Raw genomic sequence first — 55,360 nt, 5'->3', positions numbered from 1 at the left:
CGTCGACGGGCGCGACATCTATACTGCTACCGACTTGAAAGTCGGTCTGTTCACTTCCACCGATTCATTCTGAGGAGGCGTCATGCGTCGTGTCGTCGTCACCGGCTTCGGGATCGTCTCGAGCATCGGCAATAACGCAGCGGAAACGCTGTCCTCCCTGCGAGCGGGCCGCTCCGGAATCCGCTTCAGCGAGGAATACAAGGAACTGGGCTTTCGCAGTCACGTGCATGGCCCGGTGGAGATTTCCCTCGCCGAGATGATCGACCGCAAGCTGAAGCGTTTCATGAGCGACGCGGTGGGCTACAACTACGTGGCGATGCAGGAGGCGATCGCCATGGCCGGGCTGGAGCAGGACGATATCAGCAACCCGCGCACGGGCCTGATCGCCGGCTCCGGCGGTGCCTCCACCGAAAACGTCTTCTGGACGGGTGAAACGGTGCAGAAGAAAGGCGCCCGGAAGGTGGGGCCGTACATGGTGACGCGCTGCATGTCGTCGGCCATCCCCGCCAACCTGGCGACGGCGTTCAAGATCAAGGGCGTCAGCTACACGATCAGCTCCGCATGCGCCACGAGCGCCCATTGCATCGGCAACGGCGCCGAGCTCATCCAGCTCGGCAAGCAGGACATGGTGTTCGCCGGTGGCGCCGAGGAATTGCACTGGGGCACTTCGGTCATGTTCGACGGCATGGGCGCCTTGTCATCCAAGTACAACGACACGCCGGAGCGCGCCTCCCGGACCTATGATGCGGACCGGGACGGCTTCGTGATTTCCGGGGGGGGCGGCATCCTCGTGCTCGAGGAGCTCGAACACGCCATTGCGCGCGGCGCAAAGCCGATCTGCGAACTGGTGGGCTACGGCGCCACGTCCGACGGCGCCGACATGGTGCAGCCCTCCGGCGAAGGTGCGATGCGCTGCATGCGCATGGCCCTGGAGGGGCTGGACGGGCCGGTGGACTACCTGAACACGCACGGCACCAGCACGCCGGTCGGAGACGTGAAGGAACTCGAGGCGATCCGCGCGGTATTCGGCGACGAGAGCCCGCCGATCGCCTCCACCAAGTCGCTCGCCGGCCATGCATTGGGCGCCGCGGGCGTCAACGAGGCGATCCATGCGATCCTCATGCTGCAGAACGATTTTATTGCCGCATCTGCGAACATCGAGCGCCTCGATCCCGCGGCCGAAGGCTTCGACATCGTTCGCGAGCGGCGCGACGGGCAGCGACTGGACACCGTGATGTCGAACAGCTTCGGCTTCGGCGGCACGAACGCGACCCTCGTGTTTCGCCGCGTCTGACCGGAGTCCGGACTCGCCGGCGAGGCCGACCACCGGCGCTCAGCTGCGGCGCGGCTCCGTCCGCGCCAGCAGCGCCGGCAACAGGGTCATGTTCGCCAGCAGGGCGGCGGTCATCGCCAGGCCGGTCAGCAGGCCGAAGTAAATGGTCGGTTTGAAGGCCGACAGGGCCAGCACCGAGAAGCCGAGGACGATCGTCACCGTGGTGTAGTACAGCGCCCGGCCGATGGATCCGTGGCAACGCGTCACGGCGTCCCATGCGTCGCCCTTGCCCGCGAGCTCCTCGCGGTAGCGATGGATATAGTGGATCGTGTTATCGACGCCGATGCCGATGGTGATGGCCGCGATGGTCACCGTCATCAGGTCCAGCGAGATCCGCGCCCAGCCCATCAGGCCGAGCACCAATGCCGCGGAGAGCAGGTTCGGCAGCAGGCCGATCGCGGCATAGCGCCATGAGCGGAACAGCACGAGGAACATCAGCATGATGGCGCCGAACACCACCCCGAGGGTGAGAATCTGCGACCGGAACAGGCTTTGCAGCATGTTGTTGTAGAGCACCATCATGCCCGTGAGGCGCACCTGTTCCACGCCATAGCCCATGTCCACGGCAATATGCCGCCGGATCTCCTCGAGCAAGGCATCCCGTTCCAGCTCCTGCGACGATTCATAGATCCGCACGCTGAAGCGCAGCTGGTTGCCGTCGTCGGACAAGTAGGGATCGAACAGCGTCTGCTTCACCAGGTCGGGCAGGCGACTGTAGAACACCGAGAGGTAGAAATCCTCGGTGGCGACACGCGGCTCCAGCGAAGCGAACATCTCCATGGGCGTGGCGACGGAAATGACTTTTCCCGTCGCCGCCAAGGACTCCAGGTAGTCGTGAATACGCCGTACTTCGGGCAGGCGCTTCGAATTCAGCCAGTAGCTGGTGCTGGCGATGCCGGCATCGGACTCGAACTCATCCATGAAATCGAGGGCGAACTCTTCGTCTTCGGCCGCTTCTTCCGGCTCCGGCGGCGGCGCATCGACCAGCACGTCCAGCGGCGTGGTGCCGCCGAGCTTCTCGTCGATCAGTCGCATGCCCTGGTAGATTTCGGTGCTCTTCTTGAAGTAGTCGATGAAGCGATTCTCCACGGACAGCTGCAGGGCGCCGGACAACCCGATGACGCCCAGCACGGCGCCGACGGCGATAGTGGCGGCGGGCCATTGCGTCACGGTCTTCGCCAGCGCCCCGGTGACCGAACCGGTGAGATTGAGAAGCGGGGCCGGCCGCCCGGCCCTCAGCAGCATCACCGCGGCCGGAAACAGCGTGAAGGAAAGCACGAAGGCGAGGCCCAGTCCCATCACCATCATCCAGCCGAAATCGATCACGGGGCGGATGCCGCTCACCAGCAGCGAGCCGAAAGCGACCATGGTGGTCAGCACGGTGTAGAGGCAGGGGACGAACTTGCTGTGCACCGTGGCCTGCACGAGGGCGAACTGGTCGTGATCCGGATGCAGCTGGTGGAGTTCCCTGTAGCGGACGATCAGGTGCACGACCAGGGCCAGGTTGAGAATCAGCAGCAACGAGACGAAATTCGACGATACGACAGTGACCGGCCAGCCCAGCAGTCCCAGCAGGCCGATCATCCCGATGACCGTCGCGGCGCAGGTGGCGACCGGCAGCACGACCCATTGCCAGCGACGAAACGCGGCTGCCAGGATGAGGATGATGAAGGCGCCGACTGCTACACCGAAGGTCGTGAGATCGGAGCGGATGAAAGCGATCGAATCCACCGCGATCATCGGCACGCCGCCGAGATGAATCACGGCCTGGTCGCGGAAGCGATCCAGCACCTCGCGGATCTCGGCGATGACCCTGGTCTCACGCTCACGCAGGATATCGCCCCGAGCCGATGTCTGCCGGTCGAGCAATTCCAGCTCGGCGCGTTCCTCCGGCCCGAGACCGCTTTCCTCGTCCTTGATGCGCAGTGCGTCACGCGCCTGTTGCAAGGCGCGATACTCCGCGTCCTGTGGCAGTTCGACGCGAATGGCCGTGGTGCTGCCGTCCGGGCTGACCAGCAGGTTGCGATACAGCGTGCTGTCCAGCGCGCGCTGGCAATCCTGCACGCGGTCCGGGCCGTCGCAGGTGAGTGCAGCAGGATCCGTGGGCAGTTCCGTCAGGCTGACATCGAGTCCGTGGAGCAACGGGACGTCGAGCAGCGACGTGACGTCCTCCACGTAGTCCACGTCGGCCAGCGCGTCGCGCAGTGCCTCCAGCCGATCGAGTGCAGGCGCCGTGAACAGCCCGCCATCCGGCGTGTAGGTGACGACCAGGAAATCATCCGATTCGTAGCGGGCCCGGACGGCGCGGTAAAAGCGCACCGCCTCGTCGCCTTCCATCACCAGGGTTTGCGACGAGGCGTCCAGCTGGAAGCGCGGCGCGAACGCCCCGAGCGACGCCACCAACAGCACGGTGGCCAGCAATGTGACGACCGGGTGGCGAAGCACCACCGTGTCGTATGTCGCGCTCAGCAGGCGGCGAAGCCGCGTGGCCATATCCATCCTGGATCCTTGTCCCGGGGGGAATTCTTGAAATTATTCTTCGATCGGTACGGCGGCGAGCGTTTCTAGCGCGGTCCGCAACTCTGCCAGCTTGGCGCGCAGGATTGTCGCATTTTCCGCGCCGACGCGGAGCAGGATTTTCTGTCCCGAGGACAGCGCTTCGAGATCCGGGTCGGCGAAACGGTAGCGCACGTGAGGTTGTTCGACACGGATCGGCCCCTGGATCTCGGGGGTCGCCAGCAGGTGGTCGATCACTTCCAGCACCCGGTTGTGGAACTGTCGCCCGCCGTAGCCGAGTTCCTCGAAGGCCTGCTGCAGCAGCGGGTAGTGGCGGCGATAGGCCGCGGCCAGGGCCGCGCTGTCCACGGCGTCCGCGAGCAGGACGAACGCGGCGTAGCGGGCGCTGTTGGCCGGGGCGATGACCCGCTCGCCCTCTGCTCCGCGCACGAGGAAACGCCCGTCGATCGGCGGCACGGCGCGGGCCTCGATCCACAGGGTGTCGCGCGGCAGGTTGTCGATCGTGGCGACCAGCTTGCGGATGAGGCCGGTTTCCACCAGGTACTCGTCGACCAGCGTCTCCCCGGCAGCCGTCGCCAGCGCCGCCCGCGCCTCGGGGTCGCTCTCGTCGAGCGCCGGCAGCGGTGGCGCCGGCTCGGGAGGGGCTTGTGCGGCGAAATCCGGGGCCGGCTCCGGATCGGGCTCCGGTTCCAGCGGGGAGACGTATTCCGGGGTCTCGGGGACGACACGGGCAGGAAGCTCGACGGCTTCAGGCGGCGGTTCGGTGGCTTTTCGCGGGTAGAAGATGGCGACGAGGCCCACGAGGACCACGATGAGGACGGGCCAGAGGATTCTCTTGTCCATGAGCGATACCGTTGGGCTGCAAGATGCAAGCCTAGTCTAGCTGTTGACACCGCCACGCAGCAGCGGGTTCCCCTGAGCCTCCGGCGAACCGCGGGCTGTGGCGCAAAGGCCAGTTCTGCTACCTTATTGTCATTCCTGGAGCCGCCGCCCGATCACGCGGCGGCCCCGCCAAACACGAGGACAACAAGATGAGCGAGTTTTCGTTGACGCACCTGGTGGCCGGTGCGGCCCTGGTTTCCATGACTTTGAGCGGCTGCACCATGCCGACCGGCACCCCGTCCGAACCCGCCGAACTGCTGTCACGCGAGAAACTGCTCGGCAACCCCGCGCGCAGCACCGCGCGGCTCAGCCCGGATGGCAAGCGGCTGGCTTTCCTGGCGCCGCACGAGGGCGTGATGAACGTCTGGGTGACCGACGCGGCGGCCACCGGGGAGCCAAAGGTGGTCACCGAGGAGCGCGTGCGCCCCATCCGCAGCTATTTCTGGTCGCCCGACTCAGGGCAGATCCTGTTCGTCCAGGACAAGGGGGGCGACGAGGATTTTCTCCTGTACGGCGTCAATCTCGAGACCGGCGCGACGCGCAACTACACGCCATTCGAGGACGTGCGGGTGACGATCGTCGGCGGCAGCCGCGAGATCGAGGATGAACTGCTGATCGGCCTGAACGATCGCGATCCCCGCTGGCACGACGTGCACCGCCTCAATCTCGAGACGGGCGAGATGTCCCTGGTACGCCAGAACGACGGTTATGCCGGCTTCGTTGCGGACCAATCGCTGACGCTGCGCCTGGCGACCCGGCCTTTGCCGGACGGTGGCATGGCGATTGAGTCGATCGGCGCCGACGGCGAGACCAGCCCGCTGACCGTCATTCCGTCGGACGACGCCCTGACGAGCGGCGTGCTCTCCATTCCGCAGGGCGCGGACTTCGCCTATATGCTCGATTCCCGCGGGCGCGACACCACCGCCCTGGTGAAGCTCGACCTGGCCAGCGGCGAGACCGAGACCATCGCGGACGGCCGGCGCGCCGATATCGGCGGGATCCTGGCACACCCGATCACGGGCGAGGTGCAGGCCTACGCCGAGAATTACCTCGTGAATCGCTGGTATCCGGTCGGCGACGCGATCAGGGACGACATCGCGTTCCTCGACGAACGGGCCGGCGGGGAGTGGTCGGTCGCGAGCCGCAGCGATGACGACCGGTCCTGGGTCATCGGCGTCGACCGGGTGACCGAGCCGTTCACCTACTGGCTGTACGACCGCGAAGCGCGCCGCCTGGAGAAACTGTTCACCACCCGGCCGGAGCTGGAAGGAGCGCCCCTCGCACCGATGTATCCCATCGAGATCGAGAGCCGTGACGGCAAGACCCTGGTCAGCTACCTGTCGCTGCCGCCATGGCTGGACCCGGATGCCGACGGTGTGCCGTCGGAGCCCGTGCCGATGGTGCTCAACGTGCACGGCGGGCCCTGGGCGCGCGACGATTTCGGCTACCGGGCCGACCACCAGTGGCTGGCGAATCGCGGTTACGCGGTGCTGTCGGTCAATTTCCGCGGGTCGCGCGGGTTCGGCAAGGAATTCGTCAATGCGGGCGATCTCGAGTGGGGCCGCAAGATGCATGACGACCTGCTCGACGCCGTCGAGTGGGCCATCGACCGGGGCATCACGACCCGTGATGCCGTAGCGATTTTCGGCGGCTCCTACGGGGGTTACGCTGTGCTGTGGGGCATGACCAACACGCCCGAGACCTTCGCCTGCGGCGTGGATATCGTCGGCCCGTCGAATCTCAAGACCCTGCTCGCCAGCGTGCCGCCTTACTGGGCTTCTTTCTTCGAGCAACTCGCCCGCCGGGTCGGTGACCCGCGGACCGAGGAAGGTCTCGCGATCCTCGAGGAGCGTTCCCCGCTGAACTACGTGGACAACATCAGCAAGCCGCTGCTGATCGCCCAGGGCGCCAACGACCCCCGCGTCAAGCAGGCGGAAAGCGACCAGATCGTGGATGCGATGACGGCGAAGGAGATCCCGGTGACCTACGTGCTGTATCCGGACGAGGGCCACGGCTTCGCCGTGCCTGAAAACCGGCTCAGCTTCTATGCCGTGACTGAGGGGTTCCTCGGCGCCTGCCTCGGCGGGCGGGTGGAACCGGTCGGCGATGATTTCCAGGGCTCGAGTATCCAGGTGCCGGCAGGCGCCGAGGTCGTCAGCGGGCTGGCCGAGGCCCTGGCCGAATCGGCAGGCAAGCCGTGAACCGGTTCAATCGGCGTGGCAGCGGCGTGGCCCTCGGGGCCCTTGTGGTCCTGGGGGTTTCGGCGTGCGCCACGACGCCGAAGGCCTACATCGACGTCGCGGACGAACCGCCCGACTGTGAGCGTTTCGGCTGGTACGAAGAGCCGCAGCGTCCGGCCTCCATCGCCGAGCAGCGTGTTCGCGACGAAGTGATGCGCGTGCTCGAGGGCAAGGGTTACACGGTGGATGCGGAGAACCCCGATTGCCGCGTCTCCGGGGTGATATTCACCGGCGACCGGCCCGGGTCGCCGGTCAGCGTCGGGCTCGGCGCCGGGAGCTGGGGCGGCAACCTGGGCGGCAGCGTGGGGATCAGCCTCCCGCTGGGCGGTCCCCGCAAGGTCGGCAACCTGGCCATCGACGTCATCGACACCGACCGCAACGCGCAGGTGTGGCGCGGCACGCTGGAGGGCGCCTTCCGCAGTCCCGAGGCGGAGCCCGAGGCCGTGCGCACGGCCGTGGAAAACTTGCTGGAAACCTTCCCTCCTCGCGGCGGGGGCTGAGGACCGCGGGGACAATGGCGGGAGGTTGCTGAATGCGCCCGTTCTTCCCGATCATTTACGTACGCGGCTATGCCATGCGACCGTCGGACATCGCCGAGACGGTGGCGACGCCCTACATGGGCTTCAACCTCGGCTCGACGAAGGTCCGCCAGGACTGGCGCGGCAGCGTCATCCGCCACATCTTCGAGTCGCCGCTGATCCGGCTGATGAAGGAATACGGTTACCGCGACGTCTACCAGGACGGGCGCGAGCTGACCGGGCCGATCGACGAGAAAAGCGTACTCATCTACCGTTACTACGAGGCTGCGGACCGCGACCTCGGCACGGGGCGGAGGCTTTCCATCCTGGAAGCGGCGGCGGGACTCAAGAAGCTGATCCACCAGCTGCGCGACCAGGTGTGCGGTGACGACGCCGTGAAGCGCGCCGACTTCCGGGTCTACCTCGTGGCGCATTCGATGGGTGGGCTCGTGTGTCGCGCCTTCCTGCAGAACGACGCCGTGAGCTCGCCGGCGGACCGGCGGCTCGTGGACAAGGTGTTCACCTACGCGACGCCCCATAACGGCATCGACCTCGCCGGCGCGAACGTGCCCGCCATTCTCGGCTTGTGGGACATGAACAATTTCAATCGCGACCGGATGGCGGAATACCTCGGCCTGCCGGACGACGCGCCACGCGTCGATTCGCTCAACGGCCGTTTCCCGGTGGAGCGGTTCTTCTGCCTGGTCGGTACCAACCACCGGGACTACGGGATCGCGCGACTCGCGGCCGGCGACATGAGCGACGGCCTCGTGCGCATCGAGAACGCCACGGTGCGCGGCGCGCCCCGCGCCTTCGTCTACCGCAGCCACAGCGGCCCCTACGGCATCGTGAACTCGGAAGAGGGCTACCAGAACCTGGTGCGCTTCCTGTTCGGCGATCTGTGCGTCACCGGCTCGCTCGACTGCATCCACCTGCCATTGCCCCCCAGTATCCGGCGCGCGCACGAGCATGGCCAACGCGTGCGTGCGGCCTATTATTTCGAGGCGACCGTCGCGCCGCGCGGCGCCTTCATGTTCAAGCTCAACGAACGGCGCATCGAGACCCAGTCCGCCGTGCTGCGCCGTTTCGACGAGTTGTTCGCGCCGGCGGGAATGCCGCTGGAAGCCCCCCGCTCGCCGGTGCTGTTCAGCGCATTTCTCGACAGCCGCCAGATCACGGTCGGCCGGACCTTCGTGTTCAGCGTGGATCTCGCCGTGTCCACCACCGGCTACACGGTGGACGGCGCGATGGCGAGGCGACGGCACATTCCCGGGGAGCACCTGTTCCGCAACACCGTGACGGTGCGAGCGACCCCCGGTGAGGACGGCTGGAACGTGCGCTACGTGATGGCGGACGACCAGTGGGGCGAGACGCGGGGGCGGATGGCGGAGCGTGACGGCGAGGACTGGGTGATTCCGCTGCAGTCGGCCAAGGGCTTTGCCGGGCGCCTCCGCCTGAAACCGCGGCGGCGCGACGGTCATTCCTGACCGTCGCGCCCCGAAGGTCTCGGCCTGGCGCTAGAAGCTGTACTGTGCGCGGCCGATGAGGATGTTGGGCGACTCGTCCCCCACGGGCGAGCCATCGACGACGGCGCCGCTGTCCGTGACGTCCACCATGATGTAGTTCAGCATGAAGCGTACGTTGGGGTTCGAGTAGTAGGTCAGGCCCAGGGTCAGGTTTTCCTGTTCGCCCCCCTGGAAGCCGGTGTCGTTCAGGTCCAGGGCGCTGTAACGGGCGGTCACTTCCCAGGCCCCCCGGTCGGGATTGCCGGGCTTCACGCTGCGGAAGATGCCTTTGCCATAGCCGCGCTTCTCCCCGGTGACGATCCAGCTGCCCTGCACATACCAGCCGCTGAAGTCCGGCTCGGCGCCGGCATTGCGATCGACCCCGACACCGAAGTACTCCGTCTGCACTGCGAACGGGCCGCTCTGGTAGGCCGCCTCGACGCCGTATTTCATGGTCTTGTCGACGTCCGGGATGCTGCCTGTGTCTACGAGGCGAGTGCCGTCCACGCGGGCCTCGGGCCGGTCGCGGAAGCGCTTCACGTTGTAGTCGCGCACGTCCTCGTAGGCGAACGAGGCCGCAAGGTGCAGCTGGTTACCGTCCAGCACCGGTGCGAATACGAAGCGTCCGGCGATCCCCAGCGGCTCATCGCCTTCCTGGTTGCTGCCGAGGCCGCGGCCGTAAGCCATGCCCTGGAAGCCGATCGCACCCTCGAAGTAGTCGTAGCCGATGCCGATCCGGCGTGCATCCACCAGGGCCGTATTGGGCGAGGAGCGCTCGATGAACCAGATGTTGTTGGTGCTCGCCACTTCTTCCAGGCCCATCGGCACCTTGAAGTTGCCGATCTTCAGCGTGCCGCCGGACAGCTTGCGGCGCAGGACGACATCCTGGGCATTGGTGCCGTTCTCCGAGAAGTCATACTCGATGATCCCGGACCAGTTCTCGTTGATCGTGCCCTGTACACCGACGAAGGTACGACGGAACAGGAACCCGTCGTCGAGGTCGATCTGGTCGTCGTCGTGCAGGGCATAGTCGAGGTGGACACGACCGCGCACGTCGAACTCGGGGGCCGCCGTCGCGGTGACGGCGAATGACAGCACAGCGCTGCCCGACAGCAGGACGCAGGCCATTCTGTTGGCGCTTCTTGTAGGCATCATTGTTTTCCTTATGTTTTATTGTTTATGCGCATCGTTCCCGACGGTATGTCCGTAGGGCAACTACTTCGCATTCGCGAAGAATAGCTGCTGGCCGCGGCGCTCGAAATCCGCAATTGCCGCCTGGCCCTCCTCGGACAGGAGCCACTCGTGCCACTGCTTCGCGAGGGCCTGTTTCAGGTGGGGGTTGCGCTCCGGGTTCAGCAGCACGCTGCCGTACTGGTTGAACAGCACGGGGTCGCCCTCGAACACGATGGCGAGCTCCTGGCGATTGTCGAAACTGATCCAGGTGGCGCGGTCGGCGAAGACGTAGGCGTTCATCGCCGCCGCCGTGTTCAGCGTCGCGCCCATGCCGCTGCCGAGCTCGCGGTACCAGCTCCCATGCGGCGTGACGCCGGCTTTCTCCCAGAGGCCCAGCTCGGCCCGGTGGGTGCCGCTGTCGTCGCCGCGCGACGCAAAGACGCCGTCGTTTGCGGCGATCAGCGCGAAGGCTTCCGCGGCGGACCCGGCGGACTTGACCCCCGCGGGATCGCTGCTCGGCCCGATGATCACGAAGTCGTTGTACATGACATCGCGACGCTCGAGCGCATAGCCCTCGCTCACCATCGTCCTCTCCCCCGCGGCGTCATGCACCAGCAGGGCGTCGGCGTCGCCGGCGCGCGCGATGGCGAACGCCTGGCCGGTGCCGACGGCCACGACGCGGACCTCGATCCCCGTCTTGCCGGTGAATATGGGAATGATGTGGCCGAACAAGCCGGAGTTGTCGGTGGACGTGGTGGATGCAAGCACGATGTGCTGGTCCCGGGCATGCAGCGGGGTGCCTGCAGTGGCGAACCCGAGCAGCAGGATGGCCGCGACAGGACGGAAATACTTCATCGGCAGTGCTCCAGTGATGCGTGCCAGCCGCTCGAATTGTCGGTCGGTTAGCCCTCCATTATGGATCGTTGATTGGCTCATGTAAGCATTGGGCGAACCAGGAACGCCCAAGCCAGGAAACCACTCACACGCCTTGCGACGGGGTCCGCACCGCTTCCAGCGAAAGGCGGGAGCGGCCACTCCCGCCCAGGACGACGGCGAGGGCCCGTTGAGCCCTCGCCGCCATCGAGCACGGGAGATATCTTTCCGGCAGATTACTGGCCGGTGTCGTTTTCCAGGTCGCAGTACTCTATCAGCTCGACAGGCACCGGATGCTCATGGACGAAATAGATCACGGCACGTGCGTCGTCTACCGCGCGGGCGAAGCCCCAGGCGTTACCGCCCTTGAAGCCCGTGTAGGCGCCGTCGTTTTGCAAACCGCCCACGTATCCGCTTGCGTCGTCCAAGGGCGGGAATACCAGCGACAGGATCGGCTCCTTGACGACCTGGCCGGTCACGTCCACCGGAAGCGTCTGGCCGTCGGCCGGCGCACCTGCGGGTGTGGTCACCTTCAGGTAGCACACCTCGCCGGCGTAGGTCTTGGCGCGGTCGTACTGGAATCGCGAGAAGTTGAAGAACGTCGTCTTGGCCTTGGGATCGGCACTGGCGAACGGCTCGCCGAAGGCATCTTTTGCAGCCGTGGTCATGTCCGTGCCCAGCGTGAGAATCTCGCTGACGTACATCAACTCGTCGAGCCCGACGGCGCCGAACTTGTCGGACGCGCCGCCCAGCATCGCCGCGGCCCGGTCCATCAGCTGCAGAGATTCCGGATAGGCCTGTCCCGTGCGGTCCGGGCGGACCGGCAACCCTTCGACGGCGCCGCCGGCCACCTCGGCGTGCGAAAGCTCGGCAGTTTCGAGCAGGCTCTCGAAGCCCGCGAGATTCTCCCGCGGTGCGTCGATGGTCTTGACGACCTGCACGTCGAGTATTTCGTCGAAGTAGCTGATCTTCAGGCGGCCGGCCTCGTCGAGCGCAATCGTCACTCCCGGGGTCTTGAGCGCGGTCACCAGTTCCAGCAGCGCCATGTCCAGCACCTTTTCGGGGGCCCGCACTGCACTGAGGCGGCCGAGATGAGCCTCGGTCATGCAGACGCCGTACGCCTCCGGAATCTCCCCGTCCACGAAGGGGATGTAGCGTGCTTCGATTCCGAGTGCCGTGTAGATCGATGTCGGACCCACCGGTTCGAGGGTGGCGAAATCAAGCACATCGGCGGGGCATGCTTCCGTGTTCCCGAACATGATCGGCGAACGTACCCAGGTCCACGCATCCCCGGGGCCGAGCGCGTAGGTCAGGATCGGCACGCCATTGATGTCGCGGTCGATCTCCACCATCTCGGCGTAAACGTCGACGGCGTCGCCACCGCCCCCGCCGCCGCCGCCGCCGCCGCCACCACCGCCGCCGCCACCACCACCACCACCACCACCTTTACCGGGCGGTGGTGCGGCGAGCGCCAGGCTCGTCACGAGTGCTGCGAGGAGCGCCCACGCTAGTTTCTTTGTCCCGAACATGACTGTTCACCTCCGTGTCCCTCAAGTCTCGCGACCGGCGCAGTGGTCGCGAGACTCCCCTTGATGAGAGCGGTGCAAACCCGGAACCGGAGGGTGATTCTCCCGGGACCGGAGCCTGCGCCGGGCTTGCACCGCCACTAAGTTATCTATGGGTCATCGCCTGCCCGGCCGATACAGGGTGGATAACCCATGGGCGGCAACTAGACTCAGGGCAAGTCCGGACCACCTGTCAGGCACAGAGCTGCAACTGGCCATGGCCAAGGGAAAACGCTGGGAAATACCCACGCGGCGCTGGTGGGTCGCGGCGATTCTTGCGGCCGTATCGATGTTCGGCTGGCTGGCGTGGCACGCGACGGATGCGGCCGCCACGCTCGACCGCTTACAGGCGGCCCATGCCAGCGCAGCGCAGGTGCACGATTCGATCCTGCAACTCCAGGCCGAGGTCCGGCGTACCGTCCAGCTCGCATTGGCGACCGGTGAGGAAGCATGGCTGGTCAAACACGCCGAGGCCGAGTCGAGCCTGCGCGACAGCATCGCCGACCTGCAGGCCCCGGGCGTTGCAGATGCGGGATCGCTCCGGGAGGCGTCGAATGCGCTGGATGCATTGAGCCGCATCGAAGCGCGCGCCATGGCGCTGCTGGCCGAGGGACGCCAGGAGGCTGGACTGGCGCTGGTGACCGGCCCTGAATACGACGCCGGGATCGCGGCTCTCTACCGGGCGATCCGGGCTTTCGACGACGGTCGTCATGACTGGCTGTTATCACAGTCGCTGGGCTTGACCCGCCATGAACTCGTTTCCCTCTCGGGGGCCCTGTTGTTGTTCGCTGCAGCGATCACCGCGTGGATGTTCCTGATATCGCAGTTGCAGCGGGAGAAAGCGGTGCTCCGGCGCGAGATCGAGGCCCGGGGACGCGCCGAGGAGGGGTTGCGGCGGGCGCAGAAAATGGAGCTGCTGGGCCAGCTGGCCGGTACGGTGGCCCACGACGTGGACGGGATCCTGAGCGCGGTCGCAGGGTACTCGGCGCTCGCGCGGCGAGCATCCGATTCAGCGGCGCGCTGGCGGGCGCTGGCCGGGCTGGATCGTGCAGTCCGCCAGGGTCGGGGCCTGACGAGCAACCTCCTGTCCCTGGTGCGTCACGAACAGGCGGTGCGCCGGCCGGTGGAACTGGGTGCACTGCTCCGTGCTACCGAAGCATGGCTCGCTCCCCTGTTGCCCGCCAACATCGCGTTGCAACTGTGCCTGGCCCGGGACGGCGAGTCATGGCTGGAGGCCGACCCGGTGTCGCTGCAACAGGCCCTGATGAACCTCGCCTTGAACGCGCGCGACGCCATGCCGGAAGGCGGGATCCTGCGGCTGTCTCTTGTGGATTCCGGAGAAACCGCGGATGCCCCGGATTCGCAGCAATCCCGCAATGCGTGCATCGTCGTTTCCGACACGGGCCGCGGCATGGACGCCGCGACCCTGGCGATGGCACGGGAGCCGCTCTTCAGCACCAAGCCGGAGGGTTCGGGCACGGGTCTCGGGCTCCCCTCCGTGGAGCGTGTCGTGGCTGCGCATGGCGGCCGGTTCGAACTGGACTCGACACCGGGCGAGGGCACGCAGGCGAGAATCTACCTGCCCGTGCCGGCCGGGGATGCCCCGCCGTCTACAAGCCACGTCGTAGTGCAGGTGCTCTCCACCGACGCATACACCGCACGACTCCTGGCCGACGCCCTCAAGGACAAGGGCTTCGAGGTCTCGATCGTGGACCGGTGGGACAGCCGCTCACCAGGCATGAGTCGGGCGGGGCTGGTGCTGATCGATTGGCGGGGGGAGCCGGGTGAGGCCCTGGCGGCCTTGCAGGATCTCCGCGACACCGGCGTTGCAAAGCCGGTCATCCTACTGATGGACGTCGGTTCGCCTTCCTCGTCTGCGGAATTCGAAGACCAGCTGGCCGGCCTGGCATGGGTCGTCTCCAGATCCGTGCCCCTCGGTGAACTGGCCCAGCTGGCCCGCCGGCTGGTGGCGGGGCATGAAGTGGGTCGCGCGGCATGAGTACGCGCATCGTCCTCGCTGACGACCATGCAATGCTCCGGGAAATGCTGGCCGAGCACCTCGCGGCGGAACCCGACATGGAAGTCGTTGCGGTGGTCCCGAACGCCGCAGCGGCGCTGGAGGCGGCGTTGGCGGAGTCACCGGACCTGGTAGTCCTCGATATCGACATGCCCGGCCTGTCGCCGTTTCACGTCGCGCGCCGTATCCATGCCGAGCGTCCGGCGACCCGGGTCGTATTCCTCAGCGCCTACCTCCGCGATCACTACGTGCAGCAGGCGCTGGATGCCGGTGCAGCAGGGTATCTCGTCAAGGACGAGACCCCGGAAGCCATCGTGCAGGGATTACGCATGGCCGCGCGCGGGCGCACGGCGTTTTCGCCCGCGGTGCGCGCCCGCTTGTCGATCGGCCGTGAAGGGGTGACGTTCTCGGGGGCATCGGGGACCCGCCTCGCATTGCTGACGCCGCGCGAAACAGAGACGCTGCGCTACCTGGCGAGCGGCCTGAGCCGCAAGGAAATCGCGCGCACCATGGGGATCAGCAACAAGACGGTCGAGCAGCACTGCGAACACCTGATGCACAAGCTCGATATCCACGACCGGGTCGAGTTGACGCGCTTCGCCATTCGCGAGGGCCTGCTGGAGCCCTGATCGAATCGCGCTGTCACCATCCGGGATAAAAGGTGAACCCTGCCGTCCAGTCCGGCGCGCTGTCGCTCAGCCCCGCGGATGTCGACAGCAACACCCGCCCCCGGCCGAGTCGCCAGCCGATCACGCCCGCCAGTTCCATGCGGTCATCATTGAAGCGATAGGCGGCCTGCTGATACTCGATGAAGGCGCCGAACTGCGTTCCGGCCGCCGGGCCGAACATGCCTCCGAGCGCGGCGACAAAGCCGTTGTCCAGGTCGAATTGATCCGGTTCGCCGCGTACCACGTACCCGGCGGAGGCGAGGCCCGTGAATCCGGACCAGTACTTCACGAGGTCGGCCTGGATTGTGAAGTCTGTTTCTCCCGTGCCGAGCAACTGGTCCTCGTCGGCCGTGCCGAACTTCACCTTGCCGCCGACATCCAGCGCCAGCGAGCCGTCCGCCGCAGTCCACACATCGTATACGGTCAGGCCGAGAATCACGTCTCCGAGGCCCTGCTCCGTCGTATCGGGTCCCTCGCCGGGGATGAGTTCTCCACCCGGCCCCTGGACGAGGGTGCCCTGCGGCGCAGTGACGCTGAGGTACGGCACGGTGAGCCGAATGGTGTATCCATCACCGCGATACCAGCCGGTGACCGGCACATAGAAATCTTCTATGCGCCGGTCACCGCCGTATTCACCGGAACTGTACTCGGCGCCGACAGACAGCCCTAAGTCTCCCGAGGCGGGCGTGGCCGTCCACGCCAGTCCCGGCATTGCGGCCATCGCCACTAGCACACCGAACCCGGCTGGAGATCCCGATGTCATGGGCTACTGATCCCCGCCCGGTTCCTCGAGGTCGATGCCCCGTTCCTTGGCGCGCTGTCTCATCTGGTCCCGGTGTTCGGCACGGATCCGGGCACGTTCTTCCTCGCTCGTCGCGGACTGCATTCTTTCCTGGTAACGCGTCCGCTCCTGCTCGGTCATCATCTGTCCACCGAAGATGTCGTCCTGGTGGATGCGATCGCGGTCACGTTCCTGCAGCTGGTCCCGGTCGCGTTCCTGCAGTTGCTCCCGGTCGCTGTCGCTGCTGGCCAACCGGTCCTGCTCTTTCTCTTGAGTTTTCTCCTGCGCTTTTTCCTGTGCCTGCAGCCGCTCCTGGTCACGCTGCTGCATTTGCTCGGCCGATTTCATGTGTTCCCGGCTCTGCATGCGTTCCATCTGTCGTTCTTGCGTGGTCTGGGTGGCGCGCTCGCCCGAGCGGCTCTGTTGCGACCAGGCGGTCGCAGAACCAGCCGCCAGTGCGGCCGTGGCCAGCACCAGTATCAATGTTCTGATGGTCATCACTCGATCCTCCTTTCAGCTCCAGGCTGGAACTGCCTTCATAAAGAGGATTGGCCCGGAGCGGGGCGAGCGGTATAGGGCGTGCACCCCATGTCTGCATGCCCTTCCGGCGCGTGACGCGTCAGCCGGTGTTCTGCAGTCCGTGGGCGATGCCGTTGATCGACAACAGCAGGGCGCGGAACAAACCGTCGTCCTCCCTTCCTGACGCTCGCCAGCGGCGCAGCAGATCGACCTGCAGCAGGCTCATCGGGTCGACGTAGGGATTGCGCAGCCGGATGGTGCGATCCAGCGTCGCGTCGGACTCGAGCAGGGTCTTGGCGCCTTTCAGGCGCAGTACGGCGGCCACTGTACGGCGGAACTCTTCCTCTATGACACCGTGGAAGCGCTGCAGCGAGGGATCCGCCAGCTCCGCGTAGCGGCCCGCGATCTGCATATCGCATTTCGCCAGCACCATCTCCAGGTCCTCGAGCATGGCGCGCATGAACATCCATTCCCCGAACATCTGCTTGAGCGGCGCCTCGCCGTGCCGCGCGATCGCCGCTTCGAGGCCGGTGCCCACGCCGTACCACCCCGGCAGGATGGCGCGCGTCTGGGTCCAGGCGAACACCCAGGGAATCGCGCGCAGGTCGCGAATTCCCTGCATCTTGCGCCGGGAGGCCGGCCGCGAGCCGATGTTCATGCGCTCGATGACGTCGATCGGCGTCGCCTGGCGGAAATAGGCGTAGAAGTCCTCGTCCTCGTGGACGAGCGCCCGGTAGGCACTGCGACTGTCGGCGGCCACTTCCGCCATGATTTCCCGCCACAACGGGGGCGGCGGCGTCCCGCCGTCGCGCAGCGTGGCTTCCGCCACGGAGCTGGCGGCCTGCTCCAGCGTGCGGATCGCGATGCCTCGCAGGCCGTACTTGGCGTTGATGATTTCACCCTGTTCGGTGACCCGCAGCCGGCCGCGCACTGCGCCGCGCGGCGCCGCCAGCGCGGCGGTGTGGGTGCGTCCGCCCCCCCGGCTGATGGTGCCGCCGCGGCCGTGGAACAGCGTGAGGTCGATATCCCGGCTCTCCGCCTCGGCGACCAGCGCCTCCTCGGCGAGATGCAGCGCCCAGCGCGCCGCGACGATGCCGGAATCCTTGTTCGAGTCCGAATAGCCGATCATGACCACCTGGCGCCGTCGACGGGTCTCGAGGTGCGCGCGATAAACGCGATCGTCGAGCAGTTCCGCAACGATCTCGGGGCCGCGCTCGAGGTCGTCCACGGTCTCCAGCAGCGGGGCGATGTCCAGCGGCACGACGCCGTCGGCGTCCACCAGCCCCGCCCAGCGGGCCAGCAGCAGCACGGACAACACGTCGTCGGCGCCCTGCGCCATGGAGATGATGTACGGGCCAATGGCATGGGTGCCGTAGGTCTGGAGAGCCTCGCCGGCGGCGCGGAACACCTCCAGGGTCTTGTCCGCCTCGGCATCTGTGACGAGCGGGCACTGCGCGCCTTCGTCGAGCAGTTGGCGCAGGCGGGCGGCGCGCTCCGCGCGCGGGCGCTCCATCCACTGCGCGTCGCCCAGGCAATGGCCGATGCAGCGCCGGTGGACCTCCGAGTCCTGGCGCAGGTCCAGGGTGGCCAGGTGGAAGCGGAAGGTCTCGGCGCGCCACAACAGCCGTTCCACGGCGAACAGGCCGGCGTTGCGGCCCTTGTTCTCCGCGAGGCTCGAGGCCATCAGCCGCAGGTCGGCGATGAAGGTCTTGGCATCCGGGTAGCCGACAGGGTCTCCGTCGCGCGTCGCCGCGAGGCGGGTGGAAAGCTGCGCGCAGAACACCCGGTACGGCATGTCGCGGTGGCGCGGGGCGACATGCTCGAGCGCCGCGGGGAACGCCTCGGAGTAAGCTTCGAGCCGGTCGAGGAACGGCTGCGAAAAGCCGATCCGGCTCGGCGCCTGGGACAGCTCCGCGGCGACCTTGCGCAATTCGCCGCGATACAGGTTCAGCGCGGTGAGGCGATGCAGGGCAAGGGTTTCGCGGATGGTCTCCGGCCCGACGTTCGGGTTGCCGTCCATGTCGCCGCCGACCCAGCTGCCGAAGCGGAATATCACGCCCGGGCGGAAGCCTGGGTCGTGTTCGCCCCAGACATCCGCGATCGCCGCCTCGAGTTGTTCATAGACGACCGGGATGACGCGGTAGATGCTTTCCGCGATGAAGAACAGCACCTGCTCGCGTTCGTCACTCACCGTGATGCGCGTGTTCGGATGCTGCTCGGTCTGCCAGCCGCTCGTGACCTGGGCGCGGATATTGGCGAGCAGTGCCGCCTGCTCCTGCGGCGTCAGCGAGGCGTCCATGCGCTCGACCAGCCGCCGCGCGATCTGCTGCTGTTTCAGCAGGATGGTGCGGCGGGTCGGCTCGGTCGGGTGCGCCGTGAACACCGGCTCGATCTGCAGGTTATCGAGGAATGCCCTGGCGTCGGCGGGGTCGGGGCAGCGCTCCGCCAGCATCCGCATGGCGGCCTCGAGGCTGTCGGAGCGACGCTGGCGCGTGTCGCGCAGCCACTCCCGACGCCGCCGGATACGATGCACTTTCTCGGCGATGTTGACGACCTGGAAATAGGTCGAAAAGCCGCGCAGCACGTCGGCGGCGGCCGGTGTGTCCAGGGAATCCAGCAGCGCGCGCAGGTCGCCGCGCTGGCCGGTCTCGCGCTGCAGGATGGCCGCGCGACGGATCTGCTCCACGGCGTCGAAAATCCGCTGGCCGCACTGCTCGGCAATGACCTCGCCGACGATCGTGCCGATCTCGCGCACGTCTTCCCGCAGGGGGACGTCCTTGCTTTCGAAACGGACGGGCTCGCGTGTGATGCCGCTCAAGATCGGTCAGACCAGCATCTTGCGCGCGGCGCCGACGAACTTGCCGACATCGGGACGGGGATTCCACGGTTTCGGCACGTCCATGCCGCGCTGCACGGCCGGGCGCGCGCCGATGACGTCCAGCCAGCGCTGCAGGTGGGCGAGGCCGTCCACGGAGACCCCGGACCAGTCGTGGGTGACGATCCACGGCCAGGTCGCCATGTCGGCGATCGAATACTCGCCGCCGAGGAACTCGTGCTCCGCGAGGTGCCGGTCGTAGACCTCGAAAAGGCGGCGCACTTCGCGCTGGTAGCGCTCGATGGCGAACGGGATTTTCTCCTCCGCGTAGCGGTAGAACACGTTGGCCTGGCCCTGCATGGGGCCGACGCCCCCCACCTGGAAGAACAGCCATTGCATCACCACGGAGCGCGGCTGCGCCTCCGACGGCAGGAACCGGCCGGATTTCTCCGCCAGCCAGAGGAGGATCGCGCCGGACTCGAACACCGGAAAGTCGCCGGCCTCCCGATCGACGATCGCCGGGATACGCCCGTTCGGGTTGATGGCGAGAAACGCCGGGGTTTTCTGCTCCCCGGCCGCGAGATCGACCGCGTGGACGGTGTACGGGACCCCCATCTCCTCCAGGGCGATGGACACTTTGCGGCCGTTCGGCGTGGGGGCCGTGTAAAGATCGATCATCGGTGCTCCGTGGTTCCCGTGCGCGGGGTGCTGCCGGGGATTTCAGTCGCGGAATTTCAGTCGCGGAAATTGGTGAATTGCAGCGGCAGCTCGAGTTCGGCGCCTTTCAGGAGCGCGATGACTTCCTGCAGGTCGTCGCGTTTCTTGCCGGTGACGCGGACCTGGTCGCCCTGGATCTGCGCCTGCACCTTGAGCTTCGCATCCTTGATGCGCTTGACGAGCTTGCGCGCGCTGTCCGAGTCGATGCCATGCCGGAGAATGACTTTCTGGCGTGCCTTGTTCAGGGCGATCTCGGGCTCCTCGATTTTCATGCAGGCCACGTCGATGCCGCGCTTGGACAGTTTCTGGGTGAGGATGTCCACCATCTGCTTGAGCTGGAAATCGGCCTCCGCCTCGAGGCTGACGACGAAATCCGCGACTTCGAATTTCGCGCCGGTGCCCTTGAAATCGAAACGGGTATCGACTTCGCGGTTGGCCTGGTCCACTGCATTGGCCACTTCGTGGCCGTCGAGTTCGGATACGACGTCGAAAGAAGGCATGGCTGTTCCGCCTCAGCCGGGCTGGCCGAGGCGCTCCTTGTATTTTCGGGTGAGTTCCAGAAAGCGCGGCGTCGGGCCGGCATCTTCGTAAACGGGGTCGCCGTGATCGTCCTCGCTGACAATCCGGCCGCCGCGCTCGTAGGGCATCGCCGCTTCGAGCTCCGCGAGGGCCGCCGCGAGGATGTCGCGGAGAATGTCTTCCTCCGGCACGGCGGGGAACATTTCGGCCAGCGCGTGGATGCGCGCGGCGTCCTCGACCGGCAGGTGTATCGCGTAGGTTTCGGCGGTCAGCGACGGCCGGCGAGTGCCTTCCCAGTGTTTCAGCAGGTCCCTGATTTTCACGCGTCTCTCCTGTTCGAGACCCGAATCATGGTGCGCCCGGCGCGTCGCTGCAAGGCGTGCACGCTGTTTCGGCAATGAAGCGCCGCATAACGACCCTTACACCATAGCGCGCCGCGCGGGACACTGTCGTCGCTCTTCAGCAACAAAGCAGGGAGACCAGGGATGGTGGACCGCGATGAGCTCCGGGCGCTGGCGGCAGGGACGCCGCCGGCGCCCGCCCGCGTCGTGATGGTGGATGCCGCCTGCGTGCCGGACACGCTGGATGCCCCCGTCGAGGCATTGCACAGCGCGCGGCGCGCGGGTTGCCGCAGCACGTTGCGGCTTGCCGGCGTCGCTGCCGGCAGCGATGCGCCGGCGATGCTGGCGGCGCTCGATGCGCGCCTGGCGCGGGAGGGCGGGCGCCTGGCCCCGGATGCGCTCGCGCTGCCCGCGGCCATCGCGTGTCCCGGAGAGCTCGCGCTGGGCGCCGTCGGGGCCTGCGACGTTTCGCCCGTCTACCTGCTGCTGCCGGCGGGTGCGCTGGAAGCCGTGCAGCGGGGGCGTGCGCTTCGCCTGCTGGACGGGGTCGAGGTCGACGCGCGCCGCTGGTGGGGCAGCCTGCTGGCCCTGGCCGCCATGGCGCCCGCCGTGAGCCTCGTCCCGGAGCTGCCGGGGCCCGGGCTGGCGACGCTGGCACCGTCCGGGCGGTGGCTCGGACCCTCGCCCGGCGTCGGCGAACTGGTGCCGGGCTCGCCGCACCGTCTCAGGCTGTCTTTCGATTTCGGCATGTTGATCGACGCCAGCGCAGACCGTCCGTCGGCGCTGCGCCGCCTGGCGGAGCGACTGGTGGTGATGGCGGACGAATTGCTCGGCCGGCTGCCGCCCGGCAGCGGCATGCGTCGCCTCGCGCTGGAACTGGAGGGGATCGGCCACGCCGCTCTCAGGCGCGGGTTCGCACCGGGCAGTCATGCGGCGCTCGACTGGACGAGGGAACGGCTGTGGGCCTTTCGCGAGGGCGCGCGCGCCGGGTCGGTCGCCCTGGCCCGGACGCATGGCGGCGGCCCTGGAATCGCCATCCCGGGTGGCCTGGAGGTCGCCGACGCCGACGCTCTCGAACGGGACCTGTTGGTCCACGGCGCGCGGCACTCGCACTTGTTGTGTCTTTCTCCCTGGAGCCTCGCCCCCCCGGAACTGGGCCGTCCGGGTCTCGGATTGTTGCCGGCGCTGGCGGCGGCCGACGGCATCGCATGGCGCCGCCCGGATACGGAATGCAAACCGGAACTGTACGACGAGGCGCTGCGCTTCGCCTGGGCCGTGGCGCTGCGCAGCTAGCGATGTCCCCCCCGGGCATGGTAAATGTGCCCCCCCTAAGCAGCCCCCGGGCCCGATGGATACGATCGCGACAACCGCGTTACCGGATACCCAGGCCCTGGCCGTCATCGGGCTCGCACTGTTCGCCCTGGTCGCGCTGACGCGTCCGTCGGTGCCGCAGGAGTCGACGAGCCTGATGGTGCTGATGCTGCTGGTGCTGGGCTTCGAGCTGTTCCCCTACGAGGGACCGGGCGGCGCGCTGGGCTCCACCGAGTTCCTCGCCATGTTCGGCAATGCCGGTCTGATCACCGTCATGGCGCTGCTGGTCGCCGGCCGGGCGCTGGAGGTGACCGGCGCCCTGCAGCCGCTCATCCGGCTGATGTTGAAAGCGTGGAGCGGGCCACGACCGCTGGCGCTGATCGTGACGCTGCTCGCCTGCGCGTTCACTTCGGCGTTCCTGTCGAACACCATCGTCGTGCTGGCGCTGCTACCCGTGCTGGTGGGCGCATCCGCCCGCCTGCGCTTTCCTGCTTCACAGGTCCTCATGCCGGTGGGCTTCGCCGCGCTGCTCGGGGGCATGGCCACGACCATCGGCACCTCGGCGAACCTGCTGGTGGTCAAGGAAGCGGAACGGCTCGGCCTGCCGCCGTTCGCGATGTTCCAGTTCATCGTCCCCGCCGCCGTGGGGCTGGTGGTCGGGCTGCTGTTTCTCTGGCTGGTGGCGCCACGGATCCTGCCGGAACGCGATGCGCCCATTCGCCAGGCGGCGCCCCGCATCTTCAAGGCGGTGTTCTTCGTCGGCGAGGACGGCTGGGCCGTCGGACGCACACTGGCCGAGCTGCGCGAACGGACCGGGCGGCGCATGAACGTGTCGCGCGTGCAGCGCGGGGACGGCCTGCAGGTGGCGAAACTGCCCGCCATGCGACTGCAGGTGGGCGACCGGCTGTTCGTCGCGGATACGCGCGAGCACCTCAAGGAGTACGAGCGCCTTCTCGGCACCCGCATGCACAGCGAGTTTGCCGGCGACGAGGAGGACGTCGGCGACGAAGCACGGGCGGCGGAGCAGCAGCTCGCCGAGCTGGTCGTGACGCCCGATTCCCCGCTCTATGGCAAGACACTCTCGACCACGCATTTCCGGCAGCGTTTCCGTCTGCTGCCGCTGGCCATCCACCGGGCGACAGCGGCGGGCACCAGCGAGATCACGGGCGATTTCGAGGACGCGGTGCTGCAGGCGGGCGACGTGATCCTGGTGCAGGGACCGCCGGAACGCCTGCGCGAATTGCGCTCCAGCGGCAGCATGCTGGTGCTGGACGGTCGCGTCGACCTGCCCAAGACGCGTCGTGCGCCGCTTGCGCTCTGCCTGATGGCGGCGATCGTGCTGGCGGCGGCGACCGGCTGGATGTCGATCAGCGTCAGCGCCACGGCGGGCGCCGCGTTGCTGATCGCGACCGGCTGCATCGGCTGGCGGGAAGTGGCCGGCGCGCTTTCGGCGCCGCTGGTTTTGATGATCGTCATGAGCCTGGCGCTCGTGCAGGCTTTCATCGCCACGGGCGCCGACCTGTTCATGGCCAGCCTGTTTCTCGACCTGTTCGGCGGCCTGCCGGCGGCCGTCGTGCTTTCGGTGATCATGCTGCTGGTCGCCATCGCGGGCAGCCTGGCGCCGAACGTCGCGGTGGCGCTGATCTCGGTGCCGGTCGCGATCGCAGCGGCCCGGGGACTGGGTGCGCCGCTGGAACCGTTCGTGCTCGCGGTGCTCTTCGGTGCCAATCTCAGTTTCGCCACGGCGCTGGGCTCGCGTCCGAACCTGATCATCTCCACGGCGGGGGGCTACCTGGCGCGTGATTTCATGCGGGTGGGCATCCCCCTCACCGTGCTGGTCTGGCTGGCGATCTCGGTCACCCTGGCGGTGCGTTACGCGGTCCCGTGGGACCTGGCGGCCGGCTGAAGCGCGCCCCGGGGGCTGGCTGGGGGTTGACCGTCGTGCCGGGCCGAGTAACATCCGCAACACCATGAATGCCGAACCTTGCAGCGCGCGCAGCCACGGTGGGTGGCGTCCCGGAACCCCGGAGGGGGTCCGGTCGCGCACAGCCGGCTGAAGCGGCTCACGCTCCGAACCCATCTCCGGAAACCGCCGGGGATGGGTTTTTCGTGAGCTCCTCCCGGACGGCCAGACGCCTCTAGGAGGACTGATGCAGGCCCCGTTTGATATCGCCGCCGACCTGGATACGCCGGTTTCGGCCTACATGAAGCTGGCGCCGTTTCGCCCCCGCTTTCTCCTCGAGAGCGTCGAGGGTGCGCAGCGCCTCGGCCGCTATTCCTTCATCGGTTTCGGCGACGCGCTCACGGTGCGGCTTGACCGCGAGGGGCTGCACTTCGGCGGCCGGTCCGTCGGCCTGGACAACGGCCTGCTGCCGGCATTGCGTGCGGCGCTCGCCAGCGCGCCGATCCTGTCCCCGGAAGCAGGGCTCCCCTTCGACGGCGGCCTGGTCGGCATCGCGGGCTATGACATCGTCCGGCACTTCGAGCGGGTCCCGGTGGGCGGCGACGGCTTTCCGGAGGGCCTGTGGGTCGCGCCGGAGTCGTTGCTGGTTTTCGATCACCTCACGCGGCGTGCCGCGCTGCTGCATGCCGGCGACGAGACCGAACGCGTCGCGCTGCGGCGCGAAGTCGTCCAGGCGCTGGCCGGGGGCGTGCCTTTCCGGCGTGCCGGCCGGCACGCGCCGCCCGAGGCCAGTATGAGCGAGGCGGAATTCATCGCTGCGGTCGAGAAGGCGAAGGGCAACATCACCGCCGGGGACGTCTTCCAGCTCGTGCTGTCCATCCGCTTCGCCGGCTTCAGCGATCTCGCCCCCTTCGAAGCCTACCGGGCCTTGCGCCTGCTCAATCCCTCGCCGTACATGTATTTTCTCGAACTCGACGGGCTGTCCGTCGCCGGTTCATCGCCCGAGGCGCTGGTCAAGCTGGACGGGCGGCGCGCCGCGTTGCGCCCCATCGCGGGCACCCGCCCGCGCGGCGAGACACACGATCAGGATCTCGAGCGCGAGGTCGAACTGCTCGCCGATCCCAAGGAGAGCGCGGAGCACGTGATGCTGGTGGACCTGGCGCGCAACGATCTCGGCCGGGTCGCCGTGCCGGGCTCGATCCAGGTCGAGCCGAGCCGCGCCATCGAGCGCTACAGCCACGTGATGCACATCGTCAGCGGCGTCAATGGCGAGCTCGAGGCCGACCGCGATGCCTTCGACCTGTTCGCCGCCACCTTCCCGGCCGGCACCCTGGTCGGCGCGCCCAAGGTGCGCGCGATGGAACTGATCAACCATTACGAGCCGGTCGGACGCGGCCTTTACGCCGGCACGGTCGGCTACTTCTCGAAACGCGGCGGCATGGACCAGGCGATCGCGATCCGGACCCTGGTGTTTCGCGGCGACGAATACAGTTACCAGGCGGGCGCCGGCATCGTGGCCGACAGCGTGCCGCTCAACGAATACCGGGAGGTGCTGGCCAAGAGCGCCATCCTGCGACGTGCGCTGGAAATGGCGGAGGCAGGCCTGTGAACGCCCGCGTGCTGATGATCGACAACTATGACTCGTTCACCTACAACCTCGTGCAATACCTGCGCATGCTCGGCGCGGAGGTGCTGGTGCATCGTAACGACGCGCTCAGCGTCGATGCGGCGCTCGCGCTCGCCCCGACGCACGTCGTGGTCTCGCCCGGTCCCGGGACGCCGCGCGACGCGGGCATTTCGATCGACGTGATCCGGGCGTTCGCCGGTCGCGTGCCGGTGCTCGGCGTCTGCCTCGGGCACCAGGCGCTGGTCGAGGCCTGGGGCGGACGAGTGCGTCCGGCCATGACCCTGATGCACGGCAAGACCTCCGAGGTGTTCCATGACGGCCGCGGCATCTTCGCTGACCTCCCGCCGTCGTTCGCCGCCGGGCGCTACCATTCGCTGGCCGTGCGCCGCGAGGAGTTGCCCGGGGAAATCGAAGTCAGCGCCACCACCGAAGACGGCGAGGTCATGGGCGTTCGTCACCGGACGCTGATGGTCGAGGGCGTCCAGTTTCATCCGGAGAGCGTGTTGACGCCTCACGGGCTGACGCTGCTCAGGACCTTTCTCTCGCCCGGCTACACGACGCAAGGAAATGCATCATGAGCGGCACTCCTGCGACCCTCGAAAAACTGCTGCAGCGGATCGACCTCGAGGAAGCCGAAGCCGCCGCCCTGATGTTGGCATTGACGGACGAAGCGCTGCCGCCGGCGCTGGCCGCCGCGCTGCTCACCGCACTGCGCGCCAAGGGCGAGACCGCCGCCGAGCTGCGCGGCTTCGCCACCGCGATGCGGCAGCTGGCGCGGACGCCGCAGATCCCGGCCGACCGTCCGGTGCTCGACATCGTCGGGACCGGCGGCGACGGTTCCGGCAGCCTGAATCTCTCCACCGGGGCGTCCCTGCTCGCCGCCGCCTGCGGCATTCCCGTCGTGAAGCACGGCAACCGCAGCATCTCCAGCCGCAGCGGCAGCGCGGACGTGCTGGAATCTCTCGGCATGCGGCTCCCGGAGGACGAAACGGCCGCCGTGTCGTGCCTGGAGGCGACCGGCTACACCTTCCTCTTCGCACCCTATTTTCATCCGGCCATGAAGGCGCTGGGTCCGGTGCGGCGCGCCATGGGCGTGCGCACCGTGTTCAACATGCTCGGCCCGCTGACCAACCCGGCTGCACCGCCCTTCCTGCTGCTGGGCGCATTCAGCCCGGCTGCAGCCCGCCTGATGGCGGACGCGATGGCCGGGTTTCCCGGGTTGCGGCGCGGCTTCGTCGTGCATGGAGCGCCCGGCTGGGACGAGGCGACACCCGTCGGCCCGTTCCTGTTGCTGGATGTGCGTGACGGGGCGGTCAAAGAGACGCAGCGCGATCCGGATGAATGGGGCTTGGCGCGCTGCTCGGCCGAGGACCTGGCCGGCGGCGACGCCCAGTACAACGCGGCCCGGCTGCGCGCGGTGCTCACCGGCCGGGAAGAGGGTGCCCACCGGGATGCCGTGCTGCTGGGCGCGGCGCTGGCACTCGAACTCACCGGGCTGGCCGCGGACCCCGGCGAGGCCATGAACCGGGCGCGCGTCGCGCTGGCGGACGGCCGGGGGGGCGCCCTGCTCGCGGCGCTCGCAGGACGGGCCGGGGCGCCGGCCGCATGAGTTTTCTCGCGCAGATGGCAGGCCATTCCGCGGAGCGTGTCGGCGCGGCGCGCGCGCGGCGCAGCGAGGCGGCCCTGCTCGCCGCCTGCGCCGAAACGCCGCCGCCGCCGCCCCTGCGGCTGGCCGGCTTCGACCTGATCGCGGAGATCAAGCGCAACTCCCCGGCGGAGGGTGCATTGGCGCTCGATGCCGATGTGCCGGAACGGGCGGCGGACTATGCCGCGACGGGCGCGGCCGCCATTTCTGTCCTGACCGAGCCGGCGCGTTTCAGCGGCAGCCTCGACGATCTCGCCGCGGCCGCGGTGGCGGCGGCGCCGCGCCAGGTTCCGGTGATGCGCAAGGATTTCCTGGTGGACCCGTGGCAGGTGCTCGAGGCGCGCGAGGCCGGCGCGGGCGGCGTCCTGCTGATCGTGGCGATGCTCACGGACGATCAACTGGACGAGCTGCTTGCCGCGGCGGCCGAACAAGGCCTGTTCGTGTTGCTCGAAGCCTTCGATGAAGCCGACCTCGAGCGCGCGGCGAACCGAGTGTCGGGCGATACGGACGGCGCGCCGCGCCTCGTCGGCGTCAACAGCCGCGACCTGCGCACCCTGGCGGTCGATCCGGCGCGCCTGGGCCGACTCGCGTCCTGCCTGCCGCCCGGGGTCCCCGCTGTCGCCGAGAGCGGACTCCACACGGCGGACGACGCCGCGGCTGCGGCGGCGCTCGGGTATGCGGTGGCGCTGGTGGGTACGGCACTGATGCGGGCGGCGGCGCCTGCGAAACTCGCCGCCGCGATGATTGCGGCAGGCCGGCAGGTCCACATGGAGAAAACGGGATGAATGTGTTCGTCAAGATTTGCGGCCTGACCACGGCCGAGGGCGTCGCCGCAGTCGCGAGTGCCGGCGCGGATGCAGCCGGCTTCGTTTTTTCGCCGTCACCTCGCCAGGTCACGCCCGCCGCCGCGCGCGCGCTGGCCGCCGGGCTGCCGTCGGGGATTCGCAGGGTGGCGGTGTTCCGCCATCCGCCGCCGGGCTTCATTGCGAAAGTGCTGCAGGAATTTCCCGCCGACTGGGTCCAGAGCGACGCGGTGGACCTGCCGGGCGTCGACCTCGGCGGAGCGGAGGCGGTCCCCGTGTTCCGCTCCGGCGCACCGCTGCCGGACCTGTTGCCGGAACTGCTGTTGTTCGAGGGCCCCGACAGCGGCGCCGGGCAGGTCGCCGACTGGCAGACGGCCGCCGGACTGGCGCGCGGTACGCAGGTCATTCTCGCGGGCGGCCTGCGGCCCGACAACGTCGCGGCGGCGCTGGAGCAGGTCCGGCCATGGGGTGTGGACGTCTCCAGCGGGGTCGAATCGGCCCCGGGCATCAAGGATCCCGCCCGGGTCGCAGCCTTCGTCGCCGCGGCGCGCGGCCACCATTCGTTACAGGAGCACAGCACATGAATCGCACCGCCAGCCAGGCCGAAGCCGCGCCGTCCGATCTCGAGGCGCTGCTCGACGGCCGCCTGCCCGACGCCCGCGGGCGTTTCGGTCCCTGGGGCGGGCGTTACGTTCCGGAGACGCTGGTGCCCGCCCTGGACCGGTTGCAGGAGGGGATTGCGCAACACCTGCATTCGGCCGAGTTCCAGGGGTGCCTCGGCGCCGAGCTGCGCGACTGGGTCGGCCGGCCCACGGGGCTCACTTTCGCGCCGCGGCTGTCGGCCGCGTGGGGCGCCGAGCTGTGGCTGAAGCGCGAGGATCTCGCGCACACTGGTGCGCACAAGATCAACAACGCGCTCGGCCAGGCGATGCTCGCCAAGATGCTCGGCGCGAAACGTATCGTCGCCGAGACCGGGGCGGGGCAGCACGGCGTCGCATCGGCGGCGGCCTGCGCGCGCATCGGCCTGCCCTGCGTCGTCTACATGGGCGAGATCGACTGCGAACGCCAGGCGCTGAACGTGGACCGCATGCGGCGGCTCGGCGCGGAAGTCGTGCCCGTCACGAGCGGCGACCGGACGCTGCGGGCGGCGATCGACGAGGCGCTGCGCGACTGGGTCTCCGATCCCGAGGGAACCTACTACCTGCTCGGTTCGGTGGTCGGTCCGCATCCCTATCCCTACCTCGTCCGCGAACTGCAGGCGGTGATCGGCCGCGAGGCGCGCGCGCAGGTCATCGAGCGGGCCGGGGGGCTGCCCGACATGGTCGTCGCCTGCGTCGGCGGCGGCAGCAACGCCATCGGGCTGTTCCACGGCTTCCTCGGCGATCCCTCCGTGGAAATCATCGGTGTCGAGGCGGGCGGCCACGGCACCGCGCTCGGCGAGAACGCGGCCACCATCAGTTTCGGCCGCCCCGGCGTCCTGCACGGCACCTACTCCCTGCTGCTGTCCGACGACGACGGCCAGGTCTACGAGACCGACAGCGTGTCCGCCGGCCTCGATTACCCCGGGGTCGGGCCGGAGCATGCTTTTCTCGCCACCATCGGCCGGGTGCGCTACGAGTACGCCGACGACACGGAGTCGCTCGCCGCGCTCGACGAGTGTTGCGAGCTCGAGGGGATCCTGCCGGCGCTGGAAACGGCCCATGCCTTCGCCGGCGCCCGGCGCTGGGCGCGCGCGAACCCGGGAAAGCGGATCCTGCTCGGCCTCTCGGGCCGGGGCGACAAGGACATGCCGACGCTGGCGCGCTTTCCGAAGCAGAGGGCCGCGCAATGATCCCGCACGAGCGCATCAGCGCCGCGATCCGTGCCGCGGGTGAGGACGGCCGCACGGCGCTGGTCGCCTTCATGACGGCGGGCTACCCGGACAAGGCATTGTTCCGCACCACGCTCGCGGAACTCGCCGGGGCCGCCGACGTGGTCGAGGTCGGCGTGCCGTTCACCGACCCCATGGCGGATGGGCTCACCATCCAGCGCGCCAGCCAGGGTGCGATCGCCCAGGGCGTGACCCTCTCGTGGATTCTCGACGAGATCGCCGCGATGGATCCGCCGCCGGCGGCGCCGGTGGTGCTCATGAGCTACCTCAACCCGCTGCTGGCGATGGGGTATGAGCGGCTTGCCGCGCGGGCCATCGACAGCGGCGTCGCCGGCTTCATCGTCCCGGACCTGCCGCTCGACGAGAGCGGGCCGCTGGATGCCGCGCTCGCGGCGCGTGGCCTCGCCCTGATCCACCTGGTCAGCCCGGTGACGCCTCCGGAACGGGTCGCGGCCGCGGCGCAGGCGAGCCGCGGCTTCCTCTACGCGGTGAACGTCACGGGCATCACCGGGGGGAAGAAGGCGGCCGACGGCGATCTCAAGGCATACCTCGGGCGGGTCGTGGCGGCCTCCCCGGTGCCGGTGTGCGCCGGCTTCGGCATTCGCAGCGCGGCGCAGGTGGCGGATCTCGGCCAGGTCGTCCCGGGCGTGATCGTCGGTTCCGCGCTCGTCGAGGCACTGGAGCAGGGCATCTCGCCTGCTGCCTTTCTCGCCACGCTGGCATAGAATCGTTCCACCGCTTTGCTCGATGCACCCGCCGAACGCATGAACCCGATCAGCAATCTGCAGGCGAGACTCGAGGCCCAGGGGTACTGGGTCGCCACGCGCCTGTTGGCGCCGGGCACGATCTTCGATGCCTACTGTCCCTGCGAAACGAGGATCGAGGCGGTGTTCTCCGGGCAGATGCGGATCGTGATCGACGGCCGGTCGCGGCTGATGGGTCCGGGCGACTGGGTGGAGATTCCAGCGGGCGCCATGGTGTCCGCCGAGATCATCGGCGAAGAGCCGGTGCTCGACCTCGAGGCGACGCTGCACGCCTGAGGGCTTTTCCGGATCCGGACCCCGGGACGACCGGCTAATCCTCCTGGCGCGTCTCTTCCAGCGCCGCCAGCCGCGCGGACAGCGATTCGACTTTTTCCCGCGTGCGCTTCAGCACCGCGGCCTGCACGTCGAATTCCTCCCGCGTCACCAGGTCCAGCCGCGACAGGCCCGCCTGCAGGACCGCGCGGAAGTTCTGCTCGGCGTCTTCGCGCAGGGTCTTCAGCCCGCCCGGCAGCGCATCCGCCAGCCGGCGGGCGAGTTCATCGATATTCAGCGTTTTGTTGTCCATCGGCCTTCCTCACGCCCCCGGATGGGGCAGTCAGCGATGCTGCTATGCGCCATGACGGTGCGCAGACGAGCCCTCCAGCGGCAGAAAAATACCTAAGTGCTTGTTTGCACGAGGCTGGCACGCATCGTGCTATGCACAATAAACCGAGGCTCAGCGGCCCGGATTCTGCAATTCACTCGGAGGATAAAAACATGGGTCGATCCCGTTACCTGCTCGTCGCCCTGGGCCTGGCGGCCAGTTCAACCGCAGTCGCCGGAGATTTTAGCGCGAACGTCGGCATGATGTCCGACTACATATTCCGCGGCGTCAAGCAAAGCGACGCCTCAGCCTACGCCGGGCTCGATTACGAGCACGAGAGCGGCTTCTATGCCGGAACCTGGGGCGCCGACGTCGGCCAGGGAATGGAGTACGACTTGTACGGCGGTTTCGGCGGCTCGGTCGGCGACTTCAGCTACGGCATCGGTTACACCGGCTACTTCTACACCGACGACTTCGACGATTCCTACCAGGAGATCAACCTGACGGCCGGCTACAGCTTCTTCAGCCTGGAGTACACCGTCGGCACCTACGACAACTTCGACGGCCCCGAGCTCGATTACACCTTCGTCGCCGGCACGGTCGAGTACGAGGGTTTCTACGGCACCTACGGCACCTGGTCGCAGGACTTCGACGGCGATTACGTCGAGCTCGGCTACGGCGCCGAGGTGTCCGGCTTCGATCTCGGCGTCGCCGCTATCTTCAGTGACAGCGACCTGTCGGCTACGGGCTCGAGCGAGACTTCGCTGGTGTTCTCCATCGGCAAGTCCTTCGACCTGCGGTGAGCGGCATGAAACTCGTCACCGCAATCATCAAGCCGTTCAAGCTGGATGACGTCCGCCAGGCGCTCGCCGACGTGGGCGTCAAGGGCGTCACCGTGACCGAGGTGAAAGGCTTCGGCCGGCAGCGCGGCCACACGGAGCTCTATCGGGGCGCCGAGTACGTCGTCGATTTCCTGCCGAAGATGAAAGTCGAAGTCGCCATCGACGACGACCTTCTCGAGCAGGTCGTCGAGGTCATCAGCAATACGGCCCGTACCGGGAAGATCGGCGACGGCAAGATCTTCATCATGCCGCTGGAACAGGTGATCCGGATTCGCACGGGCGAAACCGGCCCTGAAGCCGTCTGAGCAGGGGGAAAGAACGTGGAAAAACTCATGGAACTCAGCTATGCGCTGGACACCTTCTACTTCCTGATGTCGGGCGTGCTGGTCATGTGGATGGCCGCCGGCTTCACCATGCTCGAGGCCGGCCTCGTCCGCGCCAAGAACACGGCGGAGATCCTGACCAAGAACGTGGGCCTGTATTCGATCGCCTGCATCATGTACATGCTGGCCGGCTACGGGATCATGTACGGCGACGGCACGGGGATCTTCCCGGGCTTCGGCATGCTGGGCACGGCCGACAACGCCGTGGCCGACGTCGTGGCAGGCGGGGATGACGCGCCCTACTACTCCAACCTCTCGGACTTCTTCTTCCAGGTGGTGTTCGTGGCGACCGCCATGTCCATCGTCTCGGGCGCGGTCGCGGAGCGGATGAAGCTGTGGGCCTTCCTCGGCTTCGCCGTGGTGATGACGGCCGTCATCTACCCGGTGCAGGGCTACTGGACCTGGGGCGGCGGCTTCCTCGGCGAGACCTTCGGCTACTCCGACTACGCGGGCTCAGGCATCGTGCACCTTGCCGGTGCGGCTGCGGCGCTCGCAGGGGTCCTGGTGCTCGGCGCGCGCAAGGGCAAATACGGCGCCAAGGGAGAGGTTCACGCGATTCCCGGCGCCAACCTGCCCCTGGCGACGCTCGGCACCTTCATCCTGTGGATGGGCTGGTTCGGCTTCAACGGCGGCTCCGAGCTCAAGGTGTCCGACGTGGGCTCCGCCAACAACGTGGCCCTGGTGTTCACCAACACCAACCTGGCTGCGGCGGCCGGTCTCGTCGGGGCGCTGATCCTCGCCAAGCTGTGGTTCGGCAAGGCCGACCTGACGATGGCGCTGAACGGCGCGCTCGCCGGGCTCGTGTCGATCACGGCGGATCCGCTGTCGCCCTCGCCGCTGCTGGCGATCTTCATCGGTCTCGTCGGCGGCCTGCTGGTGGTCGGCTCCATCGTCATGCTGGATCGCAAACTGCGCATCGACGACCCGGTGGGGGCCATCTCGGTCCACGGCACCGCCGGCATCTGGGGCGTGCTCGCCGTGCTGTTGTCCAACGGGGACGCCACGCTGAGCGGGCAGCTCATCGGCCTGGCCGTCATCTTCTCCTGGGTGTTCTTCGCCAGCCTGCTGGTGTGGTTCGTCCTGAAGACGGTGATGGGTATCCGGGTCTCGGAGCAGGAGGAATACGAGGGCGTAGACCTGCACGAGTGCGGCCTCGAGGCCTATCCGGAGTTCACCAAGTCCGGCGATTGATGCCGGAATGCTGACGCGACGCCGTGAGCGTCGCCTGGCGGCCGGGGGCGGGAAAACCGTCTCCGGCCGCTTCTTTTGCGGTCTCCACAGTCATGCCGGCGCAATGCTAGACTGCCCGCAGGCCGGGCCCGGCAGCACTGATCGCGCCCGCCGGCCCCAGCCGCCATGCCGATCGCATGGCCAGAATCCGGAGAAGCGAAATGAAAATGGTTTCTGCGATCATCAAGCCTTTCAAGCTGGACGACGTCCGCGAGGCGCTTGCGGAGGTCGGCGTGCAGGGCATTACTGTGACCGAGGTCAAGGGTTTCGGGCGCCAGAAGGGCCACACTGAGCTTTATCGAGGCGCCGAATACGTGGTGGATTTCCTGCCCAAGGTGAAACTCGAGCTGGCGGTGGCCGACGACACGCTGGAGCGCGTCATCGAGACCATCGTCAACACGGCCCGTACCGGCAAGATCGGTGACGGCAAGATTTTCGTCTACGAGCTCGAACAGGCGATCCGGATCCGCACCGGCGAGACCGACGAGAAGGCGCTCTAGGGAGTCAACCGACATGAGATTCCTCTCCATCATGCTGCTGGCCGCGCTGCTTGCCACGCCGGCGCTGGCGAACGAGGTCTATCGGACCGTGGACGACCGCGGGGTCGTGGTCTTCAGCGATCGACCCCTGTCGTCCGCCTCGGTGCGCGTCACCGTGGAGACGAAGGCGCCGGCCGCCGGAGAGCCCCAGTCGGTGGCGAGTGCGGATCCGCAGCGCGACGAGGATGCCGCCCGCGAGCGCGGCTTGCAGGCGGCCCGCGCAGAGCAGGCCGAGATCAGGGCCGAAGCCTGTCGCCAGGCCCGTGCGGCCGTGGCCACCTACGAGACGTCCCCGCGGCTCTACGAATCGCTGCCCGACGGCGGCCGGCGGTATCTCAGCGACGAGGAAATGGCCGCGGCCCGCCAGCAGGCGCGGCAGGCCGTCGCAGACTACTGCGTCGATTAGCGCCCGCGCGCCCGCGCGGTTGCTCCCTTAACGCCCGCTGCCGCCTCACCCGGCGTGATCCGGCGCGGCCCGCGCCGCAGCCGGTCCGCTATCCCTTCGAACCGCTTGCGTTCACGGCGGGTGCGCTATACTTCGCGACCTTTTCACCCCCTAGATCGGCAAGCCGGGGAGGCCATTGCGAATGAGCCAGGAACAGATCGAAGCCAATCGCAGGCTGTACGGCATCGCGCGCTGGAGCGACGGCTATTTCGACATCGGCGAGCGCGGCCGGCTGGTCGTGCGGCCGTTCCGCAACGGGGCTGCGATCGATGTCGTCGATCTCGTGCGGCGTGCCCGTCTTGCCGGCCTGGCCGCCCCGATCCTGTTCCGTTTCACGGATATCCTCCGCGACCGCCTGGATCGCCTGCACAACGCCTTTCGCAAGGCGATGACCGCCCGCGAGTACGAGAGTCGCTACCGGGTGGTCTACCCGATCAAGGTCAACCAGCAGCGCAGCGTGGTGGACACGCTGGTCAGTCACGGCGGCGCGCGCGTCGGCCTCGAAACCGGCAGCAAGCCGGAGTTGATGGCCGTGCTCGGCGTGTCGCCGCCGGGCGGGATGATCGTCTGCAACGGTTACAAGGACCACGAGTACCTGGAGCTGGCGCTCATCGCGCAACGCCTCGGTCACGAGGTGTACATCGTTGTCGAAAAACTCTCCGAGCTCGACCGCATCATCCAGCTGGCGCGCGAGTTCGAGCTCGAGCCCCGACTCGGGGTGCGCCTGCGCCTGTCCAGCGTCGGCGCCGGAAACTGGCAGGACACCGGCGGCGAGAAGTCCAAGTTCGGTCTGACGGCCGGGCAGCTGCTGGCCGCCGCCGAGCGTGCCCGGCAGGCTGGCATGGGCCATTGCATCAAGATGCTGCATGTCCATGTCGGCTCCCAGGTGCCCAACCTGCGGGACATCCGCCGCGGCCTGACGGAGGCCGCGCGGGTCTACACCGACCTGCGCAATGCGGGCCTCGACATCACGCTGATGGATGTCGGCGGCGGGCTCGGCGTCGATTACGAGGGCACGCGCTCGCGCAGCGCCAACTCCATCAATTACACGATCGAGGATTACGCGCGCACCGTGGTCGACACCATCGCCGAAGTCTGCGACGCCGCGGGCGCCGTGCGCCCGGACATCGTCTCGGAGTCGGGCCGGGCGATGGTCGCGCAACACGCCGTGCTGGTCACCAACGTGATCGATACGGACGTGCCGACCGACGAGCAGCCCGTCGAGCCGCCCGGCGACAGCGGCACGGAGGTGCTCGCGTTGTGGCAGCAGTTCGAGCGCTTCGGCGACAGCTCCCCCGAGGAGGTCTACCGCGAGACCCAGCAACTCATGGGCGAGCTGCACCAGCGCTACATCGCGGGCGAGATCGACCTGGCCGAACGGGCCCACGGCGAAGCGCTGGCGCGCGCGCTGATGCGCGCGGTGCGTGACCGGCTGCTGGGGCAGGCGAATCCGCCGCGCGCGATCCTCGACGAACTGAAGCAGATCACGGCCGACAAGCTGTTCATCAACATGTCGGTGTTCCAGTCGCTGCCCGACATCTGGGCGATCGACCAGGTGTTCCCCATCATGCCGGCCCAGCGGCTGGAAGAGGCGCCCACGCGCCGCGGCGTGCTGCGCGATTTGACCTGCGACTCGGACGGCCGCGTGGACCTCTACGTGGACGGCGAGGGGATCGAGCACAGCCTGCCGGTGCATGTCGTGCGTCCCGACGAGGAATACCTGCTGGCGATCCTGATGGTGGGCGCCTACCAGGAGATCCTGGGCGACCTGCACAACCTGTTCGGCGACACCGGGAGCGTGGACGTCTACCTCTCGCCGAACGGCGAGCCGGTGCTGGGCATGCCGCGCAGCGGGGACACCGCCGAGCAGCTGCTCGCCTACGTGCATTTCGCCCCGGACGAGCTGCGCGCATCCTACGCGCGCAAGATCGCCGCCGCGGGGCTCGACGAGGAAGACCAGAGCTATTTCCTCCGCGCGCTGAGCGAAGGCCTGTCCGGCTACACCTACCTGGAAGACTGATGCCGGGAACAGGGACAAGCCCGCGCGCCGGGTTCGTGGGGCTGGGCGCGATGGGCCTGCCGATGGCGCGCAACCTGCATCGCCACGGCCTGCTCGCGGCCACGTGGAATCGCAGTCCGGAGAAGGCCGCGGCGCTCGCCGCCGAGACCGGCGTCCCGGCCGCGGGGTCGCTTGCCGAGCTCGCCGCCTCCTGCGATGTCGTCGTGACCTGCGTATCCGCCGACCAGGACCTGCTCGACGTGCTGGAGGCGCTCCTGCCCGGCCTGCGGCCCGGGGCGGTCGTGGTGGACTGCTCGACGGTCGCCGCCGGCACCGCCCGCGAAGCGGCACGGCGCCTCGCCGCGTCCGGCGCGGGATTTCTCGATTGTCCGGTCAGCGGCGGCACCGAGGGCGCCCGGGCCGGCACGCTGTCGATCATGGTCGGGGGCGAGCCGGAGGTGCTGGCCCGCGCACGGCCGGTGCTCGAGGCGATGGGCGGCAGCATCACGCACATGGGGCCCGCCGGCGCGGGGCAGGCCGCCAAGGCCACGAACCAGGTGATGGTGGCCGGGATCAACCAGGCGGTGACCGAGGCGCTGGCGTTCGGCCGGGCGCAGGGGTTGCCGATGGACGAGCTGATCGCCGCGCTGGAAAGCGGGGCGGCCGGCAACTGGTTCCTGTCGAAACGCGGGCGGACGATGATCCGCGGCGAGTTCCCGCTCGGGTTCAAGGTCGGCCTGCATGCCAAGGACCTCGAGATCTGCCGCCGCATGGCCGGCGAGCTGGGAGTCAAGCTGCCCCTGGTCGAAATGACGCTCGCGCACTATGCGCGGCTGCCGGCGGAAAGCGCTGACGAAGACATCTCCGCGCTTTTCCGCCTTAAATCGGATATGTTCCCCGGCAGCGACGACTGAGTCGCGCCACCGCGACAGCCATGGGTTCCCACGAGCCAGCCGAAGCCCGTCGCCGCGACGGGCTGTTCCTGCCGGATTTCTGCTCCGCACGCGCGGTGCTGGCGGTGGTCGTGCTTGCGGGTCTCGTCGGGATCGTACTTGCGCTGGCCCGCTACGAGCCGGGGGGTCGCTTCTGGGACAACCTCGCGCGCACGTCGCTGTTCCTTTTGTGGTGCACGCTGCTGTCGGCGGCGGTGCTCTGCGTGGCCCGACGGCTGTTCGTCGGCCGGGGTCCGGCGGCCACCAGCGCAGGCGCGCTGACCATCGTCCTCGTGTGCGTACTGGTCGTCTCGCTGGGCGCCTGGTGGACGGCACGCGCCTGGCAGGGCATGCCGGCGCTGCTGGGGCACGCGGACGGCGGCGGATTGCCGGGTTTCGTCCTGAGCAACCTGCTGATCGCGTTCATCGTCACGGGCATGCTGCTGCGCTATTTCTGGGTGACGGCCCAATGGCGCCGCGAGGTCGAGGAGGAAGCGCATTCGCGGATCCGCGCATTGCAGGCCAGGATCCGGCCGCATTTCTTGTTCAACAGCATGAACACCATCGCCGCGCTGACCCGGAGCGACCCGGCCCGGGCCGAGGAGGCCGTCGAGGATCTCGCCGACCTGTTCCGCGCCTCGCTGTCCGATGCGACTTCCACCATGACGCTCAAAGAAGAGTTCGAGCTTTCCCGCATCTACCAGCGCATCGAGCAACACAGGCTCGGCGAGCGCCTCAGCGTGGAATGGCGCATCGCCGAGCTGCCGCTGCGGGCGCGCATTCCGGCCCTGTCCGTGCAGCCGTTGCTCGAAAACGCGATCTATCACGGCATCGAGCAGCTGCCCGGGGGCGGTACGGTGGTCATCGAGGGCCGCTACGACGAGCCGGCCGGCCTGGTGGAGCTGTCCGTGGAAAACCCGCTGGCCGATCCCGCGGCGGCCCGCAACGCGCCCCGCGCCGGCAACCGCATCGCCCTCGACAACCTGCGCCAGCGTTTCGCGCTTGCCTGGGGCGGGCGGGCGACCATCGAGGCCGGGGCGGTCGGCGACCGTTACCGGGTCGTGCTGCGCTTCCCGGCGGAGCAGGCGCAATGAGAATCCTGGTCGTGGATGACGAGGCCCTGGCGCGTGACCGGCTCAAGGCCCTGCTGGCCGGCCAGCAGGCGCACGAGGTGGTGGGCGAGGCGCAAAGCGGCGAGGAATGCCTGCAACGCGTGGCCCGGCAACGCCCCGATATCGTCCTGCTCGATATCCGCATGCCGGGCATGGACGGACTGGAGACGGCCCGCCACCTCGCGGCGCTGGATGCGCCGCCGGCCGTCATCTTCGTGACCGCCTTCGACAACTTCGCGATCGAGGCATTCGAGGCCCAGGCCGTCGGCTACCTGCTCAAGCCCGTGCGCGCAGAAAGGCTCTTCGAGGCGCTGGCGCGCGCGGCGCGACCCACCCGTCCGCAGCTCGCGGCGCTCACGGGCGCGGGGGGCAACGGCCGGCGACGCATCGCCGCGCGCCTCGGGGACGCGCTGCGACTGATCCCGGTTGATACAATCCGGTACTTCCAGGCGGAACAGAAATACGTCGCGGTCCACCACGAGGACGGAATCGACCTGATCGACGAGTCTTTGAAAGAGCTCGAAAGCGAGTTTCGCGAGGAATTCGTCCGCATCCACCGCAACGCGCTGGTGGCTCTGCGGCACATGGCCGCCCTCGAACGCGACGCGCGAGGCCAGCTCGGCGCGCGGATCGAGGGGGTCGGGGAACCATTGGCGGTCAGCCGCCGGCATGCGCCGGAAGTGCGCAGGAGGATTCAGGAAGGATGAACAGGACCATTCGCATCGCGACCCGCGAGAGCCGGCTCGCGCTCTGGCAGGCCGAGCATGTTGCCGCATTGCTGGCACGGCATCATCCCGGCCTGACGGTCGAGCTGGTGCCCATGACCACCAAGGGCGACCAGATTCTCGACACGACGCTGGCGAAGATCGGCGGCAAGGGCCTGTTCATCAAGGAGCTCGAGACGGCGATGCTCGAGGGGCGAGCCGACATCGCGGTCCACTCGATGAAAGACGTTCCCGCCGAGATGCCGGACGGTTTCGAGATCGTTGCCGTGCTGGAGCGCGAGGATCCGCGCGATGCGCTGGTCTCCGCCGAGTTCCTCACCATCGAGGCGATTCCCGCGGGTCGGGTGGTCGGTACATCGAGCCTGAGGCGCCAGGCCCAGCTCCAGCACGCACGTCCGGACCTGCTGGTCGAGCCGGTGCGAGGGAACGTCGAGACCCGCCTGCGCAAGCTGGACCACGGGCACTTCGCCGCCATCCTGCTGGCGGCCGCGGGGCTCAAGCGCCTCGGCCTGGAGCAGCGCATCGCGGGATTCCTGCCTTACGAGGTTTCGCTGCCCGCAGTGGGCCAGGGTGCGGTGGGCGTCGAGTGTCGCAGTGGCGATGCCGAAGTGGCGGAGCTGCTCGGCGTGCTCGAGCATGACGACACGCGGCGTTGCGTCGATGCCGAGCGGGCGTTTGCTGGCGGCCTGGGCGCCAGCTGCGAGTCGCCGGTGGCCGGTTTCGGCGTGGTCGATGGCGACGAGCTGTTCCTGCGCGGCCTGGTGGCGACGCGCGACGGCGCCTCGGTATTGCACGGCGAGATCCGCGGCGCGGCCGCCGATGCTGCGGCGCTCGGCGACACACTGGCGCGCGACTTGATGGGACGCGGCGCCGGCGCATTGCTGGCGGCGACCTAGGCGAATGACGGCAGACAGCCTCAACGGCCTGACGGTGCTGGTCACCCGCCCGCAGGGGATGGGAGAAGACCTGGTCAAGGCCATCGAGTCGCGCGGCGGGGCTGTGCTGCTGCTGCCGGCGATCGCGATCGAGCCGCTGCAGCCCGACACGTCCGAACTGGCGGAGCTCGCGACGCTTCCCGCGGGAGGACTGGCGATTTTCGCGAGTCGCAACGCCGTCGCCTGGGGCGCGCGGTTCCTGCCGCAGCCGAGGCCGCGGATTGCTGCGATCGGCCCTTCCACCGCCCACGCGCTGGCCGAGCTGGGACTGACGCCGGACATCCGTCCGACGGGCTTCACGACGGAAGACCTCCTGGAACAGCCGGAGTTCGAGAACCTCGCCGGCGTGCGCGTGTTCATCCTGCGTGGCGAAGACGGGCGCGCCGAGCTCGCCGCGGGACTGAAGGCGCGCGGTGCGCGTGTGCGCTACCTCGATGTCTACCGCCGCAAGCCGGCGCCGCTCGATCCGGCGCGGCGCAAGGAGATCCTCGCACTCTGGGCGGCCGGCGAGATCGATATCTATACTGCAACCAGCGCAGACGTGTTCCGCAACCTGTGCACGCTGCTCGGGCCCGAGGGTGAGCCGTTGTTGCGCAACACGCCGCTGGTGACCGTGAGCGAGCGCGTGTTACAAACCGTCAAGCAATGGGGCCACGACGCCACGCGCCTGCTGGCCGACGGCCCCGACGGGGAAAGCCTCGCCACCGCCATCGCTCGCTGGCATGCGGGCGAGGGTGCAGACACGACGGGAGGAACAGGATGAACGACCCCCGGGTGAACGAACCCAAGGACGGCACGGAAGCGACCGACGACAGTGCAGCCGAAGGCTCGTCATCAGCTGAGTCATCGACCGAATCGCCGGCCAAGTCATCGATCGAGTCATCGACCGAGTCATCGACCGAATCTTCGCCTGAATCTTCGGCTGCGCCCGCAGCCGCCTATCCCGCCGTCGTGCCGGCCGCCTCCGCCGGGCGCTCTTTCGGGATCGTGCTCGGCTTCTTCGCGCTCCTCGTCGCGTTCGCCGCGGTCGGCGGCGTGGCTTTTACCTGGTGGCAGGTGACGGAGCAGCAGGAGGTCGTCGCGGAAAAAACCAGCGAGGCCGCCCGCGATCTCGCCGACATACGTGCACTGGTGCTCGAGACCCAGGCGCGGGTCGCGGCCCAGGATGAGCGTTTCAGCGAGTTGCGCAGCGAGGCGGAGGCGCGGCGGCGCGAGCTCGAATCCCTCGACAGCGAGATCGATGAGGCGCGGGAGCGCATGGAATCGTTCGCGCGCGAGGATTTCCCCGAGGAACGCTCGCCGGCCGTGGCCGAAGTCGAATACCTGCTGTTGCTGGCCGCCCGGGAACTCGCGCTGGCGGACAACCCGCGGGTCGCGCTGGCCGCCCTGCGCAAAGCGGACGCGCAGCTGGCGGCACTGGACGACCCGTCGTTCGCCGCGACGCGCCGGGCCATCAACGAAGAAATCGCCGCGGTCGAGGCGGTCGCCGATGTCGATCTCGAAGGGCTGGCGCTAAGGCTCGACAGCCTGGCGGGGCGCATCGAGGGGCTGCCGCTGCACGGCAGCCTTTCCCCGGAACCCCTGGCGGACGCATCGGCCGGCACGGAAGAAACTGGCTGGAAGCGCTTCCTGGCGCGCCTGCGCGCGGTCACCGCCGACCTGTTCCGCATTCGCCGGACGGATACGCCGGCCGCGCCTTTGCTCGCGCCTGACGAGAGCTTTTTCCTGTACCGCAACATCGAGCTGGACCTGAAGAGCGCCCGCCTGGCCGTGCTGGCGCGCGACCAGGAAAATTTCAACGCCGGGGTCGAGGCCGCGCGGGCCGCGTTGCGCGAGTACTTCGTCGTCGAGGACGAGGCGGTCCGGGCGATGCTCGATGCGCTGGACGAACTCGGTACGCGCGACGTGACGCCCGAGTGGCCGTCGATCGGACGTTCACTGGAGTTGCTGCGCGAAACCGGAGCGGCGGGCTAGCCATGCGTTTCGGCGTGCTGCTGCTCATTGCACTGGCCCTCGGGGCGCTCGTGGCGCACTGGCTGCTCGGGGACCAGGGTTACGTGCTGGTGGATATCCGCGGCTGGACGCTGGAGACCTCCGTTCCCGGGTTGGTTCTCGCCCTGTTGGCTGCTTACGCCCTGGTACGCCTTATCAGCTGGACGATCCGTGCGCCGCGGCGCATGGGGCGCGCCGTCGGCGATTATCGCGCGCGGCGCGGCCAGCGCCACCTGGACCACGCCTTCGCGGCCATCGCCGAGGGCCAGTGGGGACGGGGCGAACGCCTGCTCGGCCGGGCGGCGCACGGTCCCGCGTCGCTTGCCGGCTACCTGGCCGCGGCACGGGCGGCACAGGAACAGGGTGCGACGGAACGCCGTGACGAGTGGCTGCGTCTCGCGTACGAAGCCGATCCGGGCGCGGCGCCGGCCGTGCTGCTGACACAGGCCGACCTGCAGCTCGAGCAGGGCCAGCTGGAAGAAGCGCTGGCGACCCTGCAGCAGCTCGACTCGACTGCGCCGGCCCACCCGCGCGGCCTCGCCCTGCGGGCTCGCGTGCTGGAGCGACTCGACGACTGGGATGGCCTGGAGAGGCTGTTGCCACAGCTGCGGGCCGCCAAGGCATTGGACAAGGATGCCGCACAGGCGCTCGAAGTGCGCGTGTCCCAGGCGCGCCTCGCCGCGGCGCAGGACGGCACCGAGCTGGACCGGACATGGCAGGGCCTCGAACGGTCGATGCGCCGTGACCCGGCGGTCCTGGAGACCTACACCGAGGCGGCGCTGCGTGTCGGCGCGGCCGACCAGGCCGAGCCTGTGCTGCGGCGCGCGCTGAAATCCACGTGGTCCGTCCCGCTGGTGGCCGCTTACGGGCGGCTCGAGACCAGCGATCCGAGCAGCCAGCTGGCCGCCGCGGAGAAGTGGCTCGACCAGCACCCCGAGGATGCCGAGCTGTTACTCACCTGCGGGCGGCTGAGCCTCAGGAACCAGCTGTGGGGCAAGGCCCGCAGCTATCTCGAGACCAGCCTGGCGATCCGCCCGCATCCCGACACCTGGCAGATCTACGGCGAGTTGCTGGTGCAGCTGGGCGAGTCGGGCGCCGCCTCGGAGGCGTTCCGCCAGGGACTCGCGGCGGCCTCCGGACGCACCCCTGCATTGCCCGCCCCGCGCAGTGGCGCGGCCTGAGGGTCAAATCAGGTATCCCCTGGTCAGGGGTTGCGTCTCAATAGATCTCTAACACCGCCACTTCAGCATTTTGGCCGAACTCTTTGATCTGCTGCCCGTGTTTCAGAAGCAGATTGGCGACATACAATCTCGGTCGATTACCAAACTTGAGCCAGATGATCTTCGGCGGTGTCCCGTAGAGCGTTGCCAGCTCATGGAAATCCGAGTCCAGGGTGACAATGGTGAAGCCGTGATCCTTGGCGTACTGCCAAATCGCGTGATCGTCAGCCTTCTGAAGCTCGAGACGCATGGCCTGGCTGGATCCGGGAAACGCCGGCTCCAACTCGGCCAGCATTCGGTACGACAGGTTCTGGTCCAGCAGCTTCACGGGACCTGCTGGCGTTCAGTTGCCGTGGATAGCGGTGAGCTGATGCTCTCGATGGGCGGCAAAAGCCAGGCAGGCGCGAATGTCCTCGACGACAAGCTCGGGGTAGTCCGCGAGGATCTGCTTTTCAGTGATGCCTTGGGCCAGCCAGTCCAGCACGTCGTAGACGGTGATACGCATGCCGCGAACGCAGGGTTTCCCGCCTCGCTTGCCGGGCTCGATCGTGATGCGACTGTGATAGTCCATACTCGCTCCTGGCCCGATTGCGCTATTGAATCGCGCCGGTTTGTCGGAGACTTGGTTCCCTGGCAAAGATTGAGCCACGAACCCGCAGCAAGCGCAACCAAGTCAATTGCACAAGATTCGCGACCGGGCGGTTATTTGGCCAGTATGGCCGCAGCAACGGCCAGGTGGGGACGATCGTCGAGTCGCTGGCTTACGACGCCGGAGCGAACTCGAAGGAATCGAAGAACAGTCGTCCCTGGGGCAAGCCGTGGGCCGGAAACAGCTCCTGGATCACCGCGATCATCGGCGGCGGCCCGGCTGCATAGACGTCCACGTCGGCCAGCGAGGGAAAATCCTCCAGCACCGCCTCGTGGACCCAGCCGCGGCGTCCCGTCCAGTCGTCTTCGGGCAGGGCGGCGGACATGACGGGAACGAAGCGCAGCCAGTCGTGCGCCGCGGCCCAGCGCGCCAGCACCTCGCCTTCGTACAGGTCCCGCGGGCGTCGCACGCCCCAGTAAAAAGTGACGGGCCGCGTCGTGCCGACCTCCATCAGGTGGCGCAGCATCGACTTGATCGGTGCATACCCGGTGCCGCCCGCGACCATCACGATCGGCCGCGCGGTGTCTTCACGCAGCCAGAAGCCGCCGAGCGGACCTTCGAGACGCAGCAGGGAGCGTGCTTCGAGATCGTCGAACACCCGTGCCGTGAAGTCGCCGCCGGAGACGCGGCGCACGTGCAGTTCCAGCCGCTCGGCCTCGTGCGGCGGATTGGCCATCGAGTAGCTGCGCCGGCGCCCGTCCTCGAGCAGGAAATCGACGTACTGGCCGGCGAGGAACACGAAAGGTTCCAGCGAGGGCAGCTTGACGTCGAGCCGCATCACGTCGTGGCACAGCAACTCGCGCGACTCGACCCGGCACGGCAGGCGGCGGATGCGCACTTCCTCGGGGACCGCGAGTGCCCGGGCTTCCAGGTCCAGGTCCGCGCAGGCGTGCGCCTGGCAAAGCAGCGCGCGGCCGGCGTCCGCTTCCGCCTGCGTCAGGCCGGCCGGCAATCCGTCGGGGTAGGTGACTGCGCCCGAGAGCACCCGGGCTTCGCAGGCGCCGCAACTGCCGCCGCGGCAGCTATGGGGCAGGTGCAGGCCGGCGCGCAGTCCGGCTGCCAGCACGGATTCGTCGTCCAGCACCTCGAAGCTTTCGTCGCCGGGATGTAACCTGACCTTATGGATCATGCGAAACGCCCTGCCGCCGGCAATGCCGGCGTGACCGTGGTGGGCTGCGGCTATACGGGCCGCAGGCTGCTGCAACGCTGTCTCGACACGCGTCGCGACTTTTTCGGCACCGTCCGCTCGGCGGATGCGGCCGACCGGCTGCGTGCCGCCGGCGCCGGCGCCGGTATTCTCGATCTCGATCAGCCGGGCGACGCCTTGCCACCGGAATGGACCGCGCAACGGGCCTTGATCTACATGGCGCCGCCGCCCGACACCGGCGATACCGACCCGCGTTTTCGCGCCTGCCTGGCGCGGATCACGGCGTTCCCCGAGAGCGTAGTCTACCTCAGCACCACGGCCGTCTATGGCGACACCGGTGGCCGGACGGTCGATGAAACGACGCCTGCGGCACCGGCCTCCGCGCGAGGGCGGCGCCGTCTCGACGCCGAACATGCGCTGCGTGACTGGGGCATCGCCACCGGCGTCGCGGTCCGCATCCTGCGCGTGCCCGGGATCTATGGGCCCGGTCGGCTGCCGCTCGAGCGCCTGCGCAGCGGGGCGCCGGTGGCGCGCGCGGGCGAAACCGGGCCGGGCAACCGCATCCACGTGGATGACCTGGCGGCCGTCAGCCTGGCTGCCGCGGATTACCCGGGTACGGAGATCGTGTTCAACGTGGGGGACGGCGATCATCGCGGCATGGACGAGTACTTTCGCGCGGTCGCGCGACTCGCCGGATTGCCCGCGCCGCCGGAATTGCCGCTGGAGGAACTGCTCGCACAGGTCAGCCCGGCGATGCGCGGTTTCCTGGTGGAGAGCCGCCGCGTCGATACGACGCGCATGCGCTCGGTGCTGGGTTTCGAGCCGCGCTACCCGGCGATGGAGGACGGCATCGCGGCCAGCCTGGAGGCATGACGCCAGGCCGCGAGCTGCCGGCCCGCGGCGAGCGGGCCCCCGCCCCGTCGCGGAAGCACGGAAACCTGTTCCCGGGCCGTAGTATGGCGAATCTGTATACAATATGCAGAACGAGCCACATGGGACGGGTTTCATGGTCATCCAGCGCCTCAATCTCCGCGACCAGGTGCGCAACGAGTTGCTCGACTGGCTGTCGGACGGCCGCCTCGCGCCCGGCCAGCGGCTCGAAGAAGAACGCATCAGCCGGGCTCTCGGCGTCAGCCGGACGCCGTTGCGCGAAGCGCTCGCGAGTCTTGCCGGCGACGGCCTGATCGAGGCGGTGCCGCGCCGGGGATTCCGGGTGCCGCGGCTTTCGGCGGGACTGGTCCAGGACCTGTTTCCCGTGATCGGCAGTCTCGAGGGGCTCGCCGTGCGGCTCAGCGGCCAGCAGGTGCGCACGCTCGCCACCGGCCTGCAGGAGCTCAACGGTCGCCTGGCGCTGTCGCATCTCACGCCGCGCCAGCGTGCCGATGCCGACCGGCGCTGGCACGAGCTGCTGGTCAGCCGGAATCCGAATCGGGAGCTGGCGGCGGTGCTGGAGCGTACCCGCAGCCGCGTCCGGCCCTATGCCGGCAGCTGGGCGCGTTCGGCCGCGGAGCTCGAGGCCTCACGCGCCGAACACGAGGCGATCGCGACTCTGCTGGGCGAAGGCCGGATCGACGAGGCCGCCGAGGCCGTGTTGCGTCACTGGGTCCGGGCCACGCGGCCCGTCATCGCCTGGGTCGAACGCGAGGCGGATCCGGGCTAGCCCTCAGGGACGGCTCGCCGGGCTGTCGAGCCAGTCGGTCAACGGTTTCCAGTGTTCCCAGTCCTGCCAGGCGAGATAGTGCGGCAGTTCGAAGACCCCCAGGCCGCGAGCATAAGCCCGGACGTAGTTCTGCGCGTCGCGCAGCGTGGCGACATAAGGAATCGAGAGCTTGCGCAGGTAGGCGTCGAGCTCGTCGAAACTGAGGGTGTTTTCCTTGATGCGGTTGGCGACCACGGCCAGTTTGGCCTGCTGGCGTGCGAGGCGGCCGACGTCGCCGAGTTCGTTGATGAAGCTGGCGGCCGCGCGCATGTCGATGGTCGAGGGCAACACGGGCACCAGCACGGTCTCCGCACGCCGCACCAGCTCGGTGATCTCGCGCCCATGCGCCCTGGCGGGTGCGTCGATGATGACCACGTCCGCGTTGCGCGGCACGGCGCGCAGGCCGTCCTCGAACGCCGGCACCCCGACGATCGGCGGCGCATCGAGGGGGCGCAGGCCGACCCAGTCCATGCTGGATCCCTGCGGATCGAAGTCTGCGAGCGCGACGTGGTCGCCGCGCGTCGCGTACCAGCTCGCGAGGTTGGTCGCGATGGTGCTCTTGCCACACCCGCCCTTGGGGTTCATCACCAGGATATGCCGCATGATCGAAAGCTCCGCTTCTTGACGGGCGACGCTTCGCCCGATTGATGTCCTTGGAATCTAGTCCAGGCCGAATTCCGGCCAAAGCGTGTCGATACGCGCCTTGACCTCCGGATCCATGCTGATCGGCCGCCCCCACTCGCGCTGTGTTTCGCCGCGCCACTTGTTGGTGGCGTCGAAGCCGATCTTCGAGCCGAGGCCCGAGACCGGCGAGGCGAAATCCAGGTAATCGATGGGCGTGTTCTCGATCATCACCGTGTCGCGCGCCGGGTCCATGCGCGTCGTCATCGCCCAGATGACGTCCTGCCAGTTGCGCACGTCCACATCGTCGTCGGTCACGATCACGAACTTGGTGTACATGAACTGGCGCAGGAAGGACCAGACGCCGAGCATCACGCGCTTGGCGTGTCCCGGGTACTGTTTTTTCATGCTCACCACCGCCATGCGGTAGGAGCAGCCTTCCGGGGGCAGGTAGAAGTCGACGATCTCCGGGAACTGTTTCTGCAGGATGGGCACGAACACCTCGTTCAGCGCCACCCCCAGCACGGCCGGCTCGTCGGGCGGCCTCCCGGTGTAGGTGCTGTGGTAGATCGGGTTGTCGCGCCAGCTGATCCGGTCCACCGTGAACACCGGGAAGTCCTCGACCTCGTTGTAGTAGCCGGTGTGGTCGCCGAAGGGCCCTTCCGGCGCCATGTCGCCCGGCGCGAGGTGGCCCTCCAGCACGATCTCGGCCGTCGCCGGCACTTCCAGGTCGGAATTCGCGCATTTCACCAGCTCGGTGCGCCCGCCGCGCAGCAGCCCGGCGAAAGCGTACTCGGACAAGGTGTCGGGCACGGGCGTGACGGCGCCGAGAATGGTCGCCGGGTCAGCGCCCAGCGCGACGGCCAGCGGGAAGGGCTCGCCCGGATGCTTCAGCTGCCAGTCGCGAAAATCCAGCGCCCCGCCGCGATGCGACAGCCAGCGCATGATGAGGCGGTTGCGCCCGATCAGCTGCTGCCGGTAGATGCCGAGATTCTGGCGCGTGCGCTCGGGGCCGCGCGTGATCACCAGTCCCCAGGTCAGCAACGGCCCGGCATCGCCCGGCCAGCAGGTCTGGATCGGCAGTCGTTCGAGGTCCACGTCCGGCCCCTCGAGGACGTTCTGCTGGCAGGGCCCGGAGCGTACGACCTTGGGCGCCATGTTGAGCACCTGGCGAAACACCGGGAGCTTCTCCCACGCATCGCGCATGCCCTTGGGCGGATCGGGTTCCTTGAGGAACGCCAGCAGCTTGCCGACCTCGCGCAGGGCCTCGACGGAATCCTGGCCCATGCCCAGCGCCACGCGGCGCGGCGTGCCGAACAGGTTGCCGAGCACCGGCATGTCGTGGCCCGTGGGGTTTTCGAACAGCAACGCGGGCCCGCCGCGCTTCAGGACGCGGTCGCAGATCTCCGTCATTTCCAGCACGGGACTCACCGGCGTCGTGATGCGCCGCAGCTCGCCCTGCCCCTCGAGCAGGCGAATGAAGTCCCTCAGGTCGCTGTATTTCATGTTTGCCACCCTCTCCCGCGGCGCGAACACTATAATTGCGCCCCAGCCATGCGCCAAACTTCCGTCCCTTCCGCCGGCCACTCGTTCGCCTTCCACAAGATGGTCGGTGCGGGCAATGACTTCGTCGTGGTGGATGCGCGGACCCGCCCGTTCACCCCGGATGCCGACCTGGTGCGGTGGATTGCCGACCGGCGCAACGGCGTGGGGTGCGACCAGTTGCTGGCCATCGACCCGGCGCCGGACGGCGAGGCGGCCTTCGCCTACCGCATCTGGAACGCGGACGGGGGCGAGGTGGCGCAGTGCGGGAACGGCGCGCGCTGCCTTGCGCTGCTGTGGGCGACGGAGCTGGCGCCGGTCCAGGCGCAAACGCAAGCACAAGCACAAGCATTCCGCATGTCGAGCGCCGCGGGGCCGGTCGAGGCCCGGGTCGCCGGAGGGGCTGCGGCGGTGTCCATGGGCGTGCCGGAGTTCCGTCCTCACCTGATTCCGCTGCACGCGACAAGCGAGGCGACGCGCTATACCATTGGGCTCGGCGATCGCAGCGTTCGGCTCGGCGCCGTTTCGATGGGTAATCCGCATGCGGTGATCGTGCTGGAGGAGTTGGGGGAAACAGCGCTCGCAAGTGCGCCGGTCACGACACTCGGGCCGGCCATCGAGCGACATCCGGCGTTTCCGGAACGCGCGAACGTGGGCTTCGTGCAACTGCTGGCGCGCGATCGTGTCGCGCTGCGCGTCTGGGAACGCGGCGTCGGCGAGACGCTGGCCTGCGGCACCGGCGCCTGCGCGGCGGTGGCGGTGCTGGCGGACCAGGGCGCCGTGAATGAATTGGTGAATGTCGACCTGCCGGGCGGACGGCTCGTGGTCGAGTGGCAGGGCCGCGGCACGCCCGCCTGGCTCAGCGGCCCGGCCGGCAAAGTCTTCGAGGGGAAGATCAGCCTGTGAGTATTCGAGAGGAGCGCGGCCTGTCCGCGATATTGCCGGCGGACCAGAGCGTGGCCGACTACCTGGCGGATCATCCCGATTTCTTCGAACGCCACGCGGGGCTGCTCGAGCAATTGCGCCTCCCGCACCGCAGCGGCGCCGCGACCGTGTCGCTCGTGGAGCGCCAGGTCAGCGTCCTGCAGGACAAGAACCGCGCACTGGACCATCGGCTGCGCGACCTGGTGGCCGTGGCGCGCTCCAATTCGGCCTTGTCCGACAAGGTGCATGCGCTCGCGATCCGGTTGCTGCGGGCGGAGGACAAGTCCTCCGTGCTCGACGGCCTGGAGCGCGGCCTGCGCGAGGACTTCGGCGCCAGCCAGGCGGTCGTCGTCCTGTTCCACAACACCTCGGAGATCGTCCAGGGCGTGAAGACGCGTTTCTTGCGCAGCGTGGACCGTTCGGATGCCGCGCTGCAGCCCTTCGCGACGTTCATCCAGCAAAGTCGTCCGCGTTGCGGCCGGATTCGCGACGTCCAGCGCGAGTTCCTGTTCCCGGGTGAGAACGAGGGCATCGCCTCCGTGGCGATGGTGCCCCTGGGGCGCAAGTGCGAAGTCGGGATCCTGGCCATCGGCAGCAACGACCCGAAGCGTTTCAATCCCACCATGAGCACGGATTTCCTGGCCCGCATCGGCGACCTCGCGTCCGCCGCGCTCGCCGCGGCGAGCCACCGCCTGGAGGCTGCCCGCGGCGGGTCATGAACGCCGCCGGCCCCGATCGCAATTGGCTCAACCGGTGGCTAGACCACCTGCGCTTCGAGCGTCGCTTGTCCGCCTTGACCGTGAAGAACTACCACCGCGACATCGAGGCGCTGTACACCTTTCTCTGCAATGCCGAGGTGGGCGACTGGGCGGCGGTGGACGGCGGCCACGTGCGTTCTTTCGCCGCGCGCCTGCATCGCCGCGGCCAGGCCCCGCGCACCATCCAGCGCCGCCTGGCGGCGCTGCGCAACCTGTTCGCCTACCTGGTCCGCGAGGGCGTCGTGAAGGCGAACCCGGGGCTGGACATCACGGCGCCGAAGGCGCCGCGGCGCCTGCCGGAGACGCTGGACGCCGACGCGATGGGCCGGCTGCTGGATATCCGCGTCGATCACCCGCTCGCGACGCGCGATCGCGCCATCATGGAGCTGTTCTATTCATCGGGACTGCGCCTGCAGGAGCTGGCGAGCCTCGACCTGGTCGACGTGGACCTGGCCGAAGGGATGGTGCGGGTCACCGGCAAGGGCGCCAAGACCCGCATCGTGCCGGTGGGGGAGAAGGCCCGCGCCGCGCTGCGCGACTGGTTGAAGGTGCGGCCGCAGCTCGAGAAAACGCCGTCCAACGCCATGTTCATCGGCCGCACCGGCCGTCCGCTGTCCACCCGCAACATCCAGGCGCGCGTGACTTACTGGGCGCGCCGCCTCGGCCTCCCGCAGTCCGTGAGCCCGCACACCTTTCGCCACTCCTTCGCCACCCACCTGCTGGAGTCCAGCGGCGACCTGCGGGCCGTGCAGGAATTGCTCGGCCACTCGGACATCGGCACGACCCAGATCTACACGCACCTTGATTTCCAGCACCTTGCCCGCATCTATGACCAGGCGCACCCGCGTGCGCGCAAGCGGCGCTGATCCGGCGCGCATCCGACCCCTGCAAGGAGCCAGCATGCAACAGTTTCGCGGCACGACCATCCTGTCCGTGCGCCGTGACGGCCTCGTCGCCGTCGGCGGGGACGGCCAGGTGTCCATGGGCAACACGGTCGTGAAGGGCAACGCGCGCAAGGTGCGCACCCTGTACGACGGCAAGGTCCTGGCCGGCTTCGCCGGCGGCACGGCCGATGCATTCACGCTGTTCGAGCGTTTCGAGGCGAAGCTGCAGCAGCACGGCAACCTCACGCGCGCGGCCATCGAGCTGGCCAAGGACTGGCGCACGGACCGCATGCTCCGTCGCCTCGAGGCCCTGTTATGCGTTGCCGACCGGGAGAAGAGCTTCGTGATCTCGGGCAACGGCGACGTCATCGAGCCGGAGAACGACCTGATGGCCATCGGCTCCGGCGGGCCCTATGCCCAGGCGGCCGCGCGCGCGCTGCTCGAGAACACGGAGCTGGATGCGCGCGAGATCGTGGAGCGGGCGCTCGGCATCGCCGCCGACATCTGCGTCTTCACCAACCGCAACCTCGTCGTCGAGACGCTGTCATGAGCGATACCCCGATGACCCCCCGCGAGATCGTCCAGGAGCTCGACAAGCACATCGTCGGCCAGACCGCGGCCAAGCGCGCCGTCGCCATCGCGCTGCGCGACCGCTGGCGCCGCATGCAGATCGAGGAGCCGCTGCGTTCCGAGATCACGCCCAAGAACATCCTCATGATCGGGCCGACGGGCGTCGGCAAGACCGAGATCGCGCGTCGCCTCGCGCGGCTCGCCAGCGCGCCGTTCATCAAGGTCGAGGCGACCAAGTTCACCGAGGTGGGCTACGTGGGCCGCGAGGTCGACAGCATCATCCGCGATCTCGCCGACGCCGCGGTGAAGATGACGCGGGAGCACGAGATGGACCGGGTGCGCCATCGCGCCGAGGATGCCGCGGAAGAGCGGGTCCTCGACGGGCTGTTGCCCGGCACCCGTTCCAGCTGGGACACCGGCGAGGAGGCCGGCAAGCCCGGCGAGGCGGCCCGGGGCGCGGACACGCGCCAGAAGTTTCGCAAGATGCTGCGCGAGGGCACGCTCGACGACAAGGAAATCGAGATCGAGGTCAGCAACGCCCCGGCCGGGGTCAACATCATGGCGCCGCCCGGCATGGAGGAGATGGCGAACCAGTTGCAGGGCCTGTTCAGCAACATGGGCGGGCGCACCAGCCGGCGCAAGCTCAAGGTGCGCGACGCCATGAAGCTGCTGGTGGATGACGAGGCCGGCAAGATGGTCAACGACGAGGAGATCAAGCTCAAGGCGATCGCCAACGTGGAGCAGAACGGCATCGTGTTCATCGACGAGATGGACAAGGTGACGCGCCGCGAGGGCTCGCTCGGTTCCGGCGGCGACGTTTCGCGCGAGGGCGTGCAGCGCGACCTGTTGCCGCTGGTCGAAGGCTGCACGGTGAGCACCCGCTACGGCATGGTGCGCACCGACCACATCCTGTTCATCGCCTCGGGGGCGTTCCACCTGTCGAAGCCGTCGGACCTGATTCCGGAACTGCAGGGCCGCCTGCCGATCCGCGTCGAGCTCGACGCACTCAGGGCCGCGGATTTCGAGCGCATCCTGACCGAGCCGGATCACTCGCTGACGGTGCAGTACCAGGCCATGCTCGCCACGGAGGGCGTCCAACTCTCGTTCACCACGGACGGCATCCGGCGGATCGCGGAGATCGCCGACCAGGTCAACGAGCGTTCCGAGAACATCGGTGCACGCCGCCTGCACACCGTCCTCGAGCGCCTCGTGGACACGATTTCCTTCGAGGCGGCCGATCGGGGGGGCGCGGAAGTCACCATCGATGCGGGCTACGTGGATACGGCGCTCGGCGAGCTGGCGGCCGACGAGGACCTGTCGCGCTACATCCTCTGATCGCACGGTCGTACAATATCGCCACTCTTCCATGAACAGGAGGCGCAATGAGCGCTGACATTCCCACGCCATCCGCCATCCGCCTGCACCGCAAGTCCCGCGTTCTCGAGGTCGGCTGGGAAGACGGCACGTCGTTCCGGCTGCCCTGCGAATACCTGCGCGTGTTCTCGCCGTCGGCGGAAGTCCAGGGCCATGGCCCGGGGCAGGCCGTGCTGATGATCGGCAAGGAAAAGGTGAATATCAGCGCCATCGAGCCGGTCGGCCACTACGCGATCAAGCTGGTGTTCGACGACAAGCACGATTCCGGGCTGTTCTCCTGGTCCTACCTGCACTGGCTGGGCTCGAATTACGAGGAGAACTGGAACACCTATCTCGGCCGGCTCGACGAGGTCGGCTACAAGCGCAAGGAAGTCGCCCCCGAATGAGCCCGGACAAGGACACCACGCACTTCGGCTTCGCCGAGGTGCCGGTCACCGAGAAGGCGCGCCGCGTGCGCGGCGTGTTCGATTCGGTGGCCAGCCGCTACGACCTGATGAACGACCTCATGTCGCTCGGCATCCATCGCATCTGGAAACGCTTCACCGTGGAGAAGGCCGGGCTGCGGCCGGGCATGCAGGTGCTGGACCTGGCGGGCGGCACGGGGGATCTCGCCGCCCTGATGGCGCCGCGCGTAGCGCCCGGCGGCCGCGTGGTGTTGTCGGACATCAACGAGGCGATGCTCATGCGCGGGCGCGAGCGGCTGCTCGACCGGGGCATCGCAGGCGAGACCGTCGAGTACTGCCTGGCCGATGCGGAGGCGCTGCCGCTCGAGGACGCCAGCTTCGACGTGGTGACGATCGCTTTCGGCCTGCGCAACGTGACCCACAAGGAGCGTGCCCTGAGCGAGATGTTCCGGGTGCTGCGCCCGGGGGGGCATCTGCTGGTGCTGGAGTTCTCCCGCCCCGTGCCCGCGCTCGCCCCGGCCTACGACCTGTATTCCTTCCGCGTCCTGCCCGCGATCGGCAAGCTCGTGGCGGGGGACGACGAGAGCTACCGCTATCTCGCGGAGTCGATCCGCATGCACCCCGACCAGGAAACCCTGCGGGACATGATGGCCGCCGCGGGGTTCGACGACTGCCGCTACCATGACCTGACCGGCGGTATCGTGGCGCTCCACCGCGGCTGGAAGTACTGATGTTCGAGCCTGTCGCGGCGTTGTTGAACCGCGGGATCCGCGCGTCCAGCGACGCAACGGCCCGCTGCCGGGCGCTGGAGGGTTCCAGCTTCCGCATCGAGCTGGACGGTCTCGGCCTAGGCATGACTCTCGTCGCCCGCGATGGCGGCCTGGCGCTCAGCGACAAGGTCCCGGCCGACGCGCTGCTCAGCGGCACGCCGGGGGCGCTGGCGCG

At 68.2% G+C, this 55,360-nt stretch carries 57 protein-coding genes (2 of these 57 running past the window's edge); 40 read left to right on the top strand and 17 right to left on the bottom strand.

All coding sequences use genetic code 11. The annotated features are described in order from the left end of the window. Together fabA and fabB are read left to right on the top strand one after the other, a co-directional pair. Nucleotides 1-73 carry the 3' end of a 3-hydroxyacyl-[acyl-carrier-protein] dehydratase FabA gene (gene fabA, locus G6032_RS13665; RefSeq protein WP_165282703.1) on the top strand. It extends 440 nt beyond the left edge of the window, so only the last 73 of its 513 coding nucleotides appear in the window; the start codon falls outside the window, past its left edge; its stop codon occupies nt 71-73. Nucleotides 74-82: 9 nt separating this feature from the next. Beyond that, nucleotides 83-1,294 (top strand): beta-ketoacyl-ACP synthase I, encoded by a 1,212-nt coding sequence (gene fabB / locus G6032_RS13660; protein ID WP_165282702.1) that lies wholly within the window; start codon nt 83-85, stop codon nt 1,292-1,294. Between the two features lie 39 nt (nt 1,295-1,333). On the opposite strand, the gene G6032_RS13655 is transcribed toward fabB, so the two are convergent. Both G6032_RS13655 and G6032_RS13650 read right to left on the bottom strand, forming a co-directional pair. After that, nucleotides 1,334-3,826: an MMPL family transporter gene (locus G6032_RS13655; RefSeq protein WP_165282701.1), complete on the bottom strand. Its 2,493-nt coding sequence runs from the start codon at nt 3,824-3,826 to the stop codon at nt 1,334-1,336. 39 nt (nt 3,827-3,865) lie between these two features. Next, nucleotides 3,866-4,693: a DUF3014 domain-containing protein gene (locus G6032_RS13650; RefSeq protein WP_165282700.1), complete on the bottom strand. Its 828-nt coding sequence runs from the start codon at nt 4,691-4,693 to the stop codon at nt 3,866-3,868. A gap of 188 nt (nt 4,694-4,881) precedes the next feature. On the opposite strand from G6032_RS13650, the gene G6032_RS13645 reads away from it, so the two are divergent. The 3 genes from G6032_RS13645 to G6032_RS13635 are packed head-to-tail and all read left to right on the top strand — an operon-like array spanning nt 4,882 to nt 8,977. Further along, nucleotides 4,882-6,933 (top strand): S9 family peptidase, encoded by a 2,052-nt coding sequence (locus G6032_RS13645; RefSeq protein WP_206211988.1) that lies wholly within the window; start codon nt 4,882-4,884, stop codon nt 6,931-6,933. Further along, nucleotides 6,930-7,472 (top strand): DUF4136 domain-containing protein, encoded by a 543-nt coding sequence (locus tag G6032_RS13640; RefSeq protein WP_165282699.1) that lies wholly within the window; start codon nt 6,930-6,932, stop codon nt 7,470-7,472. Before G6032_RS13645 ends, G6032_RS13640 begins: the two co-directional genes overlap by 4 nt. 32 nt (nt 7,473-7,504) lie before the next feature. Next, nucleotides 7,505-8,977, top strand: coding sequence for a hypothetical protein (locus tag G6032_RS13635; protein ID WP_165282698.1), 1,473 nt, complete (start codon nt 7,505-7,507; stop codon nt 8,975-8,977). Nucleotides 8,978-9,007: 30 nt separating this feature from the next. Here the strand turns inward: G6032_RS13635 and G6032_RS13630 are convergent, their stop codons facing one another. From G6032_RS13630 to G6032_RS13620, 3 genes are all read right to left on the bottom strand, one after another. Beyond that, nucleotides 9,008-10,147, bottom strand: coding sequence for a porin (locus G6032_RS13630; protein ID WP_165282697.1), 1,140 nt, complete (start codon nt 10,145-10,147; stop codon nt 9,008-9,010). 63 nt (nt 10,148-10,210) lie between these two features. Beyond that, a complete protein-coding gene (locus G6032_RS13625) occupies nt 10,211-11,023 on the bottom strand; it encodes a substrate-binding domain-containing protein (RefSeq protein ID WP_165282696.1) in 813 nt (270 codons plus the stop codon). Nucleotides 11,024-11,277: 254 nt separating this feature from the next. Further along, nucleotides 11,278-12,570 (bottom strand): hypothetical protein, encoded by a 1,293-nt coding sequence (locus tag G6032_RS13620; protein ID WP_206211987.1) that lies wholly within the window; start codon nt 12,568-12,570, stop codon nt 11,278-11,280. A 253-nt stretch (nt 12,571-12,823) separates the two neighbouring features. Here G6032_RS13620 and G6032_RS13610 point away from each other — a divergent pair, with 253 nt between their 5' ends. Beyond that, on the top strand, nt 12,824-14,605 hold the full coding sequence (locus tag G6032_RS13610) for an ATP-binding protein (protein WP_165282694.1): 1,782 nt from the start codon (nt 12,824-12,826) through the stop codon (nt 14,603-14,605). After that, the gene (locus tag G6032_RS13605) at nt 14,602-15,252 is read left to right on the top strand and encodes a response regulator transcription factor (protein ID WP_165282693.1); all 651 of its coding nucleotides are present in this window, start codon (nt 14,602-14,604) and stop codon (nt 15,250-15,252) included. The genes G6032_RS13610 and G6032_RS13605 overlap by 4 nt, the downstream gene beginning before the upstream one ends. Before the next feature lie 13 nt (nt 15,253-15,265). Here the strand turns inward: G6032_RS13605 and G6032_RS13600 are convergent, their stop codons facing one another. From G6032_RS13600 to G6032_RS13575, 6 genes are all read right to left on the bottom strand, one after another. Further along, nucleotides 15,266-16,012, bottom strand: coding sequence for a hypothetical protein (locus G6032_RS13600; protein WP_165282692.1), 747 nt, complete (start codon nt 16,010-16,012; stop codon nt 15,266-15,268). A 45-nt stretch (nt 16,013-16,057) separates the two neighbouring features. Next, a complete protein-coding gene (locus G6032_RS13595; RefSeq protein WP_165282691.1) occupies nt 16,058-16,570 on the bottom strand; it encodes a hypothetical protein in 513 nt (170 codons plus the stop codon). A gap of 121 nt (nt 16,571-16,691) precedes the next feature. Beyond that, complete coding sequence (gene ppc / locus G6032_RS13590; RefSeq protein WP_206211986.1) at nt 16,692-19,409, bottom strand: phosphoenolpyruvate carboxylase; 2,718 nt, start codon at nt 19,407-19,409, stop codon at nt 16,692-16,694. A 6-nt stretch (nt 19,410-19,415) separates the two neighbouring features. Beyond that, entirely contained in the window at nt 19,416-20,084 is a 669-nt protein-coding gene (locus G6032_RS13585) for a glutathione S-transferase N-terminal domain-containing protein (protein ID WP_165282690.1), read from the bottom strand. Between the two features lie 56 nt (nt 20,085-20,140). After that, entirely contained in the window at nt 20,141-20,623 is a 483-nt protein-coding gene (locus G6032_RS13580) for a YajQ family cyclic di-GMP-binding protein (protein WP_165282689.1), read from the bottom strand. A gap of 12 nt (nt 20,624-20,635) precedes the next feature. Next, nucleotides 20,636-20,965 (bottom strand): pilin assembly protein, encoded by a 330-nt coding sequence (locus G6032_RS13575; RefSeq protein WP_165282688.1) that lies wholly within the window; start codon nt 20,963-20,965, stop codon nt 20,636-20,638. A 162-nt stretch (nt 20,966-21,127) separates the two neighbouring features. Here G6032_RS13575 and G6032_RS13570 point away from each other — a divergent pair, with 162 nt between their 5' ends. From G6032_RS13570 to G6032_RS13525, 10 genes are all read left to right on the top strand, one after another. After that, nucleotides 21,128-22,276, top strand: coding sequence for a hypothetical protein (locus G6032_RS13570; RefSeq protein ID WP_165282687.1), 1,149 nt, complete (start codon nt 21,128-21,130; stop codon nt 22,274-22,276). A gap of 55 nt (nt 22,277-22,331) precedes the next feature. Further along, a complete protein-coding gene (locus G6032_RS13565; protein WP_165282686.1) occupies nt 22,332-24,200 on the top strand; it encodes an SLC13 family permease in 1,869 nt (622 codons plus the stop codon). Nucleotides 24,201-24,444: 244 nt separating this feature from the next. Continuing rightward, a complete protein-coding gene (locus G6032_RS13560) occupies nt 24,445-25,806 on the top strand; it encodes an anthranilate synthase component I family protein (RefSeq protein ID WP_165282685.1) in 1,362 nt (453 codons plus the stop codon). Between the two features lie 14 nt (nt 25,807-25,820). Beyond that, nucleotides 25,821-26,402, top strand: a complete 582-nt coding sequence (locus tag G6032_RS13555; protein ID WP_165282872.1) for an aminodeoxychorismate/anthranilate synthase component II — start codon at nt 25,821-25,823, stop codon at nt 26,400-26,402. Continuing rightward, the gene (trpD, locus tag G6032_RS13550) at nt 26,399-27,433 is read left to right on the top strand and encodes an anthranilate phosphoribosyltransferase (protein ID WP_165282684.1); all 1,035 of its coding nucleotides are present in this window, start codon (nt 26,399-26,401) and stop codon (nt 27,431-27,433) included. The genes G6032_RS13555 and trpD overlap by 4 nt, the downstream gene beginning before the upstream one ends. Further along, on the top strand, nt 27,430-28,254 hold the full coding sequence (locus tag G6032_RS13545; RefSeq protein WP_165282683.1) for an indole-3-glycerol-phosphate synthase: 825 nt from the start codon (nt 27,430-27,432) through the stop codon (nt 28,252-28,254). Before trpD ends, G6032_RS13545 begins: the two co-directional genes overlap by 4 nt. Beyond that, entirely contained in the window at nt 28,251-28,856 is a 606-nt protein-coding gene (locus tag G6032_RS13540) for a phosphoribosylanthranilate isomerase (protein WP_165282682.1), read from the top strand. The genes G6032_RS13545 and G6032_RS13540 overlap by 4 nt, the downstream gene beginning before the upstream one ends. Continuing rightward, nucleotides 28,853-30,103, top strand: a complete 1,251-nt coding sequence (gene trpB / locus G6032_RS13535; protein WP_165282681.1) for a tryptophan synthase subunit beta — start codon at nt 28,853-28,855, stop codon at nt 30,101-30,103. Before G6032_RS13540 ends, trpB begins: the two co-directional genes overlap by 4 nt. Then, entirely contained in the window at nt 30,100-30,867 is a 768-nt protein-coding gene (gene trpA, locus G6032_RS13530) for a tryptophan synthase subunit alpha (protein ID WP_165282680.1), read from the top strand. Before trpB ends, trpA begins: the two co-directional genes overlap by 4 nt. 39 nt (nt 30,868-30,906) lie before the next feature. Continuing rightward, a complete protein-coding gene (locus tag G6032_RS13525) occupies nt 30,907-31,182 on the top strand; it encodes a hypothetical protein (protein ID WP_165282679.1) in 276 nt (91 codons plus the stop codon). Between the two features lie 34 nt (nt 31,183-31,216). Here G6032_RS13525 and G6032_RS13520 read toward each other — a convergent pair whose 3' ends face one another. Beyond that, nucleotides 31,217-31,471 carry an accessory factor UbiK family protein gene (locus G6032_RS13520; protein WP_165282678.1) on the bottom strand — a complete coding sequence of 85 codons (255 nt, stop codon included), beginning with the start codon at nt 31,469-31,471 and terminating at the stop codon, nt 31,217-31,219. 191 nt (nt 31,472-31,662) lie between these two features. Between G6032_RS13520 and G6032_RS13515 the strand changes: the two genes are divergently transcribed. The 13 genes from G6032_RS13515 (at nt 31,663) to G6032_RS13455 (ending at nt 43,804) form a co-directional block, all read left to right on the top strand. Next, nucleotides 31,663-32,292 carry a TorF family putative porin gene (locus tag G6032_RS13515; protein WP_165282677.1) on the top strand — a complete coding sequence of 210 codons (630 nt, stop codon included), beginning with the start codon at nt 31,663-31,665 and terminating at the stop codon, nt 32,290-32,292. 5 nt (nt 32,293-32,297) lie between these two features. Continuing rightward, on the top strand, nt 32,298-32,636 hold the full coding sequence (locus G6032_RS13510; protein ID WP_165282676.1) for a P-II family nitrogen regulator: 339 nt from the start codon (nt 32,298-32,300) through the stop codon (nt 32,634-32,636). A 27-nt stretch (nt 32,637-32,663) separates the two neighbouring features. Then, complete coding sequence (locus G6032_RS13505) at nt 32,664-33,905, top strand: ammonium transporter (RefSeq protein WP_206212000.1); 1,242 nt, start codon at nt 32,664-32,666, stop codon at nt 33,903-33,905. Nucleotides 33,906-34,105: 200 nt separating this feature from the next. Further along, entirely contained in the window at nt 34,106-34,444 is a 339-nt protein-coding gene (glnK, locus tag G6032_RS13500) for a P-II family nitrogen regulator (protein WP_165282674.1), read from the top strand. A 13-nt stretch (nt 34,445-34,457) separates the two neighbouring features. Continuing rightward, nucleotides 34,458-34,889, top strand: a complete 432-nt coding sequence (locus G6032_RS13495) for a DUF4124 domain-containing protein (protein ID WP_165282673.1) — start codon at nt 34,458-34,460, stop codon at nt 34,887-34,889. Between the two features lie 181 nt (nt 34,890-35,070). Beyond that, nucleotides 35,071-36,948 (top strand): biosynthetic arginine decarboxylase, encoded by a 1,878-nt coding sequence (gene speA / locus G6032_RS13490; protein WP_165282672.1) that lies wholly within the window; start codon nt 35,071-35,073, stop codon nt 36,946-36,948. Then, entirely contained in the window at nt 36,948-37,841 is an 894-nt protein-coding gene (locus tag G6032_RS13485; RefSeq protein ID WP_165282671.1) for an NAD(P)-dependent oxidoreductase, read from the top strand. The genes speA and G6032_RS13485 overlap by 1 nt, the downstream gene beginning before the upstream one ends. 20 nt (nt 37,842-37,861) lie before the next feature. Continuing rightward, on the top strand, nt 37,862-38,953 hold the full coding sequence (locus G6032_RS13480) for a histidine kinase (protein ID WP_165282670.1): 1,092 nt from the start codon (nt 37,862-37,864) through the stop codon (nt 38,951-38,953). Further along, a complete protein-coding gene (locus G6032_RS13475; protein ID WP_165282669.1) occupies nt 38,950-39,678 on the top strand; it encodes a LytTR family DNA-binding domain-containing protein in 729 nt (242 codons plus the stop codon). The genes G6032_RS13480 and G6032_RS13475 overlap by 4 nt, the downstream gene beginning before the upstream one ends. Then, on the top strand, nt 39,675-40,592 hold the full coding sequence (gene hemC / locus G6032_RS13470; protein WP_165282668.1) for a hydroxymethylbilane synthase: 918 nt from the start codon (nt 39,675-39,677) through the stop codon (nt 40,590-40,592). Before G6032_RS13475 ends, hemC begins: the two co-directional genes overlap by 4 nt. A gap of 4 nt (nt 40,593-40,596) precedes the next feature. Continuing rightward, nucleotides 40,597-41,394 (top strand): uroporphyrinogen-III synthase, encoded by a 798-nt coding sequence (locus G6032_RS13465; RefSeq protein ID WP_165282667.1) that lies wholly within the window; start codon nt 40,597-40,599, stop codon nt 41,392-41,394. Next, nucleotides 41,391-42,605 (top strand): uroporphyrinogen-III C-methyltransferase, encoded by a 1,215-nt coding sequence (locus G6032_RS13460; protein WP_165282666.1) that lies wholly within the window; start codon nt 41,391-41,393, stop codon nt 42,603-42,605. Before G6032_RS13465 ends, G6032_RS13460 begins: the two co-directional genes overlap by 4 nt. Nucleotides 42,606-42,607: 2 nt before the next feature. Then, on the top strand, nt 42,608-43,804 hold the full coding sequence (locus tag G6032_RS13455; RefSeq protein WP_165282665.1) for a heme biosynthesis HemY N-terminal domain-containing protein: 1,197 nt from the start codon (nt 42,608-42,610) through the stop codon (nt 43,802-43,804). 37 nt (nt 43,805-43,841) lie between these two features. Here G6032_RS13455 and G6032_RS13450 read toward each other — a convergent pair whose 3' ends face one another. From G6032_RS13450 to G6032_RS13440, 3 genes are all read right to left on the bottom strand, one after another. Continuing rightward, a complete protein-coding gene (locus tag G6032_RS13450) occupies nt 43,842-44,171 on the bottom strand; it encodes a DUF5615 family PIN-like protein (RefSeq protein WP_165282664.1) in 330 nt (109 codons plus the stop codon). A 15-nt stretch (nt 44,172-44,186) separates the two neighbouring features. Further along, nucleotides 44,187-44,414, bottom strand: a complete 228-nt coding sequence (locus G6032_RS13445; RefSeq protein ID WP_165282663.1) for a DUF433 domain-containing protein — start codon at nt 44,412-44,414, stop codon at nt 44,187-44,189. Nucleotides 44,415-44,604: 190 nt separating this feature from the next. Then, the gene (locus G6032_RS13440) at nt 44,605-45,621 is read right to left on the bottom strand and encodes a CDP-6-deoxy-delta-3,4-glucoseen reductase (RefSeq protein WP_165282662.1); all 1,017 of its coding nucleotides are present in this window, start codon (nt 45,619-45,621) and stop codon (nt 44,605-44,607) included. Here G6032_RS13440 and G6032_RS13435 point away from each other — a divergent pair. Both G6032_RS13435 and G6032_RS13430 read left to right on the top strand, forming a co-directional pair. Continuing rightward, the gene (locus G6032_RS13435; RefSeq protein ID WP_165282661.1) at nt 45,613-46,512 is read left to right on the top strand and encodes an NAD-dependent epimerase/dehydratase family protein; all 900 of its coding nucleotides are present in this window, start codon (nt 45,613-45,615) and stop codon (nt 46,510-46,512) included. The genes G6032_RS13440 and G6032_RS13435 overlap by 9 nt on opposite strands. Before the next feature lie 133 nt (nt 46,513-46,645). Next, a complete protein-coding gene (locus G6032_RS13430; RefSeq protein ID WP_165282660.1) occupies nt 46,646-47,299 on the top strand; it encodes a GntR family transcriptional regulator in 654 nt (217 codons plus the stop codon). A gap of 3 nt (nt 47,300-47,302) precedes the next feature. Here the strand turns inward: G6032_RS13430 and G6032_RS13425 are convergent, their stop codons facing one another. Both G6032_RS13425 and ubiD read right to left on the bottom strand, forming a co-directional pair. Further along, entirely contained in the window at nt 47,303-47,941 is a 639-nt protein-coding gene (locus G6032_RS13425; protein WP_165282659.1) for a ParA family protein, read from the bottom strand. A gap of 57 nt (nt 47,942-47,998) precedes the next feature. Continuing rightward, entirely contained in the window at nt 47,999-49,465 is a 1,467-nt protein-coding gene (gene ubiD, locus G6032_RS13420) for a 4-hydroxy-3-polyprenylbenzoate decarboxylase (RefSeq protein WP_165282658.1), read from the bottom strand. A gap of 48 nt (nt 49,466-49,513) precedes the next feature. Here ubiD and dapF point away from each other — a divergent pair, with 48 nt between their 5' ends. The 8 genes in view from dapF to G6032_RS13380 are tightly spaced (at most 47 nt apart) and all read left to right on the top strand, a layout consistent with a single transcriptional unit that may run on beyond the window. Further along, complete coding sequence (dapF, locus tag G6032_RS13415) at nt 49,514-50,407, top strand: diaminopimelate epimerase (protein ID WP_165282657.1); 894 nt, start codon at nt 49,514-49,516, stop codon at nt 50,405-50,407. Beyond that, a complete protein-coding gene (locus G6032_RS13410; RefSeq protein ID WP_165282656.1) occupies nt 50,404-51,144 on the top strand; it encodes a DUF484 family protein in 741 nt (246 codons plus the stop codon). Before dapF ends, G6032_RS13410 begins: the two co-directional genes overlap by 4 nt. After that, nucleotides 51,141-52,049 (top strand): tyrosine recombinase XerC, encoded by a 909-nt coding sequence (gene xerC / locus G6032_RS13405; protein ID WP_165282655.1) that lies wholly within the window; start codon nt 51,141-51,143, stop codon nt 52,047-52,049. The genes G6032_RS13410 and xerC overlap by 4 nt, the downstream gene beginning before the upstream one ends. A 34-nt stretch (nt 52,050-52,083) precedes the next feature. Next, on the top strand, nt 52,084-52,617 hold the full coding sequence (gene hslV, locus G6032_RS13400) for an ATP-dependent protease subunit HslV (protein WP_165282654.1): 534 nt from the start codon (nt 52,084-52,086) through the stop codon (nt 52,615-52,617). Then, nucleotides 52,614-53,972, top strand: a complete 1,359-nt coding sequence (gene hslU / locus G6032_RS13395) for an ATP-dependent protease ATPase subunit HslU (RefSeq protein WP_165282653.1) — start codon at nt 52,614-52,616, stop codon at nt 53,970-53,972. Before hslV ends, hslU begins: the two co-directional genes overlap by 4 nt. 47 nt (nt 53,973-54,019) lie before the next feature. Then, nucleotides 54,020-54,397 carry a DUF971 domain-containing protein gene (locus tag G6032_RS13390; protein WP_165282652.1) on the top strand — a complete coding sequence of 126 codons (378 nt, stop codon included), beginning with the start codon at nt 54,020-54,022 and terminating at the stop codon, nt 54,395-54,397. After that, complete coding sequence (gene ubiE / locus G6032_RS13385; protein ID WP_165282651.1) at nt 54,394-55,146, top strand: bifunctional demethylmenaquinone methyltransferase/2-methoxy-6-polyprenyl-1,4-benzoquinol methylase UbiE; 753 nt, start codon at nt 54,394-54,396, stop codon at nt 55,144-55,146. The genes G6032_RS13390 and ubiE overlap by 4 nt, the downstream gene beginning before the upstream one ends. After that, nucleotides 55,146-55,360, top strand: the start of a protein-coding gene (locus G6032_RS13380) for an SCP2 sterol-binding domain-containing protein (protein ID WP_165282650.1). The gene runs 367 nt beyond the window's last position; the window shows 215 of its 582 coding nt (coding positions 1-215); it begins with the start codon at nt 55,146-55,148; its stop codon lies beyond the right edge, outside the window. The genes ubiE and G6032_RS13380 overlap by 1 nt, the downstream gene beginning before the upstream one ends.

This window comes from Wenzhouxiangella sp. XN24 (assembly GCF_011064545.1).
In the GTDB taxonomy this organism is placed as follows: Bacteria; Pseudomonadota; Gammaproteobacteria; order Steroidobacterales; family XN24; genus XN24.
This window is presented reverse-complemented; position numbering and strand designations above follow the sequence as displayed.

What these genes read in the sequence shown, in the direction of transcription:
- glnK (WP_165282674.1), top strand. Translation starts at nt 34,106, where the DNA reads ATGAAAATGGTTTCTGCGATCATCAAGCCTTTCAAGCTGGACGACGTC.
- G6032_RS13570 (WP_165282687.1), top strand. Translation starts at nt 21,128, where the DNA reads ATGGTGGACCGCGATGAGCTCCGGGCGCTGGCGGCAGGGACGCCGCCG.
- trpA (WP_165282680.1), top strand. Translation starts at nt 30,100, where the DNA reads ATGATCCCGCACGAGCGCATCAGCGCCGCGATCCGTGCCGCGGGTGAG.
- G6032_RS13630 (WP_165282697.1), bottom strand. Translation starts at nt 10,147, where the DNA reads ATGCCTACAAGAAGCGCCAACAGAATGGCCTGCGTCCTGCTGTCGGGC.
- hslU (WP_165282653.1), top strand. Translation starts at nt 52,614, where the DNA reads ATGAGCGATACCCCGATGACCCCCCGCGAGATCGTCCAGGAGCTCGAC.
- ubiD (WP_165282658.1), bottom strand. Translation starts at nt 49,465, where the DNA reads ATGAAATACAGCGACCTGAGGGACTTCATTCGCCTGCTCGAGGGGCAG.
- G6032_RS13495 (WP_165282673.1), top strand. Translation starts at nt 34,458, where the DNA reads ATGAGATTCCTCTCCATCATGCTGCTGGCCGCGCTGCTTGCCACGCCG.
- G6032_RS13520 (WP_165282678.1), bottom strand. Translation starts at nt 31,471, where the DNA reads ATGGACAACAAAACGCTGAATATCGATGAACTCGCCCGCCGGCTGGCG.
- G6032_RS13485 (WP_165282671.1), top strand. Translation starts at nt 36,948, where the DNA reads ATGCCGGGAACAGGGACAAGCCCGCGCGCCGGGTTCGTGGGGCTGGGC.
- speA (WP_165282672.1), top strand. Translation starts at nt 35,071, where the DNA reads ATGAGCCAGGAACAGATCGAAGCCAATCGCAGGCTGTACGGCATCGCG.
- G6032_RS13650 (WP_165282700.1), bottom strand. Translation starts at nt 4,693, where the DNA reads ATGGACAAGAGAATCCTCTGGCCCGTCCTCATCGTGGTCCTCGTGGGC.
- G6032_RS13430 (WP_165282660.1), top strand. Translation starts at nt 46,646, where the DNA reads ATGGTCATCCAGCGCCTCAATCTCCGCGACCAGGTGCGCAACGAGTTG.
- G6032_RS13540 (WP_165282682.1), top strand. Translation starts at nt 28,251, where the DNA reads ATGAATGTGTTCGTCAAGATTTGCGGCCTGACCACGGCCGAGGGCGTC.
- G6032_RS13465 (WP_165282667.1), top strand. Translation starts at nt 40,597, where the DNA reads ATGACGGCAGACAGCCTCAACGGCCTGACGGTGCTGGTCACCCGCCCG.
- G6032_RS13595 (WP_165282691.1), bottom strand. Translation starts at nt 16,570, where the DNA reads ATGACCATCAGAACATTGATACTGGTGCTGGCCACGGCCGCACTGGCG.
- fabB (WP_165282702.1), top strand. Translation starts at nt 83, where the DNA reads ATGCGTCGTGTCGTCGTCACCGGCTTCGGGATCGTCTCGAGCATCGGC.
- trpB (WP_165282681.1), top strand. Translation starts at nt 28,853, where the DNA reads ATGAATCGCACCGCCAGCCAGGCCGAAGCCGCGCCGTCCGATCTCGAG.
- ubiE (WP_165282651.1), top strand. Translation starts at nt 54,394, where the DNA reads ATGAGCCCGGACAAGGACACCACGCACTTCGGCTTCGCCGAGGTGCCG.
- xerC (WP_165282655.1), top strand. Translation starts at nt 51,141, where the DNA reads ATGAACGCCGCCGGCCCCGATCGCAATTGGCTCAACCGGTGGCTAGAC.
- trpD (WP_165282684.1), top strand. Translation starts at nt 26,399, where the DNA reads ATGAGCGGCACTCCTGCGACCCTCGAAAAACTGCTGCAGCGGATCGAC.
- G6032_RS13545 (WP_165282683.1), top strand. Translation starts at nt 27,430, where the DNA reads ATGAGTTTTCTCGCGCAGATGGCAGGCCATTCCGCGGAGCGTGTCGGC.
- G6032_RS13455 (WP_165282665.1), top strand. Translation starts at nt 42,608, where the DNA reads ATGCGTTTCGGCGTGCTGCTGCTCATTGCACTGGCCCTCGGGGCGCTC.
- G6032_RS13515 (WP_165282677.1), top strand. Translation starts at nt 31,663, where the DNA reads ATGGGTCGATCCCGTTACCTGCTCGTCGCCCTGGGCCTGGCGGCCAGT.
- G6032_RS13425 (WP_165282659.1), bottom strand. Translation starts at nt 47,941, where the DNA reads ATGCGGCATATCCTGGTGATGAACCCCAAGGGCGGGTGTGGCAAGAGC.
- G6032_RS13600 (WP_165282692.1), bottom strand. Translation starts at nt 16,012, where the DNA reads ATGGCCGCAATGCCGGGACTGGCGTGGACGGCCACGCCCGCCTCGGGA.
- G6032_RS13390 (WP_165282652.1), top strand. Translation starts at nt 54,020, where the DNA reads ATGAGCGCTGACATTCCCACGCCATCCGCCATCCGCCTGCACCGCAAG.
- G6032_RS13625 (WP_165282696.1), bottom strand. Translation starts at nt 11,023, where the DNA reads ATGAAGTATTTCCGTCCTGTCGCGGCCATCCTGCTGCTCGGGTTCGCC.
- G6032_RS13610 (WP_165282694.1), top strand. Translation starts at nt 12,824, where the DNA reads ATGGCCAAGGGAAAACGCTGGGAAATACCCACGCGGCGCTGGTGGGTC.
- hemC (WP_165282668.1), top strand. Translation starts at nt 39,675, where the DNA reads ATGAACAGGACCATTCGCATCGCGACCCGCGAGAGCCGGCTCGCGCTC.
- dapF (WP_165282657.1), top strand. Translation starts at nt 49,514, where the DNA reads ATGCGCCAAACTTCCGTCCCTTCCGCCGGCCACTCGTTCGCCTTCCAC.
- G6032_RS13445 (WP_165282663.1), bottom strand. Translation starts at nt 44,414, where the DNA reads ATGGACTATCACAGTCGCATCACGATCGAGCCCGGCAAGCGAGGCGGG.
- hslV (WP_165282654.1), top strand. Translation starts at nt 52,084, where the DNA reads ATGCAACAGTTTCGCGGCACGACCATCCTGTCCGTGCGCCGTGACGGC.
- G6032_RS13605 (WP_165282693.1), top strand. Translation starts at nt 14,602, where the DNA reads ATGAGTACGCGCATCGTCCTCGCTGACGACCATGCAATGCTCCGGGAA.
- G6032_RS13525 (WP_165282679.1), top strand. Translation starts at nt 30,907, where the DNA reads ATGAACCCGATCAGCAATCTGCAGGCGAGACTCGAGGCCCAGGGGTAC.
- G6032_RS13585 (WP_165282690.1), bottom strand. Translation starts at nt 20,084, where the DNA reads ATGATCGATCTTTACACGGCCCCCACGCCGAACGGCCGCAAAGTGTCC.
- G6032_RS13580 (WP_165282689.1), bottom strand. Translation starts at nt 20,623, where the DNA reads ATGCCTTCTTTCGACGTCGTATCCGAACTCGACGGCCACGAAGTGGCC.
- G6032_RS13475 (WP_165282669.1), top strand. Translation starts at nt 38,950, where the DNA reads ATGAGAATCCTGGTCGTGGATGACGAGGCCCTGGCGCGTGACCGGCTC.
- G6032_RS13655 (WP_165282701.1), bottom strand. Translation starts at nt 3,826, where the DNA reads ATGGCCACGCGGCTTCGCCGCCTGCTGAGCGCGACATACGACACGGTG.
- G6032_RS13555 (WP_165282872.1), top strand. Translation starts at nt 25,821, where the DNA reads ATGATCGACAACTATGACTCGTTCACCTACAACCTCGTGCAATACCTG.
- G6032_RS13565 (WP_165282686.1), top strand. Translation starts at nt 22,332, where the DNA reads ATGGATACGATCGCGACAACCGCGTTACCGGATACCCAGGCCCTGGCC.
- G6032_RS13440 (WP_165282662.1), bottom strand. Translation starts at nt 45,621, where the DNA reads ATGATCCATAAGGTCAGGTTACATCCCGGCGACGAAAGCTTCGAGGTG.
- G6032_RS13510 (WP_165282676.1), top strand. Translation starts at nt 32,298, where the DNA reads ATGAAACTCGTCACCGCAATCATCAAGCCGTTCAAGCTGGATGACGTC.
- G6032_RS13645 (WP_206211988.1), top strand. Translation starts at nt 4,882, where the DNA reads ATGAGCGAGTTTTCGTTGACGCACCTGGTGGCCGGTGCGGCCCTGGTT.
- G6032_RS13560 (WP_165282685.1), top strand. Translation starts at nt 24,445, where the DNA reads ATGCAGGCCCCGTTTGATATCGCCGCCGACCTGGATACGCCGGTTTCG.
- G6032_RS13435 (WP_165282661.1), top strand. Translation starts at nt 45,613, where the DNA reads ATGGATCATGCGAAACGCCCTGCCGCCGGCAATGCCGGCGTGACCGTG.
- G6032_RS13480 (WP_165282670.1), top strand. Translation starts at nt 37,862, where the DNA reads ATGGGTTCCCACGAGCCAGCCGAAGCCCGTCGCCGCGACGGGCTGTTC.
- G6032_RS13620 (WP_206211987.1), bottom strand. Translation starts at nt 12,570, where the DNA reads ATGTTCGGGACAAAGAAACTAGCGTGGGCGCTCCTCGCAGCACTCGTG.
- G6032_RS13460 (WP_165282666.1), top strand. Translation starts at nt 41,391, where the DNA reads ATGAACGACCCCCGGGTGAACGAACCCAAGGACGGCACGGAAGCGACC.
- G6032_RS13635 (WP_165282698.1), top strand. Translation starts at nt 7,505, where the DNA reads ATGCGCCCGTTCTTCCCGATCATTTACGTACGCGGCTATGCCATGCGA.
- G6032_RS13505 (WP_206212000.1), top strand. Translation starts at nt 32,664, where the DNA reads ATGGAACTCAGCTATGCGCTGGACACCTTCTACTTCCTGATGTCGGGC.